This window comes from Fibrella forsythiae (assembly GCF_017353175.1).
GTDB lineage: Bacteria > Bacteroidota > Bacteroidia > Cytophagales > Spirosomataceae > Fibrella > Fibrella forsythiae.
Genome location: NZ_JAFMYW010000002.1, coordinates 634387 through 692057, shown reverse-complemented (window position 1 = coordinate 692057; position 57671 = coordinate 634387). Strand labels below are relative to the sequence as shown.

Genomic DNA, 57671 nt, shown 5'->3' with positions numbered 1-57671 from the left:
CCGCACAACGTGACCGACGAAGGGTGAGTGGGTCGGTATTGCCCGTCAGCACGGCGGACACCCAATCGCAATGTTCGACCCACGAAAAGGCGTGTTCACGTACCTGCTCATCGACGCGCAGGGTGCGGAGCATTTTGGCCCAATACCATTCCGACGAGTAAATGCCGCCAACGTATTTGGTATAGTCGGTATCCCAGTGGTGGGCCAGGTTGTTGATTTCCTCGGCTTCAGCGTTGGCGGTATGGTCTTTCCATAGAATGAACATACCGTTTGGGTTGCCCTCGAAATCGGGACGCAACGCCAGCGGCAAACCGGTTTTATCAACCGCAACGGGCGTTGACCCGGTGGTGTCGATCGAGATACCAACCACTTGCGAACGTACCTCGGCGGGTGCCTTGGCTAACGCGCCTTTGATGCTGGCCTCCAACCCTTCGAGGTAATCGAGCGGGTGCTGCCGAAACTGAGATTGGGCGGGATTACAGTATAGCCCCTGCTTCCAGCGGACATACTCATGCACGTGTGTGCCAGCAGTTTCTCCTGTCTGGGTGTTGACCAGTAACGCGCGCACCGAATCGGTACCAAAATCAACGCCAATGACGTACTGACTTTTCATAGTATTGTTTATTCGTTCTGAACGAGTTTAGGGGTAAAGGTTATAGGTTTTTTGTCATCCCGACGTCAGGAGGGATCTTGGCGTTCATTCAGGTAGTGCCTGGCACTTTTACCAAGAACGCCAAGATCCCTCCTGACGTCGGGATGACAAAAAATGCGTACAAGGGTGTGCACAGTACGAAGCCAGCACGCGAAAGCAACTTACATCAACCAAAGCCCACCAGCCAATCCATCTAATCACAACGTGTATTTCACACACAATTAAGCTGAAACGAAGAAGCTAAGCCGAGCTATTTCTTAAAAGTGTCAATTTGACACAATATTACAAACGATCAATTTATCCGCGATGCACTCAAGTCAATTATTCTTCCAGAATCGGCCAGCCTTTGCGGAATTTGAGTTGTCGGAACGCCAGTTTCGACCGGCCTTTATCCTCAGCATCGTAGTAATGGATAGACACGATATTCTTTCCATCCTCACGAAGCAAACCAACGTGACCCGGACCAATGTATTTTCCGTCGGTACGTAGCACTATTGTTCCTCCCCCGGCGGTCAGGTCCCGGCCGGTTTGGTCTAGAAACGGCCCCATCGGATTGTCTGACCGACCTACCACAATATAATACGTGCTATTCAAGCCCTTGCAGCACAGCCCATTATTAACAAACAGGTAGTAGTAACTTCCTTCCTTGATGAGCGCAGCCGCTTCCCAGTCTGATTCGCGCCCACCGGCTACCCGTTTTATCGGGGTTTTGGTTTTTCCGGTCAGGGTGTCGATCTCAGCGGCCCCAATGCCACCGTGGAATGAGCCATAAACGAAATAGACCCGGCCGTCGGTGTCGCGCATCAGGCCAGGGTCAATGGCGTTGAAGTCGGCACGCACTTTCGATCTGACGACCATTCCCTGGTCTTCCCACCTGTATGTCGGCGACTGCGGATCGAGCGTTGGCGACGTAGCAACGCCAATAGCCGAGGTAGGCGCACCAAACGACGAGCAGGAGTAGTAGAGATAGTATTTCCCGTTCATCCTGATGCAGTCGGGTGCCCAGAAGTGGCCTTTGAAATTCGTCACCGTGGTGTCAATCCACTTTGGCCAGGTGCCCCGCTCGAAAATTGGCTTCTCCACATTCCAGGTCTTCATGTCTGGCGAACTAACCGCCTGAATCCCGTTCCCCGTGGCGAAGTACCAGTACCGGCCGTTCTCTTTCTGCACGGTGCTCGGGTCGTGGGTGGTAATGCCGGTTCCCGAACTGGGGCCTTGACCCTGTGCATAACTGGGTACGTTCGCGGCTAGTATTGCGAGTAGAGCGATTGCGTATTTGTTGAGCATGGGGGTGAGGGGGTTTGATATATCGTTGTCACTCGCCGCAGGCAAGCCACAACGGAAATGTATGTTTTGTCATCCCGACGTAAGGAGGGATCTTGAGGGTTCCTGGCACTGTAGTTAAGCCAAACTCAAGATTCCTCCTGCCGTCGGGATGACAAAAAACGATACCTACATCGTCGCCTTGATCCGCACGACCGAAAATGACTTTGGTCCCAGCGTCATCGTTACGTTTTTCTTCTTCACATCAACGGCGATCGCCTGCTCGACCGGGCTGACGTTGGTGGCGTTTTCGAAGGAATTCACCGCGTTCAGGTTGTCATTTTTCAGCAGGAAAAGCTTGCCGTTCGCATCCAGTTTTTTCGTACCGTCAAGCTGAATCTGACGTACCTGCGCTTTGTCGGAAACATTGGCCACTTTCAGGATGATCTCGCTCGTTGCTTTATCCCAGGCGGCCGAAGCGTAGAGGCTATCCTGGCCAGCCAGCGCTTCGTTGTTCTGCGTCATGCTCAGCACGTGGGTACCTTTATGGAGCGAATACAGCTTCTGGACGAAATAATTAGGGGTTCCATATACGCGCAGGTTGTCGACCCAGATCAGATCGGGGGTCCACTGCCAGGCATCGGCGTTGGCGAAGAGCGGAGCGTAGGAAGCCATTTGCACAACCGCCGCATTCCGTTCCAGACCCGTCATGAACGCGGCTTCGTTCAGGGCGCACAGCCAGTTATTCTTGTTGTTAATGCTCACCGTTTTGTCGCTCTGCGCGGCCCATTCGCCCGCAAAAATCTTTGCGCCGTTGCGTGGGTACGTGTCGTAGCGTTTTACATTCTGCAGAAACCACTCGGGTCGGCGGTAGTAGTGTTCATCGATCAGATCGGCGTTCATGGCTCTGAGCTTTCCGTTCAGGAAATCGAACCGCTCACCATCGGGATCGGTGCCTGAGCTACACACCAGTCGAAAATTCGGATAGTTTGCTTTGATGGCTTTCTGGAAAACGGCCAGTCGCTCGATGTACTGGGGCCCCCAGTTTTCGTTGCCCACACCCATCATTTTGAGGTTGAATGGTTTCGGATGACCCAGGTCGGCCCGCACCTTACCCCATTTCGTATTGACGTCGGCATTGGCAAACTCGATCAGGTCGATAGCATCCTGCACATATGGGTCGAGCTGATCCATTGGTACCAGTTCGGCGGTGTTGAACTGGCAGGCCATTCCGCAGTTCAGGATAGGCAACGGTTCAGCGCCAATGTCTTCACAGAGTTGAAAATACTCCAGGAAACCCAGCCCGAACGTCTGGAAATAATCGGGCGCGGGGCGGTGGCCAAACTCAAAGTTCCAGCGGTTAATCACCAATTGGCGGTCTTCGGGCGCGCCCAGCGTTTTCTTCCACTGGTAGCGTTGCGTCAGGTCATGTCCTTCCACGATGCAACCGCCGGGGAAGCGAACAAAGCCCGGTTTCATATCGGCCAGCATCTGAATCATATCGGCGCGCATACCACCGGGGCGACCTTTCCAGGTGTCTTCGGGAAAGAGCGAAATCATGTCGAGATCAACTACACCGGTGCCCTCAAACCAGACGTTTAGCTTTCCTTTTGGCTCGGTAGCAGCCGACTTAAAACTCACCTGCTGTTTATGCCACTGCCCATCCGATTTTTCGGGCAACAACGTACCTGACCCAATCGGCTGGCCCTGGGCGTTGATCAGATCGGCATGGATTTTCACGTTACCCGACTGTACCCGGTACATAAGAGCGAAGTCGTAGCGTAGGCCGTTTTTAAGGCCCATTCCCCGGAACCCTTCATTGATCATTTCCAGATCGCCGCTATTGGCTCCGTTGGCCGTTACCCGGATGTAGCGCGGGTTGCTGCTGGTCTGCGTACTACCTGCCTCCGAGCGATTCTGCACCAGAATGTCGCCTTCCGTACGTTTTTTCCCCCGCACAGTCCAGCCCATCAGCGGTTTAAAAAACTCGAACGAGCGATTCTTGACCAATTCAGCGTAAATACCCCCATCAGCGCCGAAGTTGATATCTTCAAAGAAAACGCCCCACATCGTCGGCTGAATATCAGCTACGGGCTGGGCCACGTTGACCCGAACAACGTGAGTTGGCGCAGGTTGAGCCTGCGTAAGGCTGGCTGTCAGTACGAGTAAGCCGGCGGCTTTGGTAAAGAGATTCATAGGTAAATTGTGGTTGGGGTGGGTTTATTTACGGGTTGCGGTCTCATGTGTGTTGTGTAGTGCTGTTGCGTGAGTGTTGCTTCGCGCGCCAGCAATACACAACACACCGCGCATAAATAAACCGGGCAACGGAGTAGGCCTTCTCTGTTACCCGGTTCATATGCATGGTGTTCTTACAACGTAATTTTCTGCACCGGCGAATAGATCAATTCGGCCACACCAACGGTTTTAACCCCAATTCGGGCGTAAAAATAGGGGCGGCTTGATACAGCAGCAGGCAACGTTAGTGAGAGGGGTAGCGGCTTGCTGAGGTCTGCCAGAGCAGCAGTGGCCACATTGGCTGATCCAACGTTGTTTGTTACATCCACAAACTGCGTGGTGCCTACATACATCGTTACCCGTTCAATGGCCCGGCCAGTTACAACCTGCCCCACCGTCAAGGAACCCGTCAGGCTGGTACCACTACGTTGAATGGATGGGTTCCGGATCACGAAGAAAGGCTGCACAGGTACGTCGATCGTAGCAGCGCCCCGAACCGATACGTTGATTGTATCCGTATTATCGACCCAGGGCCCGTTACCGCGCAGGCGAACCAGTTTGTAATCGCCATCGAACAGGGCAGCCGAGAAGGTACCTTCCTGCGATACGATAACCGGAATTTTGGTAAAGAGCTGATAGCCCTTTTGCCATAGTTCAAGCTGAACGCCGTTGGTACGAACACCCACCGGCTGGTTGTCGTAAATCACCCGCCCGGTCAGGGTCGACTTGGGTGGCTCGTAATTATCTTTTGCACAGCTGGCCAGCAACACGGTGCCCGCTAACAGACTGAAAAGGATTGCTTTCATGGTTAATGCTTACTGAAAAGGATTGCGAACAATCTTCGGATTATTATTGATAACAGCCTGATCGATAGACGAGTAGTAATTACCGAACTGGAACAACCGTGGTGCCCGGAACCGGGGCGCTACCATCTTGATGAAGATGTATTTGCCGTCCTGAGCGCTACCCGGGCGAACCACGCGGTATGGATACAGGGCCGTCAGCATGGCGTCGGGGTTGGCCGTATTGCCGTCCCACACCAGATGCGCAATACGCCAGCGTTTCAGATCCCAAACGCGGTGATCTTCAAAGGCCAGTTCAACGCGCCGTTCGTTCTGCAACCGGGCCAGCGTCAGCGAGGTCAGGCTATTGGCCGGGAAACCAGCACGTGCCCGAACCTGATTCACGTAGGTCAGTGCTTCGGCCGTCTGCCCCAGTTCAAACGCCGCTTCCGAGGCATTGAGCAGTACTTCGCCCAGCCGGAAACGTACCCACCACATATCGCTGCGAATGCCGCGTGTGCTCGACAGCGGAGCCGGGTCAATGTATTTGCGCAGGTAGAAACCCGAGTTCGACACTTCCGTCTGCGACCGCTGCGGGCCTGAGCTACCCGTCAGCAATTTACCGTCGGTATAGGTTGCTCCCAGCGTATTGCCTTCCACAAGCTGGTAGCTGCTGCCGTTCCAGACCGCCACACCTGCCTGAATCTGCACTTCCAGCCCCTTGAACGTGGTGCCGGGGTAAATAACCGTGCCGTATAGGCGGGCATCTTTATTGGCAAACGGACCGCTCAGGTTATCGTAGTAGATGTAATCCTGATCATTGGTCGTGCGCGTTTTCAGTTCGCCCGACGTACCATCCAGGTATTCATAATCCTCAACCAGGTTCAGCGTTGGCGTGATGTTCGACGACGACAGGTTGTCTTCGCGGATGTTACGGGCAATGTTATCGTAGCTGAAGCCATGCCGCTTGTCTTTGGTCACCAGGAAGTCTTTCGCCAGAATTACTTCATTGTTGTTCAGCTTTTTGGTAATGGCCTCGTAGAAATTCTCGCCCAGATTGGCATTGGCCCGGTAGAGCGAATACGGCCCGGCAATCACTTCTTTCGCTGCCTCCAGCGCCTTGGTGTAGTATTCAGTAGCGCGATTGGCCGGAATACCCACTTCGCCGCCCGCCGTTTGAATGGGCGCACCCAGCAGGTTGTTATACTTCGCAATTGATCCTGCATAGAGCATTGCCCGGCTCTTCAGGGCCATCGCCGTGTAGCGGTTGGCGCGGGTGTTACTGCCGGCATTGCCAAGGTCATTCTTGATCGCGTCGAGTTCGCTGGCCACAAAATCGTACACTTCCGATTCTTTGTTGCGCGCGAACTGTAGCGATGTTGGGTTACCGCTGAAATCGTAGATGAGCTGTTTGGTGATGATCGGTACACCGCCCATCCGCTTCACCATCTCGAAATACATGTAAGCCCGCAGGAACCGGAACTCAGCCGAAAACTGCGCTTTCTGCGCCGTAGTGAGGGCTGTACTCTTCGCCTCAATGCTTTCGAGCGCCAGGTTGATGTCACGAACCAGGCCATAATCCCACAACCGCCAGCGGTCGAAACCGTAATTGACGATGTTGTTCGGGCCGTCGTTGTTACCCGACCACATGGCTTCATCGTAGGCCGCGAACTGATCCCAGCCGATATCAATCTGCGTGTGTGCAGGCAACCGGTCGTAATAGTTGGCCAGTAGGCTCGTGATCAGCTTGGGGTCGTTCCAGACCTGGCTTTCGAGAATAATATTGGGTGGCTGACGCTCCAGAAAGTCCTCTTTGCAGGCCGTTGAGCTAAGCGCCAGTAAACCGATTGTCAGTAGTTTATGAAAACGATTCATCGTTGATATCCTTTTGTCGATTAAAAACTGAGGGCGAAACCGGCGTTATACAACCGCTGTGGCGGATACACCAGCGCACCATTTGACGAGATTTCGGGGTCTACTTCGATTGATTTCAGGTTGTCGAATGAGATCAGGTTCGTGCCGTTCACGTATACCCGCATGGCCGACACACCCAGTTTACCCAGGAAGGTTTTGGGAATGTTGTAGCCAATTTCGAGGTTCCGCAGGCGCAGATACTGCACGTTGGTCACCCAGAAATCAGAGCGGCGGCTGTAGTTCACGTGGCTTGGGCTGTCTTTCCGAACGGCTGGGTACGTGCCGGCAATCCAGGGGCTATCGGCGTTGAACGGATCAGCGTGGTGCCAGCGGTCTTCAAGAATGTAGGCAGGCGATGTACCGTTGTTCTGGAACGGAATCTTCTGCTCTACTTCGCGCCGGAACGTTTGCAGACTGGCCCCCACTACGTCGACACGAAGCGAGAAGCCTTTGTATCCCAGTGTACCGTTGAAAGCGTAGTTGACATACGGTGTGGCCCCTTCGGCATAGCCGATCGGACGTTCGTCGAGGCTGGTGATCAGCCCGTCGCCATTCACGTCTTTGTAGATGAAATCGCCCGGCAGTTGGGTACGGTTACCCTGCCCGTCGTTGTCAACCTTATAGTCGTCGATCTGCTGTTGCGACTGGAACCGGCCTTCCACCTGATAGCCCCAGTTGATGTTTGCCCAGCGGTCAACGGCCGAGTTGCGGTATTCGTCCCACGAGTTTCCGAAACGCGGTTTGTAAATATCCAGGCTGCGCAGGCGAGCCAACGTGGCATTAGCGCCGACGGTGTAGCTTACTTCACCTACTTTGCCACTGTAGTTTACGGCTCCCTCCAGACCACGAATCACATCGGAGTTCAGGTTGGCGTTTGGCAGCGTGTAGCCCACTTCGCTCGGCAGCAGCACGTCATACTGCGATGCCGGTAGCCCCGTCCGTTTCCGCTCGAACACATCGAACGTACCTGACAATCGGCCGTTGAACAGCCCAAAGTCGATGCCCACGTTGGTCGATACGTTATTGACCCACGACAGCGTAGTAATGGGTAAGCCCCTCGGGCGAACACCAATTACGTATGATCCATTGAAGATAGCACTGCCTTGCAGGAAGTCGTATCCGGGCAGGTAGCTGTAGGGTGCTACGATGAAGTTATTGTTGATCAGGTCGCTACCCGTCCGGCCATAGCTAGCCCGCAGTTTCAGTTCGCTGACCACCCTGCCAACGCCGCTATTTTTGAAGAAATCTTCTTCAGAAGCCCGCCAGCCCACCGACGCACCGGGGAAGAAACCATACCGGCGACCCGGCGCAAACAGGAATGACCCATCGTACCGGCCCAGCGCTTCAACCAGATACCGCTGCTTGTAGTTGTAGTTGACCCGGCCAATGTAACCCGCCCGCGCCGTCACGTTCCATTCGTCGAGCAGGTAATCCTGGTTGGCGAATGACATCAGCGGAATATAGTTGTTGGGTGGCACTGTGTGCACGATCATGTACTTATTGTCGGTATCGTAGCGTTCGTAAGCCAGGACGCCCGACAGGCCGTGATCGCCAAACTGCTTGTTATAGGTAGCCTGTACCTGCATGAACCGGTCAACGACATTCCGCTTGCGGCGTTCGCGCCAGGGGTTTTGATTACCACCACCCGGCACTACGTTGTAGGTATCGGTTTTTGCATCATAGGTGTAGGCATCGTACGTGTACTCGAACCCGTCGAAGTCGAAGTTGGTGAAGTTGTACGAATACGTTCCTTTCAGCGCCAGCCCAAAATCGAAATCGTACTGCGCCGTAAAGTTGGCCTTGACCGCCCGCGTGATCTCGCTGATCGTACCGGTAATTTCTTTCTTGTAGGTAGCCGGGTTTACGTTTACGTTATGCGTCTGATTGATGTACTTCGGATTATCGTTGGCGTATGGCCGCTCGGTTGGCCACATAGAGAAGATACTCAGAAACGGGTTGAAATAGTCGTCAAGACCTGGTACACCTGTCTGAAACCGATCCTCGATCCGTCCGCTGATCTGGGTGCCAATGCGAAGTTTTTTACTGAGCCCCGCTTCTACGTTTGCCTGGAAATTACTCCGTTTGAACTTATAATCTTCGATGAGCGCATCCTGAGACAGATGGCTGGCCGACACATAATAGGACACATTGTCTGAACCGCCCGATACACTGCCGTTAAGGTACGACTGGGGTACGTTGGGCCGCATCACCATGTTGTAGTAATCGAAACTCTGGTAGCCCTTCTCGGTACCGACGCGCCATTTTTCCAGTTCGGCCGGCGTAATGGTTGTGGCAATACCCCGGTTCTGATCCGACTCGGCCAGCCCCCGAACGTGCTGATAGGCGTTGGCTGGTTTGGGGTAACGCGTGAAGTTCTGTAGCCCATAATATCCCGACAGGCTGATCACTGGTTTCTGACCGGCTTTACCCTTCTTGGTAGTTACCAGCACAACGCCATTGGCCGCCCGCAGTCCGTAAATAGCTGCCGACCCATCTTTCAGAATCGAGATATTCTCGACGTCGTTTATACCGAGGTTGTTGAACTGCGTTTCGTCGGCCACGATGCCATCGATGACGAACAAGGGCGTACCCATATTACGGATCTGGAGGCTCGTGCCATTACCGGGGCGGGCATCGCCCTGACGAGCCGTGATACCCGGAACACGGCCAACCAGCGCACTCGACGTAGCCACGGCTGGTGTCCGCAGAATATCTTCCGACTTAACGGCCGCCACCGAACCCGTCACCGTTCCCCGCGACTGCGTACCGTAACCAACCACCACAACCTCGTCGAGCGCCTGCTCATCGGCCAGCAATCTGACCGATAATTTGGTCTGGTTACCGACTGTAAGTTCCTGCGATTTATAGCCCACGAACGACACAACCAGTACCGTGTTGGCATTAGGTACGTTGATCGAAAACTGCCCCTGGGCGTCGGTAGTGGCTCCTTTTGTGGTGCCTTTGATAACTACGTTTACGCCAGGCAAGCCTTCGCCTTTGTCATCGGTTACGACACCTGACACAAGAATGTCTTTTCTAACGCCAATACCGTTGGCTGTCAGGGGTATACCCTTATATAAACGTGGTCGATCAGCGCCGGGCGTAGCGACGGCAATGCCGACCGATACGCTGAACGCTAGTGGGAGAAGTGCATGTCTGACTACTGCACGCACCCGCCCGGTTTGTACTTGTTTTTTCATAATCCTGAGATGTTTAGTAGGAAGAAAGGAACAGTTGAGGGAAACAAGGGCTGTAGGCATTTCTATAGCTCTTCTATCGGACCTATTGATTTTATTCTACAATTCAAACCTAAAATGCTATTACATTAAAAACTAGTTAATGATAAAATAAAGTCATCATCGGCCAAAAGCTAGCCAATAATTAGAACTATTCGGATGTCTATTAGTCCTTTACCTCACAAACTGACTGTATATTGCTAAAATATGCTTTTTTCTTGCGCACCCTTTTACTACGTTCTTTTACGTCATTTTAATCTCACTTTTCTGACGCAACCCGTTCATTGTCAATAAAAATCGGGTTCCAGGTACGTTGATAACATGAACTTGCGGGCTGATGCAACCTGGACAAGTCGGGCAGGGCCGGATTACTTTCCCGATTCGGCGATCCATAATCGCCCGATAAATTCCCAACGACGCGTGGCATTCGGATTCGATCTGGCTCCCACTATGAGCGGTTCAGGGGATCTGTTTTCAGACGGGCGCGCAGTCACCTCATCTACGGGCGTATACATCCAGCCCAACTATAAGAGCAGGGTAGGTATGGGCGCGAAACGGAGACAATCAACGGGCTGTGAGTTCTGCCAGTTCGGGCAGGAAGGTGTAATACCCGGCGAGGTACTTCTGGTATTTTTCGGTATTGAGGCTATAGAGTTGGGCCTTCTTGGTCACCGAATTGGTGTCCTTTTCGCCGGTGCTGAGCAGCAGGTCGGTAGCCATGATCTTGCGGCTGAAATTGCGTCGATCGAGCTGCGTATCGTAGATGGCTTCGTAGAGCTTCTGCAACTGAGGCACCGTGAATTTCTGAGGCAGCAACTCAAATCCGATCGGATGGAGCGCTGCTTTGTACCGCAACCGTTGCAGAGCCACTTTTACCATCTGATCGTGGTCAAAAATCAGCGGGGGCTTATTTTCCAGGCTGATCCACGACGCGTTATGTGCCTGAATGGCGGTTACGTCCTGATCAGCAATGTTGACCAGCGAGTAGTAAACCACTGAAATGGTGCGCTCAACGGGGTCGCGATGAACGGTACCGAACGTCTGCAACTGTTCCAGGTAGTTGTTATGCAGGCCGGTGAGGTTGTACAGAATTCGGTCGGCGGCTTCTTCTAAATCTTCGCCTTCATTCAGGAAGCCCCCCATCAACGACCAGTTGCCAAACTGCGGCTCGAAATTGCGTTTGATCAGCAACAGTTTCAACGTCTCCCCATCGAACCCGAAGATGATACAGTCCAGGGCAACGAGGATGCGCGTGTTGTGCTGATACGCTGATTTCATTGGGAAACGGGTATTGATATGAGTTTTTTCAGGGGTGGTTTGCACTTACCCAGCTTACGATACAAAATCCTCCCGCATGGGCGTAAACACATCAACCAGCGTGCCGGCTTCCTGGCACACGGCTCCGTGAAGCACATTGGGCGGAATGTAATAGGCGTCGCCCGCTTTCAGCACGCGCTCTTCGTCGCCGATGGTAATAGTGAACATCCCGCTTTTTACGTAGCTGATCTGGGTATGATAGTGCTTATGCATGGCCCCTACTCCACCCTGTTCGAAATCGACAACGACCATCATCAGGTTATTATCGTAGGTCAGTATCTTCCGGCGTACGCCCTCACCCACGGTGTCCCAGGCAATAGCATCGGCATCGACAAATTGTTGCTCAAACGGTAGTATGTTCATTCGCTGCAGGAGGTAAGCGTACACTAAAAAATCATTCCTTGCCAGAAGACCGTCACTGGTCGTATAGGTAATACTATGCGATTTACAACCAATGCCCCCCTTATGACAAGGAATGACCACTTATTGACCAAAAAACTACGAAAACGTGCTCAAATTCGAGAGCTAAGAGTCCCGATCCGACATCGTTTTAATACCCTGAATTCTGCGTGTATAAGCCCGGCTTAGCGTCTAACTCAGCCTGAGGCACCGGGTAAAGAATGTAGTTTTTCTGGAACGGCTGCATCTGCTTCTGCACATCTTCGGCAGCGATCCAGGCGGGCATAATGGTCTCAATCAGGCCACTGCGCACCAGATCATGCCAGCGCGACCCTTCACCGATCAATTCCTTGCGGCGTTCCTGCAACAACTGCGGGAACGTCACATTCGTAATAGCAGTCAGTCCGGCGCGGGTACGTACCTGGTTCACAATCGCATCAACATCGGCCTGCGTACCGCCACTACCGCCCCGCAGAATACACTCGGCTTTCAGCATCAGGATATCAGTGTAGCGGTACACGATGAAGTTAATCGGCCAGTCGAGGCGGTTGTTGGTGGGCACTCTGGTCAGGTCAACGTACTTCTTGATAAACGGCCGGGTTTCGGCCACGCCATTGAACGTATACCCGCTCTGGATCGAGAATGCTTTTCGTACATCGGTGGCCGTGTATGAGTTCACCAGATCGAGCGCGGCCGGACGAATGGTCAGACCGCCCTGCGTGCCTTTACCATTGGCCTGAAACCAGGTATCGGGCACAAGCACCCAGGGGAACGTAGCGCCTACGACAGGCGTCAGTCCGTTGGCATATTGCACATCAAAGATTACCTCCGGATTATTCTCGTTCGTGTAGGAGAAAATGCTCGTGTAGGACGATACTGACGAATATTTCCCGCTCGTAATGATGTCATTCAGGTTCGTGAGCGCCTGTGACCATTCGCTGACGCCTAAACCGGGTCCTTCAATGTCGTAGGTTGGTCCGGAGCGGGTCATATACACCAGGGCCAGCGCTGCTTTGGCGGCATAACGCGTGGCCCGACCTTTATCGGTAGCGGCATACGTTTCGGGCAGGTTCGAGGCGGCAAACGTCAGGTCAGACAGGATCAGCGCGTACACATCCTTCACCGGGCTACGCGGAATCGCAATGGCTTCATTGGCCGTAACCGGGTGATCGATGATGGGTACTTTGCCGAAGAAGCGAACCAGATCGAAGTAGAAGAAAGCCCGCAGGAATTTGGCTTCCGCTTCCAGGCGGGTCCGCAAACCAGCATCTGAAATGACCTTCCCGTTTTTCTGCAACTGATCGAGCAAGGTGTTGGCCCGGAAAATACCGTTGAAATTGGTCGTCCAGGCTTCTGACACGTACGGATTGGCCGCAATACTCTTCTGAAAGCTGTTGATGCCTTCCCAGTCACGAACGCCGCCATCCGACACGGCGTACAGGTTATCCGAGCGCGTTTCCGACAGGTTCAGCTGCCGGTCGGGAAAGCCCCTCAGGTCGCTGTACACGGCGTTGCTGGCCTGCAAGAAGTCGTTCGTCTGCGAATAGAACGTCGACGTGGTGGCGGCCGAAATAGGAATTTGAGTCAGGTCATCAGTGCAGGATACCAGCACCAATGAGGTCAGCGCCAGACAGGCGAGTGCTATATTTTTCATGGTTTCAAGGCTGGTTAAAACGTAACATTCAATCCGACAACGATGGAGCGGGGCAGTGGCAGTCCGCCATAGTCGCCCGCTTCAGGGTATGAACCACTACCGCTCAGGTCGGTGTTGGTGGCTTCGGGATTGAAGCCGCCCTTGTACTTGTCGTAGCCAAAGAAGTTCTCGGCCGTTACGTAGATGCGGGCCCCCTGGAGTTGCGGTGCTTTCACAAACGTTTTCAGGTCGTAACCCAGCGTAATGTTACGAACGCGCACATAATCAGACGAGTAGAGCCAGTCCGTGTTTTTGATCCGGCCGAACGTCGAATACGCTTTGCTGACGATACCCGCTCCCGGATTTTCGGGCGAGAACCACCGGTCGCGATACGTACCCAGGGCGTTATCCGTAAATCCCTGTCCGGTACGGCCTAAGGCCCGGCCCAGCAGCGAATAGATGGAGCCGCCATTCTGGCCCTGCACCAGCACCGTCAGGTCGAAGCCCTTGTAGCGGAAACTGTTGGTAACGCCCCACACGAAATCAGGGTTAGGGTGCCCCACAATTACGCGGTCGTTGGCGTCGATCACCCCATCACTATTCGCATCGAAGTATTTTGGGTCACCTACCGTTTCGGTACCGTTCAGAGCCGCTTTGCCGTCGATGTCTGCCTGCGACAGGATACCGATCTGTTTCACCACGAAGATGCTGTAGAGCGGTTCGCCTACCCGCAATAGCGAGTGCGAAATATCAAACGACGATGGAATCAGCAGTTGATTCTGCCCATTGGCCAGGGCCACCACTTTGTTGGAATAATGGCTGAAGTTTACCGAAGTTTCCCATTTGAACGCTCCGGTGGCATTACGGCTTTTGACTTCTACCTCCCAGCCCTGGTTCCGTACGCTACCTGCGTTGCTCAGGTACGAGCCAAAGCCGGTTGCCGTCGGGATGGGTACGTTCAGGAGCAGTCCTTTATTCAGTTTGTTGTAGACGTCGAAGGTCAGCGACAGGCGGTTGTTCAACAACGAAGCATCGAAACCGAAATCGGTGGTTTCAGACGTTTCCCAGGTCAGATCGGGGTTGGTTACGCCGCCGGGTGCCTGCCCAATAGCGTTGGTGCCGTTGAACGTGTAGTTGGCCGTTGTCAGTGTAGGCAGGGTGCTGTAATCGCCAATGTTGTAGTTACCCGCCGTTCCGAAGCTGGCGCGCAGTTTCAGGTCGTTGATCGGCTTGATGCCTTTCATGAACGACTCTTCGGAAATTCGCCAGCCCACTGATGCCGACGGGAACAGACCCCAGCGGGTGTTGGCCCCAAAGCGTGATGAACCGTCACGGCGAAGGCTGGCCGACAGCAAGTACTTCTCGTTGTAATTGTATTGTGCCCGGCCAAAGTACGAAATCAGTACGTTCTGAGCTTCCGATGTATTACCCGTTACCCCGTTGGCGGCGTTGAGCGTGGTGATGACATTACTGCTGAAGCCGCCGTTTGAACTGAGAGACGACGTTTCTATTTTGCCCGAGTTGTACGAGTAACCACCCAACAGCGACAGGTTGTGTTTGTTAGCAATGGTGGTGGTGTACGACAGGGTATTTTCGTTCACAAACGTACGTTTCCGGTAGGTGCTGAAGCCGCCACTTGTGAGCGTAGTGAGCTGGGCCTGCCGGGTAGCCAGGGTGCTGGCGATGATGTACGGGTTATATGACTTCGACGCGTTGTCGGTGTTGTCGAGGTTGACCGTGGTGCGGAACGTCAGGCCGGGCAGAATCTGGTAGTCGGCAAAAATAGAGCCCAGCGTACGAAACCGTTTTGTTTCGCCAATGGCATACTGGAGCTTGCCAATTGGGCTGTTTGTGGAGGTGCTCCAGCGGTACTGCCCGTTGTTGCCCACGTTGGGATACACCCCCATCGTGTCTTCCTGAACCGGCGTCATGCTCACCATCTGGTGCAGGATGTTGTCTTTCCCCTCTACACCCGGATCGTTATTGACCGAATAGGTTGGGGCCAGGTTCAGGCCGAGTTTCAGCTTGTCACTGGCTTTTACCTCCACGTTGGCCCGCGCCGAATAGGCTGTGTAGTTGGTGTTGATCACCATGCCCTGCTGGTTCACGTAGTTGCCCGACACGTAGTAGTTCACTTTATCGGTACCGCCACTGGCCGAAATCTGGTGGTTCTGCACAATACCTTTACGGAACGCCTGCTCCTGCCAGTCGATGTAGTTCAGGCCCGGATGGCCCGGCTGCGCCCAGCGGTCATCGGTCATCAGGCCTGTGTTTACCTGACCAGCGGGCAGACCCAGAATAACCCGACGCTGTTCGTTAGTTTGTGAGGCCGTCCGGCCCGGTGCCGACGCTACCCAGGCCGCATTGATCATTTCAGTGGCCCGGGCAACCCACTCATCGGCGCTCAGCATATCGAGCTTCCGGGTACGTTCTATGAAACCGGAGTAGGTGTTGATCGAAATGGTACCTCGTCCCAGCTTCCCGCGTTTAGTCGTAATCAGCACCACGCCGTTGGCCGCGCGTGATCCGTAGATAGCCGCTGAGGCCGCATCTTTCAGTACCTGAATTGACTCAATATCATTTGGGTTGATGTTGTCGAGGGGGTTTCCGGTCGCGAAGTTACCCGACCCGTTGGGGGCGGCAGTGGCCAGCGGAAAACCGTCAATCACGTACAGTGGTTCGTTACCGGCCGTGATGGAGCCGCTGCCACGTACCTGCACGCTGAACCCTTTGCCCAGCGCACCGCTGGTCTGCTTCACCTGTACACCCGCCATCTGCCCCACCAGCGCCTGATCGACGCGCAGGATTGGCCGCTGATCGATGGTCTTCACATCAAATGAAGCCACCGCCCCTGTAACGTCTGCCTTCTTAGCCGTACCGTACCCGATCACAACCACTTCGTTGAGCGACCGGTCGTCAACGTCAAGCTTTACGCTAACGACCGTCTGGTTCGTTACCGTGATCTCTTTTGTTACGTACCCAATCGACGAGAACGTAAGTACGGCGGGTTTCGACGCGTTAATCCGAACGCTGTATTCACCTTTTGCGTCGGTGACAGAGCCATTGATCGTTCCTTTCTGAACAACGTTTACGCCCGGAAGCGCTTCGTTGTTGTCGGCCGAGGTCACCGTACCGGTGATCGTTTGGGCCATAGCACCCAGGCTCATCAGCAGAATGCTGACGAGCAGAAGCAGCCTGGTTAACTGAGTAGGTTTTCGCATTAGAAGAGGTATTTAAGCAACATAGGATTGTATTTATTCAATAAAACACAAAAGTGCTCCACTACCTGGTAGAATCCATCCTGTACTCTCCTGACTATATCACCGTCATAAATCAATCAAATAGCCTAAAAATCAATACATTAGTATATAACCAATTTACCGACAACAGCCTTCGCATTTTTACCCTGCCATCATAGGCAACGTATCTGGCCACACAAATACCGTTTACGCTGAAAACGCCGTATTTTGGCGGCTCCATTGACCAGCCAACCGCATCAACACCAACCACCGCATGTTTCGATCTGCCCATCGACTTCTGCTCATTGCCTTCCTAGTTGGTTCTTTGCCCACATTTGCCCAGAAAACCGACGCACGCCTGACCCAAAAACTGATCGAAGCCATGAGGGGCTTTCGAGGTGAAACGGGCATCTACGTGTACCACCTCGAATCAGGCAAGTCAGTGGCTATCAACGCCGACACGACCTTCCCAACGGCCAGCACCATCAAGGTTCCCATCATGATTGGCCTCTTTGATCAGATCGAGAAAGGCACGATCAACTACCAGCAGGAGATCGTTTACCGCGATTCGCTGCACTACGACGACGGCATTGTGGGCTCACTGAAAGATGGCGCCAAATTTCCGCTAAGTCAGATCGTGATGCTGATGGAAACCATCTCCGACAATACCGGCAGCCTGTGGTGTCAGGCGCTGGCGGGCGGCGGCAAGGCCATCAATGCCTGGCTCGATGCCAACGGTTTTCCGCAAACGCGGGTGAACTCACGCACGCCGGGCCGCGAACCCTTCCGGACCCGCTATGGCTGGGGCCAGACCACACCCCGCGAACTGGCCAGCCTGCTCACCTACATTCGGCAAGGGAAAGCCGTGAGCCCCGCCGCCAGCGACCGTATGTACCGAAACCTGGGCCGCCAGTTCTGGGACGAAGACGGCCTGTCGCAACTGCCCAAAGAGGTGAAGGTGGCTACCAAAAACGGGGCGGTTAATCAGTCGCGCTCGGAAGTGATGCTGGTGCATGCACCCCACGGCGAGTATGTCTATTGTGTGATGACCAAAAACCAGGCAGACCAAAGCTGGGGCCGCACCAACGAAGGCTCTACCCTGCTCCGTACGGTCTCGTCTATCATCTGGCAGCATTTCGAACCCAAATCAGGTTTTAAACCAACAGAGGGCTACGAAAAATGGTGGTAACAGAAACTAGCAGTTTCATGTTTCAAGTTTCAGAGTTTCAAGTGCATTGCCAACATGCCTTTCGTGTACGAGCCACGCACTTGAAACTTGAAACATGAAACATGAGACTCCTATCGCCATCGTGTGGCACCGGCGCGATCTGCGCCTGCACGATAACGCCGCCCTGTACTACGCCCTGAAAGCCGGACGACCCGTTTTACCCCTCTTCATCTTCGACAAAGACATTCTGGATCACCTGGACGATAAGCGCGACCGTCGGGTCGAGTTCATCTACAAAGAAGTGCTGAAGATGCAGGACGAGCTACAAAAGATGGGCTCATCGCTATTGATTCGCTACGGTCACCCGCTCGATGTATTCAAGGAATTGACCAGCGAATACACGATCGCCAATGTCTTCACCAACTATGATTATGAAACCTACGCCAAAGGCCGCGACGCGGAGATTGAAACGTACCTAAAGACGGTGGGTGTAGGTTTTCATGGCTATAAAGACCAGGCCATTTTCGACCGCGACGAGGTATTGACCGGCACAGGTAAGCCTTACACCGTGTTTGGCCCCTATAGCCGCAATTGGCTGGGCAAACTCGCCGATCCGTTTTACCTCAAAGCCTACCCTACTGAGAAGTACTTCGACCGGCTTTACCAAACGCCGCCCACGCCCGTTGTTACACTCGACGATATGGGCTTTGAGCCGCTGGGCGAGAATTACCCAAAGCCAACCGTATCAGAAAAATTGCTGTCGGAGTACCAGAAAATGCGCGATTACCCGGCCGAGCGGGGCACCAGTGAGTTAGGCATTCACCTGCGCTTCGGCACCATCAGTATCCGCGATCTGGCCCGGCAGGCGCAGGAAACAAGCCCCACGTTTCTGAGCGAACTATGCTGGCGTGACTTCTATTTCCAGGTGCTCGACCATTTTCCGCACGTGGAGCAACACGCCTTCCGCCGCGAATACGACAACATCAAGTTCCTGAACCGGCCCGAAGACATTGAACGCTGGAAAACCGGCACAACCGGCTATCCGCTGGTCGACGCCGGGATGCGGCAGTTGAACGAAACCGGCTGGATGCACAACCGGGTACGGATGGTCGTGGCCAGTTTCTGCATCAAACACCTGCTCATCGACTGGCGAATTGGCGAAGCGTATTTCGCCCAAAAACTCCGCGACTTCGACCTCTCGGCCAATAACGGCGGCTGGCAGTGGGCGGCTGGCTCCGGCACCGATGCCGCGCCCTATTTCCGGGTATTCAACCCCACCGCCCAGGCCGAAAAATTCGATCCAAAAGGTGTCTATATCCGACGCTGGGTACCTGAATACAATAGCTTGGATTACCCCACTCCCATGATCGACCACGCCTTCGCCCGCCAGCGCGTGGTGGAGGTGTATAAGGAAGGGCTAAAGAATTACGAGTTAAAAGTGAAGAGTTAAGAGTGAAGAGTGGCTCTGCTGATCGAAGTAGTTTACTCTTAACTCTTCACTTTTAACTCGTAATTCTTAATTCTTAACTCTTTCCATGCAACGTACCTGATCGGCCCTGCGTCTTTACCCCGATTGATGACCTAAACCCGGTTGCTCACGCACCGGCGGCCCGTACCTGTTGGCGACGTACCCAAACCCCGCCCTGATCTCCGACCTGGTTGATCGCTCGAAAACGGGCGACCGACGGGCGCAGTATGAGCTATACAATCGCTACGCCAAAGCGATGTATAACGTCTGTCTGCGGATTGTGGGGCACGATGCCGAAGCCGAAGATGTGTTGCAGGAAGCATTCCTCGACGCATTCAGCAACCTGAACAAGTTCCGCGCGGAAAGCACCTTCGGCGCGTGGCTGAAGCAGATTGTGGTGAACCGGGCCATTGGTCATTTGCGCAGCCGGCGGCTGGCCCTGGTCAGCACCGACGAACTGGGCGACGGATTCGATGCTCCCGACACTACCGGCGGGGGAATCGACGAAGAAAGCCTGAACTGGGATGTGGAGCGGGTACGTCGCGCCATTCAGAAATTGCCCGAAGGATACCGCGTGGTGCTGACGCTGCATCTGTTTGAAGGCTACGACCACGAAGAAATCGGCCAGGTGTTATGCATCGGAGAATCAACTTCCCGATCGCAATACCTCCGGGCCAAACGAAAACTAGTTGAACACTTACATAATGAGCGAATTAGAGAATGAGTGAAGTAGCGAATACCGGGAGCTTGCATACACGCGGAAGCCAACTATTCACTCATTCACTCATCCACTCATTCACTAATTGACCTATGTCCCTCGAAAAATTCATCCGCGATAACCGCGACGCCTTTGAGCAGGACGGTCCCTCGGCTGGTTTGTGGGAGCGAATCGCTGACCAATTGCCCGACCAGCCCGCCCCTGCCAAAACGGCTCAGCCGTTCCGGGCTGTGCACCGGCAACCTTCCTGGACACGCTCGTACTGGACCTGGGCAGCCTCTATTGCGTTACTGTTGCTGGCTGGTAGCCTGTGGTGGATCAATGACCGCTACGCACCAACCAAACAGGCTGATGTTATGGCCTTCAGCCCTACCTATGCTAAAGAAGTGGCGCAATATTCCAGCCTGATCGAAGCGAAACGAACCGAATTACAGCAGCTTACCGAAAGCAACCCCGACCTGTATGATGAATTTTCGCAGGACCTTAACCGGCTGGAAGCGAGTTATAAGGGGCTGAAGAAAGAGTTGCCCAATACGCCCAATCAGGAGGTTCTGATTCAGGCTATGATTCAGAACCTGCAGCTTCAGATCGACCTGCTGAACGAACAACTGCGTGTTATACAGCGCATTAAACAACAAACAACCAATGAACCCGTTTAATCCATACCTCGTCTTTCTGGCAGCCTGCCTGCTGGCTGTCCGGGCGTTAGCCCAGGCACCCGACGACCAGCCGGCCGCAGTCGCTCAGCATACGCCACAACCAGCGGCGCAGTTTGCCCCAATGGCACAACTCGAGCTGCAGGAACTGGCCGATGACCGCACCGAGTACACGCGGACTATCCTTAAATCCCTGCCCGTCGACAGCAAAGCAACGTTATCAATCGATAACCGCTTCGGCGATGTATCCGTATCGCTTTGGGATCGCAATGAGTTTCGGGTCAACATCGTTATTACCTCCTCATCAAAAGATGCCAACCGAGCCAAACAGGCGCTCAATGCTGTTCAAATAGATGAGCGCCGGGACGGAAACGCCTATATTTTCAAAACCATGATCGACTCGGAATTTGAGAAGAATCAGGAGAAAAACGAAGATGGCGGAACAATTACGAGTTCACGAGGCGAGGAACGAACGTACCCAAACGGGTTAAAAACAAGTTGGAAAGCCAGCCGGAAAGAGAGTAATACATCACTCCAGATTACGTATCGTATCTCGATGCCGAAAGCAAATGGGTTGACTATTAACAATAGCTTTGGCAATACCATTATCCCGGATTTCTGGGCGCCCCTTTCGGTCAGTTCCAGATTTGGCGACGTAACCGGTGCGACTCTGAACAACGCGAGTACTAAAATCAAGGCCTCATTTGGCAACGTGTCTATTCGCGATGTACAGAACGGGAATGTCGTGATGTCCTTTGGCGACGTAGACATCAACTCAGGCAACGTGCTGTCTATTCAGCAGACATACGGCAAGTTGAATATTGGCGAAACCAACAAGGTCGATGTGCGCACGAGTTACACCGACGCTCTGATTGGCGCAGTTCGGCAGTCAGGAAAATTCAAGATGAATTACGCCAAGCAATTCCGGGTTGAACGGATCGGTGCGTCGGCCGACAAGATCGACGTTGAAGCCACCTATTCATCGGTAGCCCTGCCTATGCAGTCAACGCCCAATTGCGACTTCGACGTAACGGTGACGCATGGTGGATTTACCTACCCTACCCTGCCTAACCTGCAACTGCTGACGCAGCCAACTACGCCAGCGCCACCCCGTATGCCCACAGGCATAACGGTCACCTCGCCTCCCCGTCCGGCGCGCGTTCGTCAGTACGTCGGAAAAGTGGGAAATGGGGATGGCCCGAGCATTAAAGTGGTAGCTACTTACGGCGACGTGCGATTCAATAAATAGTTCGTCTTTAGGGATGAACGGATAGGGTTTAGCGCCGGGTCAATTTATCTTTGTGGCAGAAGAATATCGTTCGTCTGTGGGGTTGGTTGTCTAGTTGTCCATCAAGGAAACAGCCAGCCAGCCTAACAGCCATTCGCCATTCAAACTGTTTACCAGACCCAATCACGTGGCTTTAATTAAATCGATCTCGGGCATCCGGGGAACCATCGGCGGGCGTTCAGGCGAAGGCCTTACCCCCCTTGATGTAGTGAAATTTACGGCGGCTTTTGGTCAGTGGCTTCTGTTGCGCCAAACCGACAAAAAAGGGCCGCATACCGTAGTTATTGGCCGCGATGGCCGCCTGTCGGGCCCGATGGTCTCCCAGCTGGTCGCCGCTACCTTGCAGGGCCTTGGCATTGATGTTCTGGATCTGGGCCTGTCAACAACCCCGACGGTTGAACTGGCCGTTCCTGGTTCAAACGCGATCGGTGGCATCATCCTTACCGCCAGCCATAACCCCGTTCAGTGGAACGCCCTGAAATTGCTGAACGAAACCGGCGAGTTTATTTCCGGCGACGACGGCAATGAATTACTGGCCCTTGCCGATCATGAAGCGTTTACGTTTGCCGACGTAAAAAAGCTGGGTCACTACCGTACCGATGATACCTGGCTCCAAAAACACGTCGACGCGGTGTTGGCCTTGCCGCTGGTTGACCGGGAAGCCATTACTAAACGTAACTTCCGGGTCGTTGTCGACGCTGTGAACTCAACGGGTGGAATTGTGGTACCGATGCTCCTGGAAGCCCTTGGCGTTGAACACGTTACCAAGCTACACTGCGAACCAACCGGCCATTTCGCCCATAACCCCGAGCCGCTGCCCGAAAACCTGACCGATATTATCAACATCGCCAAACGCGATAATCAGGACCTCGGCATTGTAGTTGACCCCGACGTTGACCGCCTCGCGCTGATTTGCGAAGATGGCTCGCCCTTTGGCGAAGAATATACGCTGGTGGCCGTAGCCGATTACGTGTTGAAAAACACCCCGGAAGGGTCCTCAAAAAACACTGTCTCCAACCTGTCAAGCACCGTAGCGCTACGCGACGTAACGCAGAAACACGGCGGACAGCACTTTGCGTCGGCCGTGGGCGAGGTGAACGTGGTGGAAATGATGAAAGAAAAGGGTGCGTTGATTGGTGGTGAAGGCAATGGTGGTATTATTTTCCCCGAGTTGCACTATGGCCGCGATGCACTGGTAGGCATTGCACTGTTTCTGAGCCATCTGGCCCGGTTCGGTAAATCAGCATCCATGCTCCGCCGAACGTACCCAAGCTATTACATCTCGAAAAACAAGATCGAACTAACGCCCGATATCGACGTTGACGCCGTGCTGGAGCGCATTCGGGCCAAATACGCCAAGAATCCGGTTAACACGATCGATGGCGTGAAGATCGAATTCGACAAAGAGTGGGTTCACCTCCGCAAGTCGAACACGGAGCCGATCATTCGGATCTATTCGGAGTCAGACACACTGTCGACGGCCGATTACCTGGCCAACAAGATCATTTCCGACATCCGCGAAGTAATTGCCGATACGCTGTAAAGCTTGTCTAATCAGCATGGTCTGCCCTGAAAATGGCCGGAACGTCAGGTACGTTCCGGCCATTTTTATAACCGCATCACTCGGGTTTGGGCGGCGTAGTTAGTAGCGAATAGATCTTCCCGATGTATCGATATACAAGCCAGAGAGACAGAACGGACACGACCAGTATCAGCAGCGACTCATAGTTGATGATGCCGAAGAGCGGATCCTTCACAACCGCCCTCGTACTGATCGTCAGTATTACCACCACGGCAGCTACATACATAAGCCCCAGCGAAAGCAACAGGTAAACGAAATTGAGCAGGATGCGGAGCAGCCATTTTTTGATGTGTTTCGGCATAGTTTTATAGACTACAATATCAATAGAATTAGTTGACCGAACATTCAGCGCTGGGATTGGTTCGATGAATACATAAAACGAGTACTCAACGAATCAAACTTATGGCTCAGGCATATCCGCAGACAATTCTGCAAAACACGCTGCAAACGCTATCAAAATCCGACGCTCAGCCGTCGAGTGGTGCTGATCTGATCAAAGATTGGCAATCGGCCCTCAAAAATACCGATGGTGCCGAAGAAGTCCATCAGCAATTGACCGATCTGTACGACGAACTGCTAAACCCCACGCCCGACAACCACCGGGTGAAGCACCTGCTGAACACACTGGCGGGCCAAACGCAGTTGCTCGCCCGCAACGCGGATACGGAAACCGGCGATAATCTAACCAAACTGGCTGATTCACTTCGCTCCTTCTCAACAGATTTGAACCGCATCGGCGATGATAGTCAATTGGCTGAAAACCAGACTGAAGACGGAACGATCTACGACCTGTATAACCCAGGCGACCGGGCGCAGAAGATGTTTATCGACACCCTGGAAACCCTGGCTGGCGGTGCCGTTGCTTCCACACCCGAACAGGGTGCCACAATGGTGGAAGACTGGATCACAGTTGTTCGCTCTGATGTGAGCACGCAATGGATCGAGGCACCACTTGGGCAACTCCGTGATGCGCTGAACACAGGTGATTTGCGGAGCGCCGAACGCCTCCTCCGCGAACTGGCCGGTACTGTACAGGAATACGCCAACAATAACCCGGACGGCCCGTTCAGCAAAGATCTGACCAACCTGGCCACCGCCCTGATCAGCTTCTCGGGACCACTGTCGTAGGCAAATTAGAGGCAAGAATCAAGAGCGGCCGCCCTTGCGGTTGACGGGTAAGCGTGGCTCTGCTGAAGCACCAGACGGGACTTCGGCAGAGCCATTCTTACTTCTTGGCTATTAACTCTTAATTCTTACCTCTAATTTACGAGCCTGAACGTACCCGATTTCTTTTATGAACCATCGCCTCAACCTCTTTCCTCTACTGCTCACGCTTTGCCTGTTGGCTATTTGTGTACTAACGCCTGCTTATAAACCGGCAACATCTTCCGGCAAACCAGCTGAGCCGATCATAACCGGTGCCGACCAGACAAACCAGTACGTACCTTACCTGATGGGTAAACGCGTCGGTATGGTGGTAAACCAGACGTCGATCATCGGCAGCAAACCCAGCGTTGACAGCCTCCTGAATCGGGGCATCAAGATTGTGCGCATCTTCGGGCCTGAGCATGGGTTTCGGGGAAATGCCAGCAACGGGGCTAAAGTTGCCGACGAGGTAGACGCCAAAACGGGCGTTCCGGTGATATCGCTCTATGGCAAAAATAACAAACCAACCGCCGAGCAACTGGCCGATATCGACGTGCTAATATTCGATATTCAGGATGTAGGCTGCCGTTTTTATACCTACATCAACACGCTGACGCACGTGATGGAAGCATGCGCGGCGAACAACAAGGAACTGATGATTCTGGACCGGCCCAACCCCAATGGGTACGTTGTCGACGGGCCTATGCTGGAAGATCACCTGCATTCGGGCATCGGCATGCACCCTGTTCCCATCACCCACGGCATGACCATGGGCGAGTTTGCGCAAATGGCCAACGGCGAAGGCTGGTTGCCCAACAAAGCCAACTGCAAGCTGCGCGTTGTGAAAGTGGCGAACTACGACCACGACAAAGCCTACACACTGCCCATATTACCCTCGCCAAACCTCAACACCCAGCAGTCGATCCTGCTCTACCCGAGCATCTGTTTGTTTGAAGGTACCATTGTTAGTCAGGGCCGGGGTACATACATGCCGTTTACCGTGCTGGGTGCGCCTGCGCTGAAAGGGAAATACGCGTTCTCGTTTAAGCCTGTCAGCCTGAAGGGCATGAGCGAAACGCCACTGCATCAGGATATGGAATGCTATGGCCTTGACCTGCGGAAATACGATACGAGTAAGCTCCGCAAATCGAAGCAGTTAAACCTGAGCTGGATGATTGAACTCTACAAAGCCTATCCAGACAAAGAGCGCTTCTTCGACCGGAGCCAGAGCAAGCAGATGGGTGACATCAACAAGCTGGCTGGCACCGAAAAATTCAAACAGCAGATCATCGCTGGCGTGTCTGAAGCCGACATTCGTAAAAGCTGGGAACCAGGCTTATCGACTTACAAGAAGATGCGAAAGAAGTATTTGCTCTATCCGTAAGCTATGAACGCGCATCAGGCCTGCAACCCCAAAGGGATGATATGTCAATGGAAACGAATGTCCTAGCAAATACAAAACCCCGTAGGGGAAACATGTAAAAGGGACAGTCAAGACTACATATCGCCCCTACGGGGCTAGATTATTGGGGGAACGCATCTTTCTATTGACATAACACCCCTCCGGGATTGCAGGCCGGATACACATTCGTCATTCATCTTATACACAGTGCACAATGGCTCTGCTGCTTCATCAACCTATGAGCAGCAGAGCCATTCCTCGTTTTACCCGGTATGCCTTCCGCGCCACTACCTTATTATCTGCCTACAACGTGTAGCATGAGCCCATCAACGTAGTTACAAACACGAGTAACAACGCTGTACGCTACAACCATGAAGTCTACCTCCTTTCCTGATCAGGCCAAGCATGAGATACAGGCCGTACAGGGCGAAGCGACAAAAGACAAGACTTATACCAGTGAGCAGACGTTTCCCGACGAAGCCTCGGCCATAGCAGCGTTTGACAGATCAGTGGCGAAGCTGTTGACCATCAATGGCTGGTCGGGCCTTTCCCTATTTACCGCCGATTTCTTCCTGCATGATGCCACTGGTCAACCCAACACATCTGGACCTCCACAAGTAGGCGATTACATTCAGATTCGTCTGCCCGGCCCGATGCCTGAGAATTGGGTACGTGTCACACACGTGGCCCGCGAAGAAAACCGGGTGGAGTTTACGGTACATCCCAGTAGAGACCCACGGGAGGAGCAATCAGAGGCGATTCAACACTTTTTTCAGGCGCAGGCCAGTAGCACGTTTCGGGTTGAACGCATTGGCACGACCATACGGGCCAGTGAAATTGGCCACGATGAAGCGATCAATAACAAGGGATCGCAAGCCGGTGACCGCGCCATGATCAACACGGCGATTGCCGAAATGGGCTGGTTGTTCTATCAAAAACTCCAGTGGAAACTCCTGACCGATTATCTGGTGCACCTGTGAACCAGCTTATGTAGCAGTTGACCGGATCATAGATAATCATCGTTCGCATTAACCTAGGGCACCCGGCTAACCCGGTTAATACGGAACGAGGTATGTTGTCCATTCGCCAGGTCGGATAGACAACATACCTCGTTTCAATAACTTTCCGGAAACTACCGTTTACCCTTTCCAGCGCACGAAGGCTTCCATGGCTTCGTATTCGGCCAGGCCAAGGCGGTTGTAAAGGCCAGCCGTGGCGCGGTTGCGCTCTTCGGCCCGTTGCCAGAACTCCCGCGAATCAGTGCCCTGATACACTACACCGTCTTTCTGCGACTGGTGCTTGAAGATACCAAGCCGCTTTTTCGTCACCTGGTCGGGCGACATGGGTACGGCCATTTCGATTTCGTGAATATCCCACTCGGCCCAGGCACCACGGTAGAGCCACACCCAGCAATCTTTCATGAAGTTCTTGTGCGACAACCGCTTAACGGCTTCCAGCACCGCATCCAGACACACTTTGTGCGTTCCGTGCGGATCGGCCAGATCGCCGGCGGCGTAGATCTGGTGCGGCTTGATCTTCTCGATCAGGTCCATCGTGATCTTGATATCTTCTTCGCTAAGCGGCTTCTTCTCCACCTTGCCCGTTTCGTAGAAAGGCAGGTTCATGAAGTGCGCGTGCTCAACGGGAATACCCACAAACCGGCAGGTCGATTTGGCTTCACCCATGCGGATAAGCCCCTTCACCTGACGAACCTCGTCGGTATCCATCTCCGAATCTTTCTTGTTACGCAGCGAGGTTGCCGCATCCTGGAAAATACGGGTAGCCTCAGGGCTTTTTATACCAAACCGGGTATTGAAATCGACCACGTAATCGGCAAAACGCAGCGCTTCGTCATCGGCTACGGCAATGTTGCCCGATGTCTGGTACCCTACGTGCACTTCGTGTCCCTGATCAACGAGCCGCTGAAAGGTGCCACCCATTGAAATGATGTCATCGTCGGGGTGCGGGCTGAACAGCAGTACGCGTTTGTGCGTTGGCAGCGCGCGCTCTGGCCGGTTGGTATCATCAGCGTTTGGCTTGCCACCAGGCCAGCCCGTGATTGTGTGCTGAAGCTGGTTGAAAACGTCGATATTAATATCATATGCCTGGCCGTATTGCGCCAGCAGATCACTCACGCCATTGTCGTTATAATCACGGTCGGTGAGTTTCAGAATCGGTTTTTCGAGCGTTAACGACAGGTACGTTACCGCTTTTTTCTTCATCGGATTATCCCACACCACCGAATCGACCAGCCAGGGCGCTTTCATCCGGGTTAGTTCCGACGCTGCGGCGGTGTCGATCACGAACAGCGCGTTTGGATGCGTTTGCAGGTACGAGGCCGGGTTTGTTTCCGTCACCGTGCCTTCTACCGCACCCTGAATTACCGGCGCTTTACGTTCGCCCCAGGCCAGCAGTACAACCCGTTTGGCTCCCAGAATACTGGCAATACCCATCGTTATTGCCTTGCGCGGGGTGCGTGACAGCCCACCGAAATCGACGGAGGCAGCAGCCCGGGTGGAATGGTCAAGCATCATCAGGCGGGTATGCGAGTTGATGAGTGAACCAGGTTCGTTGAAACCGATGTGGCCGTTACCACCAATACCCAGCAGTTGAAAATCAAGACCGCCAGCCTCAGCAATCTGCTGATCGTAGTGTTTGGCAAACTCGGCAACTTTATCGGCCCGTAGGGTTCCGTCAGGTACGTAGTAATTGCCCGCCGGAATGTCGACATGGTCGAACAGTTGTTCCCGCATGAAACGCCAATAGCTTTGCAGCGAATCGGGTTCCATCGGGAAGTACTCGTCGAGGTTGAAGGATACTACGTTGTGGAAGCTCAAGCCCTCTTCCCGGTGCATCCGAATCAGTTCGGCATACACCGTTTTTGGCGATGAGCCGGTGGCGAGCCCCAGAATACAGGGCTTCTTTTCTTTTTGCTTCTGACGAATCAGAGCAGCGATTTCATGCGCCACCGCCCGCGAAGCAGCCTTTGCATCGGCATAAATGTGGGTGGGGATTTTTTCATAGGTAATGGCCGACTGGAGCGGACCACTAAACGCGGCGTCAGGCAAGACAGGTTCTGCAAGCATACGTTGACCAGCAATTAGGATGGAGCAGCAAAGGTAAGAAATCAGTGAACAGTTAACAGTGAACTGGCAGCAATGATCGGCACTCCCTGAGTAGAGCCTGCCCTGCAAAAGCGAATTTCTCCAGCAAAGCCGTTGCTAACTGCTTACTGATTTCTGGCCATCTGATCGGCGGCGAAGGCTGTTTCCAGGCTGGTCAGGCCGTTTTCTTCGGAGATGATCCGGTGCACGCCGGGTTGTTGAATAGCGGCTACCTGATCGCGGAACATGAGGCGCAACAGTTCGCTGTAGCGGTGTTGTTTTTCAACCTCAAAACCGAATCTGATGTCAATCTGCTGATACGCATGAAAGGTTTTATGCCGTCCGCCGATGGGTTTCGATGGATCGATATTGGCCGTCACATTGAGTTGAGCGCCGGGAAAAAGGTCCATCAGCGCCTTTGTTGTGGCCTCATCGGCCACGCAACGGAGCACCATGCGCGTGGGCACCCATTCGTACAGCGTAATGTCGCCGCGCTCGAAAACAAGCCTCATTTCCTGCCGGTCCATGCGCCCCGTTTGGGTAAAGCCATGGTAATAGTTAACGAATTGATAACCTGTATCAGCGGTACCATAACGCACTGTTGCCTGCACCTGATCCTCGATATCAGCGCTGTTGGGGCGTTTCGATAGCTGCGACGCAACCACTTCGCCTTCACCCAGCCAACCGGCAAACAGGTCGAAAAAATGAACGGCATGCTCAATAAAAATACCGCCCGACTTGGTCCGGTCCCAGAACCAGTGCTGGGGGCTCAGTCCTTCATCACCCGCATAATTCTCGAAATAACCGTGTAGGAAGTCACCTAGCAACTTATGATCAACCAGATGTTTGATACGCGCAAAAAGCGGATTATAGCGTTGCATCAGGTTGGTCACCATGAGTAGCCCTTTCTCCGCCGCTTTAGCCAGCATCTGCCGTCCCTGATCGGGGTTCATGGCCAGTGGTTTCTCACAGATCACGTGCTTGCCGGCTTCCAGCGCGAGCATAGCCTGTTCGAAGTGCATGAACGGCGGCGTGGCAATGTACACGATGTCAACGTCGGGGTGTTGCACCAGTTCATCGAGCGTGGCCAGTTGTTCCGCTCCAAACCGTTCGGCAGTGCGGATGGCTTCTTCGCGTTTCGATCCGGCAATGGCTACCAGCCGGGTATTGGGATGCTGTAAAAATTGCTGAACGGCAAACAGGCCAAATCCGCCCATTCCGATCACGCCGATTCCAAGTTGTTTCATAACAGACGAGAGTGTACTTGTCTAACCCGAAACAACGGGAGGCTGTTTTAAATAGTCTTCCGTCTTCTAATGCGCTGCCGATCGTTTGTCCCGTACCTAAGCAGCGCAACAGAAGACAGTAAACTAAAAACAGTAAACTTATAAAATCATCGCCGGTTTCGGGCGGGGAATGTGCCCGTGGCGGTCATTACGAAGCAGCATCTCAAACAGCTTGACCGTAGCGGCAGCATCGCCATAGGCGCGATGACGGCCTTGCAGCGGAATATCGAGCGAGCGGCACAATTTGCCAAGGCTGTAGGATGGATGTCCGGGCAGGATTTTACGGCTCAACCGCACCGTACAAAGTGTACGACGCAGAAACTCCCGATCGACCCAGTTCATTTCTTTCTGCAGGAAACCAAAATCGAACAGCACGTTATGGGCCACGAAAATGGCGCCTTCGGTGATCTCGTGCACCCGGTCGGCGACCTGATCGAAGGTCGGGGCATCGGCCACCATCTCGTCGGTGATGCGGGTTAACTGGCTAATAAACGGCGGAATAGGATGGCCCGGGTTGAGCAGCGTCTGATACTCGTCGACGATTCGGTGCCCGTCGTGACGAATCAGGGCAATTTCTGTAAGGCGAGAGGGGCCTTTCACGCCCCCGGTCGTTTCAACGTCGACGATACAATACACGTAAAATAAGCGTGGTTATTAACAGGCCACCAGCAGGCCGAATGGTTTATTAAAGATACACCGTCAGAGGCAATCGAACAAACACCTTTGACAGGCCGGTCATTCGCTATTGCCATTACCTTTGCAGGCATGACACGCTACGGACTCATCGGGCATCCGCTCACTCATTCGTTTTCCCAAACGTATTTTACGGAGAAGTTTGCCCGCGAAGGTATTACAAATGCCCGCTACGATTTGTTCGATATGCCTGATATTCAGGCAGAATTACCAGAGTTGCTGCGGCTCCCCGGCCTTCGCGGCCTGAACGTGACCATCCCCCACAAAACCAATGTGCTGCCTTTTCTGGATCGTCTGGATGCATCGGCCCAAAAAGTTGGCGCCGTGAATGTCATTCGCCTGGAGGCCGATGGAACCAAAACAGGGTTCAATTCCGATTATTACGGCTTCCGGCAATCGCTCACCGAATGGGTTGGCGATACCGTCCGCGAGCAGTCAGACGACCCCGACGTGTTATCCATTCTGCCCGCCAACGCGCTGGTGCTCGGTACAGGCGGTGCTTCGAAGGCCGTAGTAGCGGCGCTTACTGATCTGGGTATCAGTCATAAAATGGTGTCGCGAACGCCTGCTACCGACGGCCTCACGTACGCCGACATACCCAGCGTCATTGCTGATTATCAGTTGCTTGTCAATTGTTCGCCGGTGGGTACGTATCCCAACATAAATGCGGCCCCCGACCTGCCTTACAATCAGTTGACGAGTGAGCACTGGCTCTACGACCTGGTGTACAACCCCGCCGAAACTGAGTTTATGCGCCTTGGCAAAGCACAGGGTGCCGCCGTCATGAACGGTTACCAGATGTTGGTGCTACAGGCCGAAAAAGCCTGGTCTATCTGGCAGGGGTAGAAATTCAGTTTTCTGTTTTACAGTTTACAGTCTTCTGTTACGTTGCTTAGGCAAGTAATAATAGGCTAGCGGCGTAACAGAAAACTGCAAACTGTAAACAGAAAAATCAAAAAGATGTCTCTCCTCGTATTTGCTACCATTACCGCCAAACCGGGTTTAGGCGAAGAACTCAAAGCTGCTTTCCTGGATCTGATTCCACAGGTACGTGCCGAAGCCGCCTGCCAACTGTACGAACTATACGTCAGCATGGAAAACCCGGATCAGCTCATCATGCACGAGCTGTGGGACAATGAAGCCGGACTGGCCGCCCACGCCGCTATGCCGCATATGGATGCGTTTAAACAACAATTTGGCAGCTTAATGGCTGGTCCAGCCATCCTGACATCTGTTCAACAATAAACGAGTCGCTATGCTATTCATTAACGCCACCGTCTTCACCGGCGATTCGTTTCTACCCAACACCAGTGTCCTCGTCGAAGAGGGCCATATCAAAGCCATTGGGCCTGACTTAGCCACAGGAGATGGTATCGACATCCTTGACCTACAGGGCGATTACCTGGTTCCGGGCCTGATTGACCTGCAATTGTATGGCGGAGCAACGGAGTTCCTGAACGCCGAGCCAACACCCGAAACGGTGCGACACATCTGGAAGAGCCACGCCCTGAACGGCACCACAACCCTGTTGCCAACCCTACATTCGACGCACCTGGCCGAGATGCAGCAAGCCACGTCGGCGGTGCGTGTTGTGCGCGACGAAATGCCCCTGAACGTACCTGGCATTCACCTCGAAGGCCCTTATTTCAACCCCATAAAAAAGGGAGCACACCGGGCCAAGTACGTACGGGTTCCGGCCGAAGGCGAACTGGAGACGCTGTTTAGCCACCATGCCGACGCCATCAGCATTCTGACGCTGGCTCCCGAAATGCTGTCGCCGGATCAACTGACGTTGCTGTACGGCCTGGCTAAAGCGTCGGGTACGTTGCTCTCGCTGGGGCATAGCAACGCCACCTACCAGCAGGCAATGGCCGCCTTTGGCGATGGTTCCGACACCGATCGCTTTCTGCTGGCCACCCATCTGTACAATGCAATGCGGGGTTTCGAAAGCCGCGAACCCGGCACGGTGGGCGCTATTTTCGATCACCCGACGGTCATCAGCAGCATCGTTACCGACGGTTATCACTGCGCCCCGGCGGCCATCCGGATGGCCCATCGCCAGCTTGGTCCTGACCGACTGTTTCTGATCTCCGACGCCCTGTTTGCTAATCCGCCCCGCGCCAATTTTGCGCTCGAAACATTCGTCGTTCACTTTGAACCCGGCAGCGGTGAACCGGGCTCGCCGCTGCACGGCAGGTACGTAAATGAGCAGGGAACGCTGGCAGGAACAGCCATCACCGTCCTCGACTGCGTTCGGTTCTGCGTGCAGGAAGTAGGCCTGCCGCTTACCGATGCCCTACGCATGGCAACCGTCACACCCGCCAACGTCATCGGCCTGGGCGATCAGATCGGATGCATTTCACCTGGGTACGTTGCCAACCTGGTCCGGCTTGATAAAGGATTGGTGCAGCAAGGCGTATGGGTAGATGGTAACGCGTTGGCGTAGCGTTCTTTTGTTCGTTTGTAGTTTCGCGCTGCAGGTTGCAGCGCGAAACTAGTCCACCATTCATTGCCGATACACCAGCAACAGATCCTCGTCAACCTGCTGCTGATCGGCAAGCTTACCACGTACCTGCGGCGCACGGACGCCATCATACAATGAGTTAGGGCTACGGAAAAGGCGTATTTCATCCCATAGTCCTGCTTCAAGAAACGAGGTCAGTGTTTGCGCGCCGCCTTCGACCAGTACCGACTGAATGCGCTGCCGGTGAAGATCTGTCAGCAGCGTTTCCAGCGAATCAGCTGGTACGTAGATGAGGTTTGGGTTAGGCCCATCACCAGGTGAAGCAACGGCCGGTTTATGGTATACCCGCGTTGGTTGTGAACCATCGAAGAGGTGCAGATTTTTGGGTAATGTCAACGATCGGTCGAGTACAATACGCATGGGCGACGTACCCGGCCAGTGGCGCACGTTCAGGCGGGGGTTGTCGTTTCGGGCGGTGGTGGTACCAACCAGAATGGCGTCTTCCTCACTGCGCCAGCGATGCACCAGCCGACTAGCCAATGGGCCACTAATGGCAACTGGTTTGGCCCCAACCCCGCCAATGAACCCATCGGCCGTTTCGGCCCATTTCAGGATGATATGCGGCCGTTTCTGCTCAAAAAACGTGAAGAATCGGGCATTTAGGCGGCGACCCTCCTCAGCCAATAGGCCGGTAATGACATCGATACCGGCAGCACGAAGTTTGGCAAAACCCTGACCCGACACCAGCGGATTGGGGTCATCGTTACAGCATACAACCCGCCCTATTTTTTTTGCAATGAGCAGATCGGCACAGGGTGGTGTTTTGCCGTAGTGCGAGCAGGGTTCAAGCGTAACGTAAGCGGTCGATTCGGGCAAAAGAGTTTCATCAGCATCAGACACCGCCCGAATGGCGTTCACTTCGGCGTGCGGCCCGCCATACTGTCTGTGCCAGCCTTCGCCCAGCATTCGCCCCGTAGGTACGTTGCCCAGGTCATGCACAATCACACAGCCAACCATCGGGTTGGGGCTAACACTACCCCGCCCATGCTGAGCCAGTTCGAGCGCACGGCGCATGAAAAGAGGATTTACTGTCATGATCGAAAGGTACGCCTCCGGTTTGTGAGTAACCAAATTGCAGTACAGTCAGTTATAAACAGGACCAGCTCAGTTACTGGTCTATACTGTAATCACTCAACGAATCATGTTTCTACGAATCTCCACTGTTCTTCTGTCCGGCAGCCTGTTACTGGCGAGTTGTTCAAAAGAAAAGAAATCAGAAGGAAAAGCCGCACAGGTTGAAACCGCCATTGGGCCGCTCGATCTGCCCGCGCCTTACGCCAGCAAATCGGCCACTAAATTCAGCAAGGTAATCGGCTGGGCAGACGGCCAGATGCCCACCGCGCCAGAAGGGTTTGTGGTGACCGAATATGCCCGTGACCTCGTGAACCCTCGCTGGGCGTATGTAGCCCCCAACGGCGATGTGTTTGTGTCTGAGTCGAATACAGAGAAATCGGGCGTTAAGAAAACCGTAGCCAAGGTATCGGGCCAGGCAGATTCGCAACGGTTCGACGAAAGCGCTAACCGGGTTACGCTACTACGCGACACCAACGGCGATGGCAAACCCGATCAGCGGTCAGTATTTCTGACGGGCCTGAACCAACCCTTCGGCATGCTGGTACTGGGCGACCATTTCTACGTGGCCAATACCGACGCGCTGTTGCGTTTTCCGTACAAAGCTGGCGAAACAAAAATGACCAGCAAGCCCGACACCATCCTGAAATTACCGGCTGGCGGCTACAACAACCACTGGACCCGCAACCTGCTGGCAGGCCCCGATGGCAAAAAAATCTACGTCTCTGTCGGGTCGGGCAGTAACGTAGCCGAACACGGAATTGATAATGAAGTTCGCCGCGCCAATATTCTGGAAATCAACCCTGATGGCACCGGCGAACGCGTTTATGCCAGTGGGCTGCGTAACCCGGTTGGTATTGACTGGCAGCCCGGCACCAACAAACTGTACGCCGCTGTCAATGAACGCGATGAGCTTGGCGACGGTCTCGTTCCCGATTATATGACCAGCGTGCAGGAAGGCGGTTTCTACGGCTGGCCCTATAGCTATTACGGACAAGTTGAAGATCCACGCCGCGCCGGAGAGAACCCCGAGTTGGTGAAGAAAGCCATTGTACCCGATGTTCCGCTGGGTGCTCACACGGCTTCACTGGGACTTGCTTTTTACGACGGGAAAGCCTTTCCGGCTAAGTATCAGAACGGCGCATTCATTGGCCAGCACGGATCCTGGAACCGCTCTGAGCTATCGGGTTACAAAGTCGTTTTTGTCCCGTTTACAAACGGTAAGCCTGGCAAGCCTGAAGACTTTCTGACGGGCTTCATTGCTAAAAACGACGGCCAGGATGTACACGGTCGGCCCGTAGGTACGTTCACTATGCCTGATGGCTCCCTGCTCGTCACCGACGATTCGGGCAACCGTATCTGGCGGGTGGCGGCGAAAGAGAAAACAGCAGTTGCTACACGTAATTAATTAATTATCAAGTGGTTGTTCACGGCCATTCGTTGCCGACAGTCGGCGGATACCTAGTGATCGTGAATAACCACCTGATGACATTCCATTATCCCGCTCGGCGCTTCTCGTCTTCGGCTCCGCCTGTTCGTCGGCGGGTAGGTGCTACTTTATCGTTGCCAAACCGGTACGAGAACGACAGTGTTGCCGCGCGGGAGTCCTGGCGCTGGTAGAACCGCTCCACGTAATTATCATACAACGACACCGCCGTTACTGTTCGGGTATAGAATAGATCCGACATAGTCAGGCGGAAGGTGCCTTTCCGGTCCCAAACGGCCTTCTGTAGGCCAATCGTAACCTGTCCATTGGGCTGCACCCGCAAAAAGCCATACTGCTCGCCCGACTGTAAGGACCCATTCAGTTCACCCGACCAGCCTTTGCCGAACGTAAACGTGTGGTTGCTGCTGATGTTAAACGCCGGGCGTCCTTTATCGAGCGCCGTTCCTGCCAGATTACCCACAAAGCGCGCATAATACACCACCACGTTGTTGTAGATCTGCCACCCTTTGGCGGGTTGCACGGGAGCGACCAATGTGAGCGCGAAGTAATCCTGCCGGTCGAGGTTGACGCTGGTGGAAATAACCGTCGAATCCGTTTCGGGCTGCACCACGCCGATCATCGGTGAAGTGGTGCGGCTATAGCTGATTCCGGTGCTGAACGTGCCTTTGAAGGTATGGGTCAACTCAAGATTATAACTGGTTTCGGGACGTAAGTTCGGGTTACCGGCACCCGACGTTGTTGGGTCGATGATGGTCCGGAACGGGTTGAGCTGACTGTATGACGGACGATTAATTCGGCGGCTCAGCGTCAGGTTCAGTTCGTGATTCTTGCTGAGCGTCTGCTTGATGGCGGCGCTTGGAAACAGCTGACCATACTGCCGGGTAAAACTGTTATTACCCACCGACTGTACGCCGCGTGCCAGGGTCTGTTCGGCTCGTAAGCCCAGTTGCAGGTTCGTTTTGGCGAAAGACCGGTTCCAGTTAACGTACCCGGCCAGAATCGTTTCGTCGTACCGGAATCGGTTTGTCCGGTTCGGGTCAATGGTTGTCAGCGATCCTTCTGTCAGGCGGAACACCACGTCGTTATCCGACGAGACCCGGCTGAACTTGGCCCCGGCTTCGAGGCGCGCCTGATGCGGTAGCGGATGCAGGTAATCGGCTTTAGCAGATAAAATGCTCAAATCGCCCTGCTGATCACCGATGAGCAACGTACCTGAACGGCCGGTCAACTGATAAACCGTACTCAATTCCTGCAACCGGCTTGTCTTATACTGGGCATAATCGGCATCGGCGGTCAGTTCCGGGCTGTTGGCCGAATCGGCGAACGTATGTTTCAGGTTCAGGTTAATGGCTCCGTTCGGCGATACGAAGTTGCGCACGTTCCGCGCATCATACGTATCGGTAATGCGGCCATTGGCGTCATACAGGCTTGTCTGGTTCAGCCCCAACTGATTCGGCGTGCGGCTCTTCTGTCCGCTGACAACAACGCCCAGCACCGTCCGTTTCGAGGGGGTGTAGTCCAGCCCGGCCCGCGCAGTATGCGACAGTGACTTCACCAGCACCCGGTTGCTCTGGTTGCTGCTACCCGTAAAAAGTTGCGTGCGGTTTGCCCCCAACGAATAGAAATCACGGTGAATATCCAGCAGGGCAACCCCATCCCGGTTGGCGTAGGTGTATGAACCAAACAAATTTAGCGAGGCACCAGAAGCTAGTTTCCGCCGGTTGTTGAGCGTTACACCAGCCGTATACTTATCATACTGGCTGCGGCCGTAACTGGCCTGGAGCGTTCCGTTGGTGCCAAGCCGCTGATCTTTCCGGAGGTTGATCGAAATAATGCCTGCCGTACCCTGCGCATCGTATTTGGCGGGTGGATTGGTAATCAGCTCAACGCTTTTCAGTTGGTCGGCGGGCAGATTGCGCAGGTAGTCGGCCAGTTCAGTACCGGTCATCGGTTGCCGCCGGCCATCAATGAGGACCAGCACGTTCTGCCGCCCGCGCAGGGCCAGGTTATCGTTATTGTCGATGGTAACGCCCGGCGACCGCGACAGTACATCGAGCGACGTGTTACCAGCCGCCAGCGTACTGCCTTCTACATTAACGACGGTCCGGTCGGCCAGCCGTTCGTACAGTGGTTTCTGACCAATAATTTTCACCTCGTTCAGCGTGGTTCCCTGGCTTGGTTTCAGCACCAGCACAGGTAGCGCAACCCCCTCAGATGCCACCATGATAACGCCCGACCAAGTACGTTCATATCCCACCTGCGACGCCGACACCCGGTACTGACCGGCTTTTGGGAGCGGAAACTGAAACTGCCCGGTCGCATCTGAGAACTCGGCTTTCACAACCACCGAATCGGCGGCGCGGTGTAGCGTCACGGTCGCCACCTCAATAGGTTGGCCGTTCTCCGTTTTTACACCCCCCTGAACCTGGGCGTTACCGGTTAACTTGACCAGAGCGAGGAAACTGGTCAGTATAGAAAAGAGAAGACGTTTATGCATAGCGTCGAGAGATCATGTAATGGTTTGAGCGTAATCGGAGAGCGTATTCTTCTCAAAGAGTTGCCGTGATAGGCGTGTGTTGCTTCCTTCGCTAAAATTATATGACATATCATTGAACAGTCAATCAAACAGCGTTTAACTGACCGATTTACGGGATGAGCGGTGCTTGAACGTACCTGAGCTGGTAGCTATCCAGGTTGCCAGATACCACCAGCGCCAAGTAACCAAAAGCGCCAAGCAACAGAGCGCGATCCACATTTCCCGTTAAACTTGCAGAAGCAATTCAACTCCACCGGAACACCATGCTGAACAGGGTTATTTTCTATACGCTCGAACGGACAATCAAACGATACCGGCAGTTTGCCCAGAACAACATCGACCGGGCAGGTGTAGATATTACTATTGATCAATGGCTGGTGCTCAACGTAATTCAGGAGTCGCCGACACTAGGGCAGCAGGAAATTGGTGAGCGCGTATTTAAAGACCAGGCATCGATTGCCCGTATCATCAACCTCCTTGTAAAGAAAGAATTGCTCATTCAATCGGCCAGCCAGCAGGACCGGCGGCGGGTTGATCGGCAGATCACACCCAAAGGGGAGCAACTCATAGAGGCCGTTTCGCCGATTATTGCCCAAAACAGACAAACCGCCCTCGACGGACTTTCAGAAGAAACTATCGAGCAACTTCGACAGGCGTTACTGCTCATCGACGGGAACTGTCAATGAAGGGTCTATTCGGTGTAACTGGCTGGGCAACGTACCTGTGCGGCTGAACACTTAGTCTGGTTATGGGGTAGTACTGATACCATCACAGAGCTGAACATATATGCCTCTCTTCGTTATCGTTCGCCACGGCCAGTCGCAGTGGAATCTGGAAAACCGGTTCACCGGCAACGTTGACACGCCGCTGACTGAGTTGGGTCGCCACGAAGCGCTTCAGGCAGGTACACTGTTAAAACCCGATCATTTTACGATTGGGTTTACGTCGGTATTGCAACGTGCCATCGAAACAATGGCGATTATCCTGCGCGAAACAGGCCAGACCGATCTGCCCCTCGTGCGCAGCGCTAACCTCAACGAACGGATGTATGGTCAGTTGCAGGGCATGAATAAGGAAGAAGTGGCCGCCGCCTACGGAGCCGAACAGCTTTTCCGCTGGCGACGCGGCTACACCGACCAACCGCCCGGCGGCGAGAGTCTGGCCGATACCTACAATCGGGTAGTACCTTATTTTGAATCAGCCATGCTGCCTCATCTACAAGCCGGTGAGGATGTGCTAGTCGTGGCTCACGGGAACAGTCTCCGGGCGTTGCTTATGCGCCTGGAGGGCATCAGCCCCAAAGGCATCGAGCAGGTTGAACTAGCCACGGGGGTTCCCCGGCAGTACAACTTTGATGTTCAGTCAGGTACGTTCAGTTTATTGGAGAAATAGTCATTGTGCTTCCTGCCTGATAACTATGAGTACGTTGCCTGACTGACGTGCCAACCACTCAGTAGGCTTCATACTCGAACAGCAGGCGAGACGACGTATTGGAAATTTGCGCTGTGATCGGCAATCCCTGCTCGTTGTAGGTATAACTGATTGTGTACGTTCGTACGCTACCGCTAGAATACCTGACCGTAGCTTCTGTAACGTTGTTGCGGCTGTAGCGGCGCACAGGCGTAACATCAGGACCAAACAGGCCGAAAAACGGATTAGGTTTATCGTCGAACGTGAAGTTTTCGATCTGGTCTGGTCCATTGACTGCCCTTATGGCCGTTAAATTTCCGGACTCAATGGTGTACTGATCGGTTGTAGCTGCCGAGCCCACGGTGGTGGCCTCGGTTCGTACCGTGCTGACCAGGCCGTTGACCAGTGTTGACGTGGTATGTTTCAGTAACTGATACGTACCATCCGACTTCACGAAATCAGTTTGCGCAAAAAGAATCTCAACCGTTGGCTGACCGGGTCCGCTGGTCTGAGGATTATAGCTAAAAACCGTGCGCTCACCCGACGTACCCTGACTATCAACGTACGGATATTGGTAGATATAGGTTAAAAGCTGGTTGCCGGCGTTGTAGGCGAACAATCCTTTCGGTGCCCCCCGGCCAACATCATGCCCAACGTAGATAGCCTGATTTACTTTTCCGTTGCTGCCGTACGTAAACTCGGTGGTAGCTCCTGTAGCCCAGTTGCCTTCGTACACAATTCGCTTAATACGATAGCCCTTCAGCGTTTTCTCCGGTTCTTTTTCGGGTTGTGGCTTCTGGTCAGGCAGCACTTTGTCGGGCACAATCGAGTAGTCAGTCCCGCAGCCAGGCAGGAAAACACTCCAGATCAGTAAGGAAACCGTTCGTAGTATTGCTCGCATGGCGGTTGCTGTTTTCGCACTAAATTACCTAACAGACAAAGAGTTGTAACAAACCAACTCTACCTATCAGGGCTATCAGCAGAGCAAACCTACAAGGCCTCCGAACACCTTATAGGTTTGAAATCAAGCCATTACAATAATGAAGACTATCACTCAGAAGCCCCATCGGGGCGGCATGTTAATAGCACAATATCGTTTGATAACGACAAAGCCCCGTCGGAGCGACATGTAAGGTTTGTCCACTTAACATATCGCCCCGACGGGGCTCTATCACGCTCGAATGGATACGTTGGCTATTAACATACCGCCCCGTTGGGGCTAAAGATCAACTTACCCAAGCAACTCGCGGCCTTGTGCCAGGGCGGCGTCGAGGCCAGAGGCATCGGAGCCACCGGCGGTGGCAAAGAAGGGTTGACCGCCGCCGCCGCCTTTGATGTTTTTGGCAAGGTCTTTTACGACCTGACCGGCGTTGAGCCCACGACCGCTGATGAGGCTATCGGGCAACATTACGGCGAGTTGTGGTTTGCCATTGATATCAGCGCCCAGCACCACGGCGAGGTTATCTACTTTGGCTTTCAGGTCGTAGGCGAGTTGTTTCAGCGCATCAGCGTTGGGTACGTTCACCCGCTCAACGACCATAGAGTGTCCGTTCACCGTCAATACCTTGCCTAAGAGTTCTTCCTTGATCTGCTGTACTTTTTCGTTTTCCAGCGCCTCTACTTTCTTCAGCAGAGTGTTGCGCTCATCCAGAATCGACTGCACGGCTTTCACCACGTCTTTCGGTGCTTTCAGCAGTTCTTTCAGTTCATTGATAATCGCTTCCTGCTCATTCAACAAGGCCAGCGCACCTTCCGACGTTTTGGCTTCGATCCGACGGATACCGGTTGATACCGACCCTTCCGACGTTAATTTGAACAGGCCGATCTGACCCGTTGCCGGTACGTGCGTACCGCCGCAGAGTTCAACCGAATAGCTGGGATCGAAGGTGATGACGCGGACAAAATCGCCGTATTTCTCGCCGAACAGGGCTGTAGCGCCCAAGGCTCTGGCCTGCTCGATGGGTACGTTCCGTTTTTCGTCGAGCTGAATGTTCTGGCGGATCTTCTCGTTGACAATTGTTTCCACACGACTGATTTCCTCGTCGGTCATTTTGCCGAAGTGGCTAAAGTCGAAGCGAAGTGCGTCGGGCCCAACGTAGGAGCCTTTCTGTGCCACGTGTGTACCCAATACTTCGCGCAGGGCCGAGTGCAGCAGGTGCGTGGCCGAGTGGTTGTCTTCGGTCAGTTCGCGGCGATGCGTATCGATTTTGGCAAACACCAGATCAGCCGTTTGCAGCAGGTCATCCATATCGGGACGGTCGGCTACGAGGTGGATGCTGAGGTCGTTTTCCTTGCGGGTGTCCAGAACGCGCAAGGTGGCCTTAGGTACGTTGCTTTGAAACAGTTCCAGCGTACCTGTGTCGCCGATCTGTCCGCCCGATTCGGCGTAGAACGGAGTCCGGTCAAGCACCACCTGCACCTGCGTTCCCTGCTTGTTCTGCACCCGACGGTATTTCACCACCTGGGCATAAGCTTCGGTTTCGTCGTAGCCAACGAACTCAATCTTATCAACATCCTGAAGCTCGATCCAGTCGCCGGTCGAGGACGAAGCATCTTTCCGCGAACGGGCTTTCTGCTCCTGCAACGCCTTCTGAAAACCAGCTTCGTCGATCTCCAACCCTTTTTCGCGAGCGATCAGGGCGGTAAGGTCAGCGGGGAAGCCGAAGGTGTCGTTCAGTTCGAAAACAGTTTCGCCAGCGATGGTTTTCGCCTCACCGAGCTGATCAATAATCTGGTCGAGGCGGGTAAGGCCCGTGCCCAGCGTGCGCAGAAACGATACTTCTTCTTCACGAATGACCGTGGCCACGAAATCCTGCTGCGCTTTCAGCTCGGGGAATACGTCGGCAAACTGATCGGCCAGCAGGGGCACCAGCTTGGTCATAAACGGCTCGGTGAAGCCCAGGTACGAGTACCCATAGCGAATGGCGCGGCGCAGAATACGGCGGATAACGTACCCAGCCTTGGCGTTGCTCGGCACCAGTCCATCGCCAATGGCGAACGACACGGCCCGGATGTGGTCGGCAATGACGCGCATGGCCACATCGCTCTTCTCCATTTTGCCCGTGTAGGTACGTCCCGACAGTTGCTCGATCAGGTTGATCGTGCCCGAGAACACGTCGGTATCGTAGTTCGACTGTTTGCCCTGGATGGCCATGCACAACCGCTCGAAACCCATGCCGGTATCGACGTGGCGGGCAGGTAGCTCTTCCAGCGAGCCATCGGCCTTCCGGTTGAACTGCATGAATACGTTGTTCCAGATCTCGACCACCTGCGGGTGGTCGTCGTTAACCAGTTCTTTACCCGATTTCAGGGCAACTTCCTCGGGTGAGCGCAGGTCGATATGGATTTCCGAACAGGGACCACAGGGGCCGGTTTCGCCCATCTCCCAGAAGTTATCCTTTTTGTTACCCAGAATAATGCGGTTCTCGTCGCCGATAATGCCTTTCCAGAGATCCCACGATTCCTGGTCGAAGGGTACGCCGTCTGTCGAATCGCCCTGGAACACCGATACGTAGATGCGGTCTTTCGGCAGTTTATACACCTGCGTCAGCAACTCCCACGACCACTCGAGCGCTTCTTTTTTGAAGTAATCACCGAACGACCAGTTGCCCAGCATTTCGAACATCGTGTGATGATACGTATCAAAGCCAACGTCCTCAAGATCATTGTGTTTACCCGACACGCGCAGGCATTTCTGCGTATCAGCTACGCGCCTGGCGGGGGGTGTTCCGTTCCCGAGGAAAAAGTCTTTGAACTGAGCCATCCCTGAGTTGTTGAACATCAGGGTAGGGTCATTTTTGGCAACGAGCGGCGCCGAAGCGACAATCAAATGCTGCTTTGAGCGGAAGAAATCCAGAAACTGGCGGCGTATTTCAGGAGAAGTCATAAATAAAAGAGTTAATTAGTCCTCTGTCTTCGCGGAATGCCGCCCGGTCTTCTGTTGCGCTGCTTATCAGAGCCCGTTGGCCTTAGCAGCGCAACAGAAGACCGGGCGGCGTTCCGCGAAGACAGAGGACTGACTAACTAAAGTGAGGTCCTGCAAAATTACGTTATTTTCGCCGTTGGGTTGGTATTTGCAGCATACATCGGCCTTTAAATCACATCGTAGCGTCACTATGGAATCGGGGGAGAAGCGGTATTACAGTATTCGGGAAGTGGCTGACCTGTTCAACGTGAACATTTCAAAGCTGCGTTATTACGAGAAGGAATTCCCCACGCTCAGCCCCAAAAAGAACCGTTCCGGCGATCGGGTATACACTAAAGCCGAGGTCGATCACCTGCGCGAGATCCTTGATCTGGTCGAAAATCGGGGCTTTAAACTTCAGGGAGCCCGCGAATACCTGAACAAAAAACAAACGGCCCAAAGCGACGCCGCCAGGATGATCGATAAGCTCCGCGAAATCCGTCAGTTTATGGTCGAGTTGCGGGAGAAGATGAACGCGTCTGACGTCTGATTGGCCACACGTACCCGGCACATTCGGTCAATTTTCCTAAAACTGTTCGTTGTTCCAGCCGGTTTTGACGGTGAGCAGCCCGCTGATTTGTGCTGCCGGTTAACAACAACCTCATGGAACAACGTACCATTGGCAGCTCGTCGCTGTCTGTAGCACCGCTTGCTTTTGGCGGTAACGTATTCGGCTGGACAGCCGATGAAACCACCTCATTTCAACTCCTGGACGCCTTCGTCGATGCCGGTTTCAACCTCATCGACACGGCCGATGTGTATTCGCACTGGGTACCGGGCAACCAGGGCGGCGAATCGGAAACCATTATTGGTAACTGGCTGAAGAAGACCGGTAAACGGGATCAGATTGTGCTGGCTACGAAGCTTGGCTCCAAAATGGCACCTGACAAGAAGGGACTATCGAAAGCCTACATGGAACGAGCCGTGGAAGACTCCCTTCGGCGGTTACAGACTGATTATATCGACCTTTATCAATCGCATTACGACGATCTGGATACGCCGATTGACGAAACGCTCGAAGGCTTCAGTCAGTTGATCAAAGCCGGGAAAGTGCGGTTTATCGGGGCGTCGAACTTCACACCCGAGCGGCTGCAGGAATCGATGGAAATCAGTGCCAAACACGGGTACCCGGCCTACCAGAGCCTACAACCCGAATACAACCTGTATGATCGGGAGAAGTACGAACAGCAGTATGAGCCGATTGTGATCCAATACGGCCTGGGGGTGATCAACTATTATTCACTCGCCAGCGGATTCTTAACGGGTAAATACCGGTCGGAAGTTGACCTGTCGAAAAGTCCACGGGGACAGGGCGTGAAAAAATACCTGAACGACAAGGGCTTCCGCATCCTGAAAGCGCTTGATGAAGTGGCGGAGCAATATTCGGCTACTCCCGCCCAGGTTTCGCTGGCCTGGCTCATGGCGCACCGGGGGATCACCGCGCCCATTGCCAGCGCCACCAGTGTTGAGCAACTGCACGACATCGCCAAAGCCGCCGAACTGACCCTTGATGACATAACGATCAGCAAGCTGACAACGGCCAGCGAAGCCTGATTAACACTCGTAAGCGCTCCATTCATCGTCATCGATGCTGCTTTCTGAATCGTACTTTTCGATAGCGCGAAGCAGTATCGATGATGCTGAGATCATCAATTTACTGTTGCAGGAAGTGCTATTGGCCGTTTTGCTCTGAATGTCCCTTATCTTGGTACTAGATAAGCCGGCTGCCCAATTCCCGGTGCAACACATCACAACAAGCTTGGTAGTACGTTACGATTTATGACGAAGAAGCGCCTTCTCCTCTTCCTTTGCGCCGGACTAATTCAGTCGGTTTCAGCACAACCTATTCCCGTTCCCACCGAGGCACAACAGGCCGCCCAACGCGTTCGGCCCGAAGCCATCGAGGCGCACATGCGTTACCTGGCCGACGATAAGCTACAGGGTCGGAAGCCAGGCACGCCAGGTTTTGAACTGGCGGCGCAATATGTAGAGAAGCAGTTCACGGCACTTGGCTTCAAGCCTGCTGGCCAGCATGGTGGTTTCCGGCAAGCCGTGCCGCTTCGGAAAGCGCAGGTACGTGACGATGCCAGCTCGATGACCCTGATTCAGGATGGTAAAGAACGGCTGCTTACGTACGGCAAAAATTTCTTCCTGAGCCCGAACTACAACTCACCGACAAGCGATGTTTCGGCACCGGTTATATTCGTTGGCTTCGGCGTGTCGGCTCCTGAACTGGGTTACGACGACTACGCTGGCGTTGATGTGCGGGGCAAGATCGTAGCCTGCTTCAACGGTGCGCCGTCGAGCTTCCCTTCCAATCAGCGGGCTTATTCCAACTCGGCCAAGCAGGAAGTGGCCGCTATGCGTGGCGCAGTAGGCATCATCACCTTCAGCCTGCCCACCGACGTTAGTGCCCGGATTGAATCGAACGCACCACGCAACCGGCAGGCCACCTACCGCTGGACTGACGCCAATGGTCAGGCGCAACGTACCTACCCGCAACTAAAAGTTATTGCCTCGATGGGCGACGAGACGGCGCGTTCGCTGTTCGACAAGGCAGACAAACCCTTTGAAGAGGCACGGCTAACGGCCAATAAGAATAACCCTCAATCGTTTCCGCTCAATATCTCGGTGAAGGCACGTACCCAGACCGACATCACCGACGGCTTGGTGGGCGAAAACATCGTTGGGCTGTTGCCCGGCACAGACCCGAAGCTGAAAGATGAGTATGTGGTGTACGTCTCACATCTGGACCACCTCGGCATTACCCGACCCATTAAGGGTGATTCGATCAACAACGGGGCACACGATAACGCGTCGGGGGTGGCCATTAACCTCGAAGCAGCCCGGCTCTTTTCGACCCTGCCGAAGAAGCCCCGCCGGTCTATTCTGTTTGTGGCGCTGACGGGGGAAGAAATGGGGCTACTCGGTTCCGATTATTTCGCCAGCAACCCTACGGTGCCGAAAGACAAGATTATCGCCAACCTCTGCCTCGACATGCCGTTCTTCTTCCACCCCTTGCTCGACATTGTGCCGTATGGTTCTGAGCACTCGAGCATGAAAGGGGCGGTTGAGGCTGCCGCCAAATTCGTGGGCGTGCAGATTGCGCAGGACCCCATTCCCGAACAGTCGGTGTTTATGCGGTCTGATCATTTCAGCTTCGTACGGCAGGGCATCCCGGCCATTTATATCAAAAGCGGCAGCACCACCGGCGACGACCGCAACGGCACCAAACTTAACCTCGACTGGCGGGCCACTATTTACCACACACCACAAGACGATATGAATCAGCCATTCGACTGGAATGCGGCGGCCCGACATGTTCAGTTGCAATTTCTGATCGGCTACCTTACGGCCCAAGCCACAGAGCGCCCCGTTTGGAACAAAGGCGATTTTTTCGGCACAAAGTTCGGCGCTAGAACGGCTGCCAAGTGAGTCGGGCTCCGACAGAAAAACCGACTTTAGTACGCAGCCTAAATCCGTCTGATTTCAGCACGCTGTTGACCAGTTTCGGCTACGAAGTAAGAGCGGCCTACCGCCAAAGCAACCTTATCTCAGTTTCAGGGGCGCTGAGCCGTCAGGCCCGGCAATGCGTCAGATAGCGCTTAAACGGCCGAAGCCCGACCTCATCGCGAGTCGGGCTTCGGTCTGTTTGTCTTGTTTCCAATCAAGCAGTTAGAGCGGTGGCGCATGAGTCAGCAGGCGTTTTATCTCCGAAAAGCTATTGAGCAAGACGGGCGTTTTACCCATGTAGAACAGCGTGGGTGCCATAAATGAGGTGATAGCCACAACCAGGGCAACACCAAGGGCAAAGCGCTTCTCTGATACCCTGGCCACTATAATCAGCGCCAGCAACAGCCATACGAAGAGGTACATCAGGCTCCTGACCACGTCGAGTACACAGTACGAAGCCAGTACCGACGCTGCAATCGAGAGCATGGCCAGGCGGAAATATAGCTTGTCGGCGTTTTTCCAGGCCCAGCCAATAACCAGCAGAATGGGCAACCAATAACCACTAAACGCATTGACAAACGAATACGGAATCGACTGGGTGTTGTATAGGAGCACCTTACCGCCCAGCAATGAGCCGGAACCAGCGGGTACAGCCAGCCCAAACTGAGAACCGATGTACCACCGAATAACCACGTAGGCCAGCACCGTAGCAACGTAATAAGGAACCAGTGGCTTCCAACTGGCGGTCCTGTTCAATTCCTGTGTTTCTTTCTGCACGTAGGGCATCCAGAAAAAGACAACCGGCGATACCACAATGGCCCGTTCATCTGTCCAGAAAGCAATTGTCAGAAAGAGAGAAAGCAGCCAGTAATGCCCCTTGATCAGCGCATAGAGACCGGCCATCATCGCAAAAAAAGCAATGCCGTCGAACCAGCCGAACGTGTCCCAGAAGAACGAGTTACCCAGATAAATAAACGGAGTACCCAGCGTCAGCAACAGCGCATAAACATCCATGCCGGTTAGCTGACAGAGTAGACTCAGAAACAAGTAGAAGAACAGCAGCCCTAATACGTGCTGAAACAGAAATAGATGGACCGAGAAAGAGGCATAATCTGTTGACGGAAACAGCCGTCCGATCAGAGGCGGGGCCAGGCGGAACGCGATTTTGGACTGGTGCGAACCGGGCGAATGTTTATGCGCAACAAGCGGGTGCTGGCTTTGTTGATAGATGGCTTTCCAGTTCTCCCGGTAATCGGCAAAACCCGTTGGTTTTGGGTTGCTCAGGTCGAAGCTCGAGTAATCTGGATTATGGAACAGAATACTCAATAAAGTGCAGGCCAGAGCCGTACTTATTTTCCAAAAACGAAATGCGGTGAATCTCTCTAAAAAGGCAATTATGGTATCCAGAGCGTCACTTAAAAGTAGTTGCATGAATTAGCTTGTATTGAGCAATTGTAAAAGTATAGTCCCCAAAAGTAGGGTTTATACAACTCGTTACAATTATTTCCCGCCACACGTTGGTGCAAAGACAGGCGCTGCGTGCGTTGGTTAAGACGCAGCGCCTGTCAGGAAGACGTTCCATTCGTGAGCGCACAGTAACACAGCACTTTACTAGTCTGACACCAGCGCCGACGCCTCTTTCCGGCCATAGATGGTAAACACCTGGTCATACTGAAGATAGCCACGGCCGGGAAGAAAAGCATAGGAACGTACCTCGTCGGATCTGTCGAACCGCTTCATCTCCCGGTACTGATTCAGCACGGCGGCATTTATACCGTCCGTTGGCCTTACTACCAGGAAGTCTGGCTTTAGGTAGGTTATCAGTTTGTTGTAATCGTTGCTGCCCAACACCTTACGGGCGGCAACCATCTCTTTCGACGAGAGCCCGGGATAGTCGTACATTTTCAGTTCGGAGTAAAAACCGATGTATCCCAGACATTCCAGAAATACGGTGCTGCCTGGCCGAGCATTACTTCGCAGCCAGGTTCCGATCGCCTTGCGGTTGGCTACTTCAATGGTTTGTTGTTGAATGCGCATTTGATAGGCTACGCACAGGAGCACGACCAACTGAAACGCAACAACAGATCCGGCAAATGCTTTCAATAACGGCACAAACCTGGGACGCCTGATCGATACCCAGCTCAGCAGCCCGTTGAACGCCAGTGACAGCGCCCAGATAGACAGAAACCCAACGCTGGGTACGTACCAGGGGAAACAGATAGGCATCACATGGCTAAGGTAAAAATGCCCCAGATAGGCCGCCAGTGACCACGCCCTGACCGATCGGCTGGCGAACGGAAGTACCCAATAGAGTATACTGACAAACGTGAACAGCTTGCTAATCAGAGGGATAGCCGACACCCATCCCCCAAGAGCCATATAGGCCGGAGAAAACGTTTTGTGTACGCTGTTGTCAATGGAAAACAGCGTGGTGAACGGGAACAATATGAATTCCTTAGCCAGTGTAAGCGCATCGGGCGCCCCCAGTCCCTTTGCCGTGATCGTGTTCGGAATGGGTGTGCCGTAGTACCACCAAGCCCAGATGACCCAGGGCAGATACAACGCCAGCCCAAGCAAACCCGCTCGCACAAAAACAGACAGCCACTCAACCCGCGATCTAGCCATACGACTCTGCGGATTAAAGGCAACGAACCCCGCCATGACTGCGCCGATATAGATAAAGCTGTCGGGTCGGCTCCACATCAAACCCGCCACTACCAGCGCCAGCCCAAATACCGGGTATTTGACCGGAACGGTGAGCACATACACCAGCAACGACAGAAAGAAAATCATGAATGCCGTTTCCATACCGTTGATGGAATAATCTACGGTTTTTGCATCGAACGCCAGCGCAGCCACTGCCAGTAGCATAGCCAGCGAATTACGCATTACCTGCCGGGCACTTCGGAGAACCAGCAGCCCCGAAGCCCCCAACAAGCAGGCCCCGATAGCCCGGAACAACCAGAGCACCAGATCGTCGTTGTTACTTCCAACCAAATAGCTCAATAAGGCCGGAATAAGTGTGCCGATTGGAGACGTGAAGGTATGCAGGCGCTCACCGGGCGTAAACACCAGCCCGTTGCCCATCGCCAGATTCTTGCTGGCGCGGAAGGTAATATACCAGTCTTCCCAGGCATGATTGGTGTACAGGGCAAAGCCAACTGTTACAGAAAATACGATCAGGAAAAGAACGACAGGCGAAACAGGGCTTAGTTGCCTGGGTGTATATTGATTTCTATACGCAGTGACGGAAATTGGTTTCATTTTTCTGTATGGGTGTGGACTAAACTTCTCTGTAAGAGAAGCTCCCGCTAGTATGGGACTATAATTAGTGACATCAAAAATAGGAACTGTCTGTCGGATTATGTCACCAACCGTTGACTGATTTTGGTCTTTTTTAAAGCTTTATTATAAAAAAAGCCAAAAACCAGATACAACCCAATAGCCAATACCCAGCCCCTATACAAGCACACCGCACCTACCAAACTGAATCGTACTAATTTGACTACGCCTACGCCAGACTCACGCCATTACCAACCTTTCACGCACGTGCGCTCAGTATGGTAGGTATACAGGCATTATCGCAGGTCAGAGACGGGGCAGAAATCCATGCCGCTGTAGCTCAGGTTTTCGCTGGCCATCCCCCAAATGAAGGTATAATTCGACGTACCTGCCCCGGCATGGATCGACCAGTTGGGCGAGACAAAAGCCTGCTCATTCTGCATCCGGATATGACAGGTTTCCTGAGGCGGGGAAAGTGACTTCCTTAGTAAGTTGCCCTATACGCAGCGCCTCTTTATGATCGAAATTAAGCGTTTCGCCACCGGCAATGACCTGCCCCGTTCTCGACGCTCCAGTAAATAGGTTGCTTTCAAGTTTTCGGGGGCATCGAGCTGACCAGCGCCCGCTGTCGGCATTACGCCGCCCGTCATGTATCGGTCAAAGAAGGAAAGCGTCCATCGAATCTGGTCAGCCGCAAAGCTCGACTCGATTAGGAAATTCTACAGGAGCTGATCGGTGTTCCTACCTTTCACTTCATTCGGCGAACTGACAAATCGACTTTCGAAAAAGGTGCTTTTTCGGGTAACTTATCTCTGGGCGATCATCTCACCCATGAATGGCCAGGCGGTCAGAAACGTAGTGGCAAAAGTAAAGTCCCCGGCAATGCCAGGGACCTTGAACCGAAATAACCTATGATAAAAAATTAGTCAGACGAGATACGTCCTTGTTTATCCTGCATCTATAACTCACCCGATAGTACCCTGACTTCCTGCGCAAACGCTCATCTCCCCCTCCTTTATGACTGGCGTTTCTTTCTGACAGACTCATCACCGGCTATAAAAGTCACACCGCCAAGGTTTTTTTACGGCCTGACGTTTCAGGCGCGAATCCGTTTACGAACTCCGCTCCATTGCTGTTGGGAGGCTAAGGTAGGCGTAATTGCTACCCATTGCAATGGAGTTTGCTCTCATCCAGCATACGGCGGAACAAGAACCTTCGACCCTGCCTGCGTGATTGGATAAACCATACTGTACAATTGAAGCCCACAGCTAGTAATGAGTAAGCGCCAGTCAGGTAAACGACTATTGAACAAGGCATTCATTCCGTTACATTTCGGAAGTGGGCCGTTTTCTTCAGCCCCTCCGACATCCTACCGTTTTTTATGACCAAGCTACTCACCCTCGTTCTACTGGCCAATACGCTCCTCCCCCCTTATCCGGTACCTGATCCGTTCACCCGTCGAGAAGCACAGACGACCTTGGCAGACACACTCCGGCATGCTGGACAGACACGGCTCTATTCGGTACATCTGCCGCCGGCCTATTCAAAAACCACCAGTCAACTGGCGCTGATCATTGCTTTACACGGCGGTGGTGGTAGTGGGCAGCAGTTTGAAAAACAGTCGGGGTTAAGCAACAAGGCCGATCAGGAGGGCTTTATTGTTGTGTATCCCGACGGGCGGCAAAACCCTGGCATACTGGGGCTACGTACCTGGAACGCCGGAGCCTGTTGCGGGCAAATCGCCTCAGGAAATCAAACCGACGATGTGGGTTTCATCAGTAAGCTAATCGATAAGCTGAGCGCTTCGTACCGAATCGACCCCAAGCGCGTGTACGCTACCGGCCATTCGAACGGAGCAATGCTCTGTTACCGACTGGCCTGCGAACTCCCCGATAAACTAGCCGCTATTGCCGCCAATTCGGGTACCATGCAGTTGACAACTGCCTGCCAGCCAAACCGGGTAATGCCCATACTGCATGTTCATTCAAGACTAGACCGCAACGTGCCTCATGATGGGGGTATTGGTTCGCGAAGCATTAACCGCCAGTGGAATCCATCAGCAGATTCTACCCTGTCTGTTTTTGCGAAACTGGCGAACTGCCAAACCGAAAAACAGCTCGTTCGTACAACAGTCACCTACTCCGTTTACCAATGGCCGAACTGCGACAGCAGAACGTCGATTCAGTACTACCTGACAAACGACGGGGGGCATTCCTGGCCGGGTGGGGTTAAGGCCGTTCGGCGGCTGGGCGATTTGCCATCAGACGCATTCGCCAACAACGACCTGATCTGGGCGTTTTTCAAGGCGCATTCCATGCCCTAGCCGGTAGTCTGGAATGGTGACGGCAAGCATACAAGAGCCAGGAACTTTAGTAAGGGTAGAATAGTTAACACTGTTATAGAAACTAACACACCCCATAATGGGAATCGTTGAGCGTCGGTTACGGCAAAAAGAAGAGGTAAAAACCAGCATCTTACAGGCAGCCTGGCAACTGGTTCTGGATGAAGGCTGGCAGGCGCTCTCTATCCGTAAGATTGCCGATGCCATCGAATACAGCGTGCCGGTGATCTACAGCCATTTCGAGAATAAAGATGCCATTCTGCTGGAATTCACGAAGGATGGTTTCCGATTACTGAACGATGCCATTACCAGCGGGCGCGATAGCCAGCAGGAAGCGGGACTTCAGTTGGAAGCCATAGCTCAGGCTTACTGGAATTTTGCTTTCAATCATAAAGAGTATTATCAGCTGATGTTCGGGCTGGGTATTCCGGCCTGCGAAACGGTGAATCAGGTGGCCGAAATGAAAGAGTTTTCAGATACCCTGATTGCCGTTATTCAGCAGGCAATCAATGCCAGCAACACGCCGAAAGTCGATGCCTTTTTGAAGTTTCATACCTACTGGTCTATTCTCCATGGGCTGGTATCGATTCAGATGATCGACCGAAAAACGAGCCCCTGGAGCCAACTAGTCTTGAAAGATGCCATTGCTGGATTTATAAAGGCGTTGAACGGCTGATTTTTTTTGCCTTTACCCTAACGGTGTTAGTATTTATATCAGTGTATAATCAGTAAGCCACTCCATTTTCAGGAGCAGTTCATTTTACAGGAATTCGATTAATTCAAGTCAATATGTCAACTACAAAATGGGTCGTAGACCCCATGCACTCAGAAGTACAGTTCAAGATTAAACACCTGGTCATTTCAACGGTAACAGGTACGTTCCGGAGCTTTCAAGGTGGCGCAACCACAGAACACGACGATTTCGACGGCGCCGAAATTCATTTTTCGCTGGATGTCAACAGCGTTGATACCAATCAGGAAATGCGGGACACGCACCTGAAATCAGCTGAATTTTTCGAGGCCGACACCTACCCTACCATTGCGTTTAAATCAACGTCGTTCAACAAACTAAACGAGGATGAATATGCACTGACTGGTGATCTGACCATGAAAGGCATTACCAAACCAGTGACGCTGAAGGCCGAATATGGCGGAACCGCCAAAGATGCCTACGGAAATCAGAAACTTGGGTTCGAAGTGACCGGGAAGATCAATCGCAAAGAATTTGGCTTGACCTACAGCGCCCTCACCGAAACCGGTGGCCTGGCGCTTGGCGAAGATATCAGGCTGATTGCCAACATTCAGCTGGCTCAGGCTGCTTAATCTGATATGACAATGAACGTTGAAATCTGGAGCGATGTCATGTGCCCTTTCTGCTACATCGGCAAGCGGAAATTTGAGCATGCCCTGAGTGAGTTCCCTCACAAAGAACAGGTAAACGTTGTCTGGAAAAGCTTTCAGCTGAACCCGGATATGAAGACGGAGCCGGGTAAAAATATCAATCAATATCTGGCTGATATAAAAGGCTGGAGCCTCGACGAAGCCAAACGCATGAACGACCGCGTAACGGCAATGGCTGCTGAAGTTGGCTTATCGTACGACTTCGACAAAGCCGTTGTGGCCAATTCGTGGGATGCGCACCGGCTCATTCAGCTGGCGAAGCAACACGGCCTGGGCGACGCCGCCGAAGAACGGCTATTCATGGCCTATTTCACCCAGGGCCGCGATACGTCCGATCACGCCACGCTACTGGAATTGGGCACAGAGATTGGCCTCGATGCCGAAGCCGTTCAGCAAATGCTGGCTAGTGATCAGTTTGCCGAGTCGGTAAGCCGCGACCTATATGAAGCCCAGCAAGTGGGTGTGCGCGGTGTTCCCTTTTTTGTGCTGGATAGGCGGTATGCCGTTTCGGGCGCTCAACAACCCGAAACATTCCTGGGAGCGCTCAACACGGCCTGGTCAGACTGGGAAAAGGCAAACCCTGTTGTAGCGGAATTGCCAACAGACGGCCCTGCCTGCACGCCTGGTGAAGCCTGCTAAATGCAGGTATTGACGCCAACTAATCACATTTTCAGACTACAATCATGGACTTATTAGAAGCAATGAACTGGCGGTATGCCGCCAAAAAAATGAATGGTCAGACTGTACCAGCCGAAAAACTGGAGACCATCCTGGAAGCCATTCGCCTCTCGGCCTCGTCGATGGGCATTCAGCCCTACAACATTCTGGTGATCGACAATGCCGAATTGAAAGGTAAAATTCATGAACTGGCCTGTCCGCAGCCTCAGGTTGTTGAAAGCTCTCATTTGCTGGTTTTCGCATCCTGGACAAACGTAGACGAGGCTCAGATAGAGGCCTACATTCAGTTGATTGCCAACACCCGTGGCGTACCGGCCGATTCGCTGGCCCCCTTCGCTGGGGCGATCAAAGGTGGTTTACTGACCAAATCGCCCGACGAACGCGCTATCTGGGCCGCCCGCCAGGCATACATTGCCCTGGGTTCAGGCCTGATTGCTGCCGCTACCGAGCAAGTTGATGCCACGCCAATGGAAGGATTCAACGCCGCTGCCCTCGACGAGATCCTGAACCTGCCCGCCAAAGGCTTGCACAGTGTATCACTGCTGGCACTTGGCTACCGCGACGCCGAAAAAGACTTTTTATCGAAAGCCGTTAAAGTTCGGCGCCCCCGGAAGGACCTGTTCATCGAACTGGCATAACTGGAGTTAACCACGTGCTGACACTTGCCTTACGGCTGGCCCATTCAACAGGCTCAGCCGTGAGGCAAGTGTCAGTTATACGCATATGGCCAGCGAGGTACATTCGAGAAACGAACGCGCCCCCCCCCGGATGAAGAAAAATTAATTTCGGCTTCAGACCAGCTTTAACTGGCTCGGATAGCTTTGTTTCACAATCAACCAGTAAAACAAACGCTACCAATGAAATCAAGTATCATCACCTTATCACTCGTACTGGCTGCACTAGCCACCGCCCACGCCCAAAACAGCACCGAATCAGCCAGTCAGGCTCCTGCACCGCCAACCTACGTACCTACACCCGACGGTGCTGGCCCAGACGGCCCCGGCTTTGCCAAAGGCAACCGGAAAGGGATGAGCAAACACAAAGGAGATCGCCTACGCGACGGATTTGGACCGCAGGGCGGACTGGGTCAGGCGGGGCGGCCTGGCAAAATGGGCCGCAAAGGTGGACCGGAGGGACGCAGCCACGGACTAACCTCGCTGACAACGGTAACCGGTACGGTTGGCGAACTGACCGGCAACGATGATTACATCCTGAACGGTTTCACGCTGTCGGGTAATGCAGCGCCAGCCATGAGCGTGCAGTTTCCCGCCCATCTGGGCCAACAGGTACAGAAAGCCGTGAAAGCCGGGAGCAGCGTTAGTGTAACGGGCTTCGCGGATACGACCCCGGACGGTGAAACACGATTCCACATGACCAGTCTGACCGCCGGTAAAACCACCGTGTTCGATGCACCGCCCGCTGTACCCGCCAACACGCCCCCAACCCCCGTACTGACCACCACCACCGGTAAGATCACCGATTATAAACTGGATCGTAAGGGCCGCGTGAATGGCCTGGAAATCAACGACAACACGATTATCAGAGTCCCACCACACATTGCCTACCAGCTGACTAACCTCGCCAAAAAAGGCACAGACATTACGGTTCAGGGATACGCTACCCCGATGCGTGACGGGCAGGTTCAGCTCCAGAAAGTGAACATCCTGCGCGCTTCCGTATTGACAATCAACGGCCAGCAGTATCTTGTCCGGTAAAGTAAAGTCCCTCCCCGGAAATCGGGGAGGGACTTTATTCTCGTTGTATGAAGATCCTGATTATTGAAGATGAGCGCAAACTGGCCCGGTTTATTCGGCAGGGGCTGGAACAGGTAGGTCATGTGGCTGATCTGGCCTATTCGGGCTCGGAAGGGCTCGACCAACTGGCAGGGGGACTCTACGACCTGGTCTTGCTCGACCTGATGCTGCCGGGCCAAACGGGTTTCGACGTGCTTAAGAACATGCGGGCGTTTGGGTTGAACGTACCTGTGGTCATTGTATCGGCACTGGGTGATTCGCCCACGGTTGTGCAGGGTCTGGACCTGGGGGCAGTCGATTACCTGCGCAAACCATTCGATTTCGACGAGTTGCTGGCCCGCGTCAGGGTATGGCAGCGAAAAACCACTACCGGCGATGCTGTAATACTCAGGGCGGCCGATCTGGAGATGCGACTGACCAGCCGCGAAGTGTTGCGTAACGATACAAAACTAGACCTCACCAACCGTGAATTTGCCTTGCTCGAACTCCTGATGCGGCAGGCGGGTCGCGTAGTAACCCGCACCGAAATTGCCGAGAAAGTCTGGGCGGTTGATTATGACCGGGGCAGCAACGTGATCGACGTACACATGTACCAGCTTCGCCGCAAGTTAGACGCTGCTGCGCCAGCG

Annotated in this window: 46 protein-coding genes (2 of these 46 only partly in view); 25 read left to right on the top strand and 21 right to left on the bottom strand. The window is 53.6% G+C overall.

Features of this window, described 5'->3' with window-relative positions:
• The 10 genes from J2I46_RS08880 to J2I46_RS08835 form a co-directional block, all read right to left on the bottom strand.
• On the bottom strand, positions 1 to 613 hold the start of the coding sequence (locus tag J2I46_RS08880) for a ribulokinase (protein ID WP_207328647.1). The gene continues 1052 nt to the left of window position 1, outside the view; the window shows 613 of its 1665 coding nt (coding positions 1–613); the start codon lies at positions 611 to 613; its stop codon lies off the left edge, out of view.
• A 360-nt stretch (positions 614 to 973) separates the two neighbouring features.
• Positions 974 to 1939 carry an arabinan endo-1,5-alpha-L-arabinosidase gene (locus J2I46_RS08875; protein ID WP_207328646.1) on the bottom strand — a complete coding sequence of 322 codons (966 nt, stop codon included), beginning with the start codon at positions 1937 to 1939 and terminating at the stop codon, positions 974 to 976.
• 165 nt (positions 1940 to 2104) lie between these two features.
• Positions 2105 to 4111, bottom strand: a complete 2007-nt coding sequence (locus tag J2I46_RS08870) for an alpha-L-arabinofuranosidase family protein (RefSeq protein WP_207328645.1) — start codon at positions 4109 to 4111, stop codon at positions 2105 to 2107.
• A 173-nt stretch (positions 4112 to 4284) separates the two neighbouring features.
• Positions 4285 to 4956, bottom strand: a complete 672-nt coding sequence (locus J2I46_RS08865) for a DUF3823 domain-containing protein (protein WP_207328644.1) — start codon at positions 4954 to 4956, stop codon at positions 4285 to 4287.
• Positions 4957 to 4965: 9 nt separating this feature from the next.
• Positions 4966 to 6807, bottom strand: coding sequence for a RagB/SusD family nutrient uptake outer membrane protein (locus J2I46_RS08860; RefSeq protein ID WP_207328643.1), 1842 nt, complete (start codon positions 6805 to 6807; stop codon positions 4966 to 4968).
• Positions 6808 to 6827: 20 nt separating this feature from the next.
• Positions 6828 to 10046, bottom strand: coding sequence for a SusC/RagA family TonB-linked outer membrane protein (locus J2I46_RS08855; RefSeq protein WP_207328642.1), 3219 nt, complete (start codon positions 10044 to 10046; stop codon positions 6828 to 6830).
• A gap of 600 nt (positions 10047 to 10646) precedes the next feature.
• Positions 10647 to 11360 carry an NUDIX hydrolase gene (locus J2I46_RS08850; RefSeq protein ID WP_207328641.1) on the bottom strand — a complete coding sequence of 238 codons (714 nt, stop codon included), beginning with the start codon at positions 11358 to 11360 and terminating at the stop codon, positions 10647 to 10649.
• A 54-nt stretch (positions 11361 to 11414) separates the two neighbouring features.
• Positions 11415 to 11762: a cupin domain-containing protein gene (locus tag J2I46_RS08845; RefSeq protein WP_207328640.1), complete on the bottom strand. Its 348-nt coding sequence runs from the start codon at positions 11760 to 11762 to the stop codon at positions 11415 to 11417.
• A gap of 187 nt (positions 11763 to 11949) precedes the next feature.
• Positions 11950 to 13452: a RagB/SusD family nutrient uptake outer membrane protein gene (locus tag J2I46_RS08840; RefSeq protein ID WP_207328639.1), complete on the bottom strand. Its 1503-nt coding sequence runs from the start codon at positions 13450 to 13452 to the stop codon at positions 11950 to 11952.
• Between the two features lie 14 nt (positions 13453 to 13466).
• Complete coding sequence (locus J2I46_RS08835; RefSeq protein WP_207328638.1) at positions 13467 to 16652, bottom strand: SusC/RagA family TonB-linked outer membrane protein; 3186 nt, start codon at positions 16650 to 16652, stop codon at positions 13467 to 13469.
• Positions 16653 to 16944: 292 nt separating this feature from the next.
• Between J2I46_RS08835 and J2I46_RS08830 the strand changes: the two genes are divergently transcribed.
• From J2I46_RS08830 to glmM, 6 genes are all read left to right on the top strand, one after another.
• The gene (locus tag J2I46_RS08830; protein WP_207328637.1) at positions 16945 to 17859 is read left to right on the top strand and encodes a serine hydrolase; all 915 of its coding nucleotides are present in this window, start codon (positions 16945 to 16947) and stop codon (positions 17857 to 17859) included.
• A gap of 94 nt (positions 17860 to 17953) precedes the next feature.
• A complete protein-coding gene (locus J2I46_RS08825; protein ID WP_207328636.1) occupies positions 17954 to 19288 on the top strand; it encodes a cryptochrome/photolyase family protein in 1335 nt (444 codons plus the stop codon).
• A 169-nt stretch (positions 19289 to 19457) separates the two neighbouring features.
• A complete protein-coding gene (locus tag J2I46_RS08820; RefSeq protein ID WP_207328635.1) occupies positions 19458 to 20030 on the top strand; it encodes an RNA polymerase sigma factor in 573 nt (190 codons plus the stop codon).
• Between the two features lie 86 nt (positions 20031 to 20116).
• Positions 20117 to 20683 (top strand): anti-sigma factor, encoded by a 567-nt coding sequence (locus J2I46_RS08815; RefSeq protein WP_207328634.1) that lies wholly within the window; start codon positions 20117 to 20119, stop codon positions 20681 to 20683.
• On the top strand, positions 20670 to 21929 hold the full coding sequence (locus tag J2I46_RS08810; RefSeq protein WP_207328633.1) for a DUF4097 family beta strand repeat-containing protein: 1260 nt from the start codon (positions 20670 to 20672) through the stop codon (positions 21927 to 21929). Before J2I46_RS08815 ends, J2I46_RS08810 begins: the two co-directional genes overlap by 14 nt.
• Positions 21930 to 22095: 166 nt before the next feature.
• Positions 22096 to 23511, top strand: coding sequence for a phosphoglucosamine mutase (gene glmM, locus J2I46_RS08805; RefSeq protein WP_207328632.1), 1416 nt, complete (start codon positions 22096 to 22098; stop codon positions 23509 to 23511).
• Between the two features lie 76 nt (positions 23512 to 23587).
• Here the strand turns inward: glmM and J2I46_RS08800 are convergent, their stop codons facing one another.
• Positions 23588 to 23851: a hypothetical protein gene (locus J2I46_RS08800; RefSeq protein ID WP_207328631.1), complete on the bottom strand. Its 264-nt coding sequence runs from the start codon at positions 23849 to 23851 to the stop codon at positions 23588 to 23590.
• A 101-nt stretch (positions 23852 to 23952) separates the two neighbouring features.
• On the opposite strand from J2I46_RS08800, the gene J2I46_RS08795 reads away from it, so the two are divergent.
• The 3 genes from J2I46_RS08795 (at position 23953) to J2I46_RS08785 (ending at position 27078) form a co-directional block, all read left to right on the top strand.
• A complete protein-coding gene (locus J2I46_RS08795; RefSeq protein WP_207328630.1) occupies positions 23953 to 24678 on the top strand; it encodes a hypothetical protein in 726 nt (241 codons plus the stop codon).
• 166 nt (positions 24679 to 24844) lie between these two features.
• Positions 24845 to 26080 carry an exo-beta-N-acetylmuramidase NamZ family protein gene (locus J2I46_RS08790; RefSeq protein ID WP_207328629.1) on the top strand — a complete coding sequence of 412 codons (1236 nt, stop codon included), beginning with the start codon at positions 24845 to 24847 and terminating at the stop codon, positions 26078 to 26080.
• Positions 26081 to 26469: 389 nt separating this feature from the next.
• Entirely contained in the window at positions 26470 to 27078 is a 609-nt protein-coding gene (locus tag J2I46_RS08785; RefSeq protein WP_207328628.1) for a nuclear transport factor 2 family protein, read from the top strand.
• 159 nt (positions 27079 to 27237) lie between these two features.
• Here J2I46_RS08785 and nagB read toward each other — a convergent pair whose 3' ends face one another.
• The 3 genes from nagB to J2I46_RS08770 form a co-directional block, all read right to left on the bottom strand.
• Positions 27238 to 29184: a glucosamine-6-phosphate deaminase gene (nagB, locus tag J2I46_RS08780; RefSeq protein WP_207328627.1), complete on the bottom strand. Its 1947-nt coding sequence runs from the start codon at positions 29182 to 29184 to the stop codon at positions 27238 to 27240.
• 143 nt (positions 29185 to 29327) lie between these two features.
• Complete coding sequence (locus J2I46_RS08775; protein WP_207328626.1) at positions 29328 to 30449, bottom strand: Gfo/Idh/MocA family protein; 1122 nt, start codon at positions 30447 to 30449, stop codon at positions 29328 to 29330.
• 138 nt (positions 30450 to 30587) lie between these two features.
• A complete protein-coding gene (locus J2I46_RS08770; RefSeq protein ID WP_207328625.1) occupies positions 30588 to 31124 on the bottom strand; it encodes a 3'-5' exonuclease in 537 nt (178 codons plus the stop codon).
• A gap of 129 nt (positions 31125 to 31253) precedes the next feature.
• Between J2I46_RS08770 and J2I46_RS08765 the strand changes: the two genes are divergently transcribed.
• The 3 genes from J2I46_RS08765 (at position 31254) to nagA (ending at position 33627) form a co-directional block, all read left to right on the top strand.
• Positions 31254 to 32027, top strand: a complete 774-nt coding sequence (locus J2I46_RS08765; protein WP_207328624.1) for a shikimate dehydrogenase family protein — start codon at positions 31254 to 31256, stop codon at positions 32025 to 32027.
• Between the two features lie 114 nt (positions 32028 to 32141).
• Positions 32142 to 32426: a putative quinol monooxygenase gene (locus J2I46_RS08760; RefSeq protein ID WP_207328623.1), complete on the top strand. Its 285-nt coding sequence runs from the start codon at positions 32142 to 32144 to the stop codon at positions 32424 to 32426.
• A 10-nt stretch (positions 32427 to 32436) separates the two neighbouring features.
• Positions 32437 to 33627 carry an N-acetylglucosamine-6-phosphate deacetylase gene (gene nagA / locus J2I46_RS08755; RefSeq protein ID WP_207328622.1) on the top strand — a complete coding sequence of 397 codons (1191 nt, stop codon included), beginning with the start codon at positions 32437 to 32439 and terminating at the stop codon, positions 33625 to 33627.
• Positions 33628 to 33687: 60 nt separating this feature from the next.
• On the opposite strand, the gene ribD is transcribed toward nagA, so the two are convergent.
• Positions 33688 to 34719, bottom strand: coding sequence for a bifunctional diaminohydroxyphosphoribosylaminopyrimidine deaminase/5-amino-6-(5-phosphoribosylamino)uracil reductase RibD (ribD, locus tag J2I46_RS08750; RefSeq protein WP_207328621.1), 1032 nt, complete (start codon positions 34717 to 34719; stop codon positions 33688 to 33690).
• Between the two features lie 127 nt (positions 34720 to 34846).
• Here ribD and J2I46_RS08745 point away from each other — a divergent pair, with 127 nt between their 5' ends.
• Positions 34847 to 36184, top strand: a complete 1338-nt coding sequence (locus J2I46_RS08745) for a PQQ-dependent sugar dehydrogenase (protein ID WP_207328620.1) — start codon at positions 34847 to 34849, stop codon at positions 36182 to 36184.
• Between the two features lie 88 nt (positions 36185 to 36272).
• Here J2I46_RS08745 and J2I46_RS08740 read toward each other — a convergent pair whose 3' ends face one another.
• The gene (locus tag J2I46_RS08740) at positions 36273 to 38720 is read right to left on the bottom strand and encodes a TonB-dependent receptor domain-containing protein (protein WP_207328619.1); all 2448 of its coding nucleotides are present in this window, start codon (positions 38718 to 38720) and stop codon (positions 36273 to 36275) included.
• Positions 38721 to 39022: 302 nt separating this feature from the next.
• Here J2I46_RS08740 and J2I46_RS08735 point away from each other — a divergent pair, with 302 nt between their 5' ends.
• Both J2I46_RS08735 and J2I46_RS08730 read left to right on the top strand, forming a co-directional pair.
• On the top strand, positions 39023 to 39445 hold the full coding sequence (locus tag J2I46_RS08735) for a MarR family winged helix-turn-helix transcriptional regulator (RefSeq protein WP_207328618.1): 423 nt from the start codon (positions 39023 to 39025) through the stop codon (positions 39443 to 39445).
• Positions 39446 to 39545: 100 nt separating this feature from the next.
• The gene (locus tag J2I46_RS08730) at positions 39546 to 40151 is read left to right on the top strand and encodes a 2,3-bisphosphoglycerate-dependent phosphoglycerate mutase (RefSeq protein WP_207328617.1); all 606 of its coding nucleotides are present in this window, start codon (positions 39546 to 39548) and stop codon (positions 40149 to 40151) included.
• A 58-nt stretch (positions 40152 to 40209) separates the two neighbouring features.
• Here the strand turns inward: J2I46_RS08730 and J2I46_RS08725 are convergent, their stop codons facing one another.
• Together J2I46_RS08725 and alaS are read right to left on the bottom strand one after the other, a co-directional pair.
• Positions 40210 to 41070 carry a hypothetical protein gene (locus J2I46_RS08725; protein ID WP_207328616.1) on the bottom strand — a complete coding sequence of 287 codons (861 nt, stop codon included), beginning with the start codon at positions 41068 to 41070 and terminating at the stop codon, positions 40210 to 40212.
• Between the two features lie 330 nt (positions 41071 to 41400).
• The gene (gene alaS, locus J2I46_RS08720; RefSeq protein WP_207328615.1) at positions 41401 to 44055 is read right to left on the bottom strand and encodes an alanine--tRNA ligase; all 2655 of its coding nucleotides are present in this window, start codon (positions 44053 to 44055) and stop codon (positions 41401 to 41403) included.
• A 229-nt stretch (positions 44056 to 44284) separates the two neighbouring features.
• Here alaS and J2I46_RS08715 point away from each other — a divergent pair, with 229 nt between their 5' ends.
• From J2I46_RS08715 to J2I46_RS08705, 3 genes are all read left to right on the top strand, one after another.
• A complete protein-coding gene (locus tag J2I46_RS08715) occupies positions 44285 to 44623 on the top strand; it encodes a MerR family transcriptional regulator (protein WP_207328614.1) in 339 nt (112 codons plus the stop codon).
• Between the two features lie 113 nt (positions 44624 to 44736).
• Positions 44737 to 45687 carry an aldo/keto reductase gene (locus tag J2I46_RS08710; RefSeq protein ID WP_207328613.1) on the top strand — a complete coding sequence of 317 codons (951 nt, stop codon included), beginning with the start codon at positions 44737 to 44739 and terminating at the stop codon, positions 45685 to 45687.
• 225 nt (positions 45688 to 45912) lie between these two features.
• The gene (locus J2I46_RS08705) at positions 45913 to 47568 is read left to right on the top strand and encodes a M28 family metallopeptidase (protein WP_207328612.1); all 1656 of its coding nucleotides are present in this window, start codon (positions 45913 to 45915) and stop codon (positions 47566 to 47568) included.
• Positions 47569 to 47808: 240 nt separating this feature from the next.
• Here the strand turns inward: J2I46_RS08705 and J2I46_RS08700 are convergent, their stop codons facing one another.
• From J2I46_RS08700 to J2I46_RS32825, 3 genes are all read right to left on the bottom strand, one after another.
• On the bottom strand, positions 47809 to 48912 hold the full coding sequence (locus J2I46_RS08700) for a hypothetical protein (RefSeq protein WP_207328611.1): 1104 nt from the start codon (positions 48910 to 48912) through the stop codon (positions 47809 to 47811).
• Between the two features lie 285 nt (positions 48913 to 49197).
• Positions 49198 to 50850: a DUF8728 domain-containing protein gene (locus J2I46_RS08695; protein ID WP_207328610.1), complete on the bottom strand. Its 1653-nt coding sequence runs from the start codon at positions 50848 to 50850 to the stop codon at positions 49198 to 49200.
• A 314-nt stretch (positions 50851 to 51164) separates the two neighbouring features.
• Positions 51165 to 51311, bottom strand: a complete 147-nt coding sequence (locus J2I46_RS32825; protein ID WP_229379660.1) for a hypothetical protein — start codon at positions 51309 to 51311, stop codon at positions 51165 to 51167.
• Between the two features lie 938 nt (positions 51312 to 52249).
• Between J2I46_RS32825 and J2I46_RS08685 the strand changes: the two genes are divergently transcribed.
• From J2I46_RS08685 to J2I46_RS08655, 7 genes are all read left to right on the top strand, one after another.
• Positions 52250 to 53191: an extracellular catalytic domain type 1 short-chain-length polyhydroxyalkanoate depolymerase gene (locus tag J2I46_RS08685; RefSeq protein WP_207328609.1), complete on the top strand. Its 942-nt coding sequence runs from the start codon at positions 52250 to 52252 to the stop codon at positions 53189 to 53191.
• A 97-nt stretch (positions 53192 to 53288) separates the two neighbouring features.
• Positions 53289 to 53885: a TetR/AcrR family transcriptional regulator gene (locus J2I46_RS08680; RefSeq protein ID WP_207328608.1), complete on the top strand. Its 597-nt coding sequence runs from the start codon at positions 53289 to 53291 to the stop codon at positions 53883 to 53885.
• 113 nt (positions 53886 to 53998) lie between these two features.
• Positions 53999 to 54532 (top strand): YceI family protein, encoded by a 534-nt coding sequence (locus J2I46_RS08675; protein ID WP_207328607.1) that lies wholly within the window; start codon positions 53999 to 54001, stop codon positions 54530 to 54532.
• 12 nt (positions 54533 to 54544) lie between these two features.
• Entirely contained in the window at positions 54545 to 55249 is a 705-nt protein-coding gene (locus J2I46_RS08670) for a DsbA family oxidoreductase (RefSeq protein ID WP_207328606.1), read from the top strand.
• A gap of 44 nt (positions 55250 to 55293) precedes the next feature.
• Positions 55294 to 55926 carry an NAD(P)H-dependent oxidoreductase gene (locus tag J2I46_RS08665; protein WP_207328605.1) on the top strand — a complete coding sequence of 211 codons (633 nt, stop codon included), beginning with the start codon at positions 55294 to 55296 and terminating at the stop codon, positions 55924 to 55926.
• 219 nt (positions 55927 to 56145) lie between these two features.
• Positions 56146 to 57003: a hypothetical protein gene (locus tag J2I46_RS08660; RefSeq protein ID WP_207328604.1), complete on the top strand. Its 858-nt coding sequence runs from the start codon at positions 56146 to 56148 to the stop codon at positions 57001 to 57003.
• A gap of 47 nt (positions 57004 to 57050) precedes the next feature.
• A protein-coding gene (locus J2I46_RS08655) for a response regulator transcription factor (RefSeq protein ID WP_207328603.1) crosses the window boundary here: on the top strand, positions 57051 to 57671 show its 5' portion. 60 nt of this gene lie beyond the right edge of the window; the window shows 621 of its 681 coding nt (coding positions 1–621); it begins with the start codon at positions 57051 to 57053; its stop codon lies beyond the right edge, outside the window.

Coding starts and splice junctions, on each gene's coding strand:
- J2I46_RS08825 (WP_207328636.1), top strand. CDS start 17,954: ATGAAACATGAGACTCCTATCGCCATCGTGTGGCACCGGCGCGATCTG.
- J2I46_RS08745 (WP_207328620.1), top strand. CDS start 34,847: ATGTTTCTACGAATCTCCACTGTTCTTCTGTCCGGCAGCCTGTTACTG.
- J2I46_RS08840 (WP_207328639.1), bottom strand. CDS start 13,452: ATGAAAAATATAGCACTCGCCTGTCTGGCGCTGACCTCATTGGTGCTG.
- J2I46_RS08835 (WP_207328638.1), bottom strand. CDS start 16,652: ATGCGAAAACCTACTCAGTTAACCAGGCTGCTTCTGCTCGTCAGCATT.
- J2I46_RS08710 (WP_207328613.1), top strand. CDS start 44,737: ATGGAACAACGTACCATTGGCAGCTCGTCGCTGTCTGTAGCACCGCTT.
- J2I46_RS08675 (WP_207328607.1), top strand. CDS start 53,999: ATGTCAACTACAAAATGGGTCGTAGACCCCATGCACTCAGAAGTACAG.
- J2I46_RS08875 (WP_207328646.1), bottom strand. CDS start 1,939: ATGCTCAACAAATACGCAATCGCTCTACTCGCAATACTAGCCGCGAAC.
- J2I46_RS08855 (WP_207328642.1), bottom strand. CDS start 10,046: ATGAAAAAACAAGTACAAACCGGGCGGGTGCGTGCAGTAGTCAGACAT.
- J2I46_RS08695 (WP_207328610.1), bottom strand. CDS start 50,850: ATGAAACCAATTTCCGTCACTGCGTATAGAAATCAATATACACCCAGG.
- J2I46_RS08670 (WP_207328606.1), top strand. CDS start 54,545: ATGAACGTTGAAATCTGGAGCGATGTCATGTGCCCTTTCTGCTACATC.
- J2I46_RS08665 (WP_207328605.1), top strand. CDS start 55,294: ATGGACTTATTAGAAGCAATGAACTGGCGGTATGCCGCCAAAAAAATG.
- J2I46_RS08735 (WP_207328618.1), top strand. CDS start 39,023: ATGCTGAACAGGGTTATTTTCTATACGCTCGAACGGACAATCAAACGA.
- J2I46_RS08860 (WP_207328643.1), bottom strand. CDS start 6,807: ATGAATCGTTTTCATAAACTACTGACAATCGGTTTACTGGCGCTTAGC.
- J2I46_RS08845 (WP_207328640.1), bottom strand. CDS start 11,762: ATGAACATACTACCGTTTGAGCAACAATTTGTCGATGCCGATGCTATT.
- J2I46_RS08680 (WP_207328608.1), top strand. CDS start 53,289: ATGGGAATCGTTGAGCGTCGGTTACGGCAAAAAGAAGAGGTAAAAACC.
- J2I46_RS08705 (WP_207328612.1), top strand. CDS start 45,913: ATGACGAAGAAGCGCCTTCTCCTCTTCCTTTGCGCCGGACTAATTCAG.
- ribD (WP_207328621.1), bottom strand. CDS start 34,719: ATGCGCCGTGCGCTCGAACTGGCTCAGCATGGGCGGGGTAGTGTTAGC.
- J2I46_RS08850 (WP_207328641.1), bottom strand. CDS start 11,360: ATGAAATCAGCGTATCAGCACAACACGCGCATCCTCGTTGCCCTGGAC.
- J2I46_RS08775 (WP_207328626.1), bottom strand. CDS start 30,449: ATGAAACAACTTGGAATCGGCGTGATCGGAATGGGCGGATTTGGCCTG.
- J2I46_RS08815 (WP_207328634.1), top strand. CDS start 20,117: ATGTCCCTCGAAAAATTCATCCGCGATAACCGCGACGCCTTTGAGCAG.
- J2I46_RS08725 (WP_207328616.1), bottom strand. CDS start 41,070: ATGCGAGCAATACTACGAACGGTTTCCTTACTGATCTGGAGTGTTTTC.
- J2I46_RS32825 (WP_229379660.1), bottom strand. CDS start 51,311: ATGCAGAATGAGCAGGCTTTTGTCTCGCCCAACTGGTCGATCCATGCC.
- J2I46_RS08795 (WP_207328630.1), top strand. CDS start 23,953: ATGGCTCAGGCATATCCGCAGACAATTCTGCAAAACACGCTGCAAACG.
- J2I46_RS08730 (WP_207328617.1), top strand. CDS start 39,546: ATGCCTCTCTTCGTTATCGTTCGCCACGGCCAGTCGCAGTGGAATCTG.
- J2I46_RS08660 (WP_207328604.1), top strand. CDS start 56,146: ATGAAATCAAGTATCATCACCTTATCACTCGTACTGGCTGCACTAGCC.
- J2I46_RS08765 (WP_207328624.1), top strand. CDS start 31,254: ATGACACGCTACGGACTCATCGGGCATCCGCTCACTCATTCGTTTTCC.
- nagA (WP_207328622.1), top strand. CDS start 32,437: ATGCTATTCATTAACGCCACCGTCTTCACCGGCGATTCGTTTCTACCC.
- alaS (WP_207328615.1), bottom strand. CDS start 44,055: ATGACTTCTCCTGAAATACGCCGCCAGTTTCTGGATTTCTTCCGCTCA.
- J2I46_RS08785 (WP_207328628.1), top strand. CDS start 26,470: ATGAAGTCTACCTCCTTTCCTGATCAGGCCAAGCATGAGATACAGGCC.
- J2I46_RS08800 (WP_207328631.1), bottom strand. CDS start 23,851: ATGCCGAAACACATCAAAAAATGGCTGCTCCGCATCCTGCTCAATTTC.
- J2I46_RS08870 (WP_207328645.1), bottom strand. CDS start 4,111: ATGAATCTCTTTACCAAAGCCGCCGGCTTACTCGTACTGACAGCCAGC.
- J2I46_RS08740 (WP_207328619.1), bottom strand. CDS start 38,720: ATGCATAAACGTCTTCTCTTTTCTATACTGACCAGTTTCCTCGCTCTG.
- J2I46_RS08685 (WP_207328609.1), top strand. CDS start 52,250: ATGACCAAGCTACTCACCCTCGTTCTACTGGCCAATACGCTCCTCCCC.
- nagB (WP_207328627.1), bottom strand. CDS start 29,184: ATGCTTGCAGAACCTGTCTTGCCTGACGCCGCGTTTAGTGGTCCGCTC.
- J2I46_RS08830 (WP_207328637.1), top strand. CDS start 16,945: ATGTTTCGATCTGCCCATCGACTTCTGCTCATTGCCTTCCTAGTTGGT.
- J2I46_RS08790 (WP_207328629.1), top strand. CDS start 24,845: ATGAACCATCGCCTCAACCTCTTTCCTCTACTGCTCACGCTTTGCCTG.
- J2I46_RS08760 (WP_207328623.1), top strand. CDS start 32,142: ATGTCTCTCCTCGTATTTGCTACCATTACCGCCAAACCGGGTTTAGGC.
- J2I46_RS08865 (WP_207328644.1), bottom strand. CDS start 4,956: ATGAAAGCAATCCTTTTCAGTCTGTTAGCGGGCACCGTGTTGCTGGCC.
- J2I46_RS08810 (WP_207328633.1), top strand. CDS start 20,670: ATGAACCCGTTTAATCCATACCTCGTCTTTCTGGCAGCCTGCCTGCTG.
- J2I46_RS08715 (WP_207328614.1), top strand. CDS start 44,285: ATGGAATCGGGGGAGAAGCGGTATTACAGTATTCGGGAAGTGGCTGAC.